34 protein-coding genes and 1 pseudogene are annotated in these 46,809 nt (G+C 73.8%); 12 read left to right on the top strand and 23 right to left on the bottom strand.

What is annotated here, in order from left to right; all coding sequences use genetic code 11:
- Positions 1 to 94 precede the first annotated feature (94 nt).
- Both ACSNN7_RS15650 and ACSNN7_RS15645 read right to left on the bottom strand, forming a co-directional pair.
- Positions 95 to 913 (bottom strand): ABC transporter ATP-binding protein, encoded by an 819-nt coding sequence (locus ACSNN7_RS15650; protein WP_436681520.1) that lies wholly within the window; start codon positions 911 to 913, stop codon positions 95 to 97.
- The gene (locus ACSNN7_RS15645; RefSeq protein ID WP_436681518.1) at positions 906 to 1,799 is read right to left on the bottom strand and encodes an ABC transporter permease; all 894 of its coding nucleotides are present in this window, start codon (positions 1,797 to 1,799) and stop codon (positions 906 to 908) included. The genes ACSNN7_RS15650 and ACSNN7_RS15645 overlap by 8 nt, the downstream gene beginning before the upstream one ends.
- A 177-nt stretch (positions 1,800 to 1,976) precedes the next feature.
- Here ACSNN7_RS15645 and ACSNN7_RS15640 point away from each other — a divergent pair, with 177 nt between their 5' ends.
- The 3 genes from ACSNN7_RS15640 (at position 1,977) to ACSNN7_RS15630 (ending at position 7,095) form a co-directional block, all read left to right on the top strand.
- Complete coding sequence (locus tag ACSNN7_RS15640; protein WP_436681517.1) at positions 1,977 to 2,615, top strand: TetR/AcrR family transcriptional regulator; 639 nt, start codon at positions 1,977 to 1,979, stop codon at positions 2,613 to 2,615.
- A 143-nt stretch (positions 2,616 to 2,758) separates the two neighbouring features.
- Complete coding sequence (locus ACSNN7_RS15635) at positions 2,759 to 4,927, top strand: DUF6077 domain-containing protein (RefSeq protein ID WP_436681516.1); 2,169 nt, start codon at positions 2,759 to 2,761, stop codon at positions 4,925 to 4,927.
- Between the two features lie 410 nt (positions 4,928 to 5,337).
- Entirely contained in the window at positions 5,338 to 7,095 is a 1,758-nt protein-coding gene (locus ACSNN7_RS15630; protein ID WP_436681515.1) for a CDP-glycerol glycerophosphotransferase family protein, read from the top strand.
- Between the two features lie 60 nt (positions 7,096 to 7,155).
- Here ACSNN7_RS15630 and ACSNN7_RS15625 read toward each other — a convergent pair whose 3' ends face one another.
- Entirely contained in the window at positions 7,156 to 7,494 is a 339-nt protein-coding gene (locus ACSNN7_RS15625; protein WP_436681514.1) for a DUF952 domain-containing protein, read from the bottom strand.
- Between the two features lie 134 nt (positions 7,495 to 7,628).
- On the opposite strand from ACSNN7_RS15625, the gene ACSNN7_RS15620 reads away from it, so the two are divergent.
- The gene (locus tag ACSNN7_RS15620; protein WP_436681513.1) at positions 7,629 to 8,285 is read left to right on the top strand and encodes a response regulator transcription factor; all 657 of its coding nucleotides are present in this window, start codon (positions 7,629 to 7,631) and stop codon (positions 8,283 to 8,285) included.
- A 10-nt stretch (positions 8,286 to 8,295) separates the two neighbouring features.
- A pseudogene (locus ACSNN7_RS15615) lies at positions 8,296 to 9,702 on the top strand (sensor histidine kinase); the annotation flags it as partial.
- A 118-nt stretch (positions 9,703 to 9,820) separates the two neighbouring features.
- Here ACSNN7_RS15615 and ACSNN7_RS15610 read toward each other — a convergent pair.
- The 4 genes from ACSNN7_RS15610 to ACSNN7_RS15595 form a co-directional block, all read right to left on the bottom strand.
- Complete coding sequence (locus ACSNN7_RS15610; RefSeq protein ID WP_436681521.1) at positions 9,821 to 10,723, bottom strand: TAXI family TRAP transporter solute-binding subunit; 903 nt, start codon at positions 10,721 to 10,723, stop codon at positions 9,821 to 9,823.
- Between the two features lie 121 nt (positions 10,724 to 10,844).
- Positions 10,845 to 11,495: a hypothetical protein gene (locus tag ACSNN7_RS15605; RefSeq protein WP_436681512.1), complete on the bottom strand. Its 651-nt coding sequence runs from the start codon at positions 11,493 to 11,495 to the stop codon at positions 10,845 to 10,847.
- 111 nt (positions 11,496 to 11,606) lie between these two features.
- The gene (yaaA, locus tag ACSNN7_RS15600; protein ID WP_436681511.1) at positions 11,607 to 12,401 is read right to left on the bottom strand and encodes a peroxide stress protein YaaA; all 795 of its coding nucleotides are present in this window, start codon (positions 12,399 to 12,401) and stop codon (positions 11,607 to 11,609) included.
- A gap of 22 nt (positions 12,402 to 12,423) precedes the next feature.
- Positions 12,424 to 14,046 carry a hypothetical protein gene (locus tag ACSNN7_RS15595; protein WP_436681510.1) on the bottom strand — a complete coding sequence of 541 codons (1,623 nt, stop codon included), beginning with the start codon at positions 14,044 to 14,046 and terminating at the stop codon, positions 12,424 to 12,426.
- Between the two features lie 118 nt (positions 14,047 to 14,164).
- Here ACSNN7_RS15595 and ACSNN7_RS15590 point away from each other — a divergent pair, with 118 nt between their 5' ends.
- Positions 14,165 to 15,208, top strand: a complete 1,044-nt coding sequence (locus tag ACSNN7_RS15590; protein WP_436681509.1) for an App1 family protein — start codon at positions 14,165 to 14,167, stop codon at positions 15,206 to 15,208.
- A 38-nt stretch (positions 15,209 to 15,246) separates the two neighbouring features.
- On the opposite strand, the gene ACSNN7_RS15585 is transcribed toward ACSNN7_RS15590, so the two are convergent.
- The 4 genes from ACSNN7_RS15585 to glgA form a co-directional block, all read right to left on the bottom strand.
- On the bottom strand, positions 15,247 to 16,530 hold the full coding sequence (locus tag ACSNN7_RS15585) for a hypothetical protein (RefSeq protein ID WP_436681508.1): 1,284 nt from the start codon (positions 16,528 to 16,530) through the stop codon (positions 15,247 to 15,249).
- A 316-nt stretch (positions 16,531 to 16,846) separates the two neighbouring features.
- Positions 16,847 to 18,949, bottom strand: a complete 2,103-nt coding sequence (glgB, locus tag ACSNN7_RS15580; protein ID WP_436681507.1) for a 1,4-alpha-glucan branching protein GlgB — start codon at positions 18,947 to 18,949, stop codon at positions 16,847 to 16,849.
- On the bottom strand, positions 18,937 to 21,087 hold the full coding sequence (locus ACSNN7_RS15575) for a maltotransferase domain-containing protein (protein ID WP_436681506.1): 2,151 nt from the start codon (positions 21,085 to 21,087) through the stop codon (positions 18,937 to 18,939). Before ACSNN7_RS15575 ends, glgB begins: the two co-directional genes overlap by 13 nt.
- 38 nt (positions 21,088 to 21,125) lie before the next feature.
- Positions 21,126 to 22,334, bottom strand: coding sequence for a glycogen synthase (glgA, locus tag ACSNN7_RS15570; RefSeq protein ID WP_436681505.1), 1,209 nt, complete (start codon positions 22,332 to 22,334; stop codon positions 21,126 to 21,128).
- Between the two features lie 73 nt (positions 22,335 to 22,407).
- On the opposite strand from glgA, the gene glgC reads away from it, so the two are divergent.
- Complete coding sequence (gene glgC, locus ACSNN7_RS15565) at positions 22,408 to 23,640, top strand: glucose-1-phosphate adenylyltransferase (RefSeq protein WP_334453359.1); 1,233 nt, start codon at positions 22,408 to 22,410, stop codon at positions 23,638 to 23,640.
- Between the two features lie 67 nt (positions 23,641 to 23,707).
- Entirely contained in the window at positions 23,708 to 25,351 is a 1,644-nt protein-coding gene (gene pgm / locus ACSNN7_RS15560) for a phosphoglucomutase (alpha-D-glucose-1,6-bisphosphate-dependent) (RefSeq protein WP_436681504.1), read from the top strand.
- A gap of 15 nt (positions 25,352 to 25,366) precedes the next feature.
- On the opposite strand, the gene ACSNN7_RS15555 is transcribed toward pgm, so the two are convergent.
- Positions 25,367 to 26,296, bottom strand: coding sequence for an NAD(+)/NADH kinase (locus ACSNN7_RS15555; RefSeq protein WP_436681503.1), 930 nt, complete (start codon positions 26,294 to 26,296; stop codon positions 25,367 to 25,369).
- An 89-nt stretch (positions 26,297 to 26,385) separates the two neighbouring features.
- Positions 26,386 to 29,502, bottom strand: coding sequence for a M14 family zinc carboxypeptidase (locus ACSNN7_RS15550; protein WP_436681501.1), 3,117 nt, complete (start codon positions 29,500 to 29,502; stop codon positions 26,386 to 26,388).
- 161 nt (positions 29,503 to 29,663) lie between these two features.
- Here ACSNN7_RS15550 and ACSNN7_RS15545 point away from each other — a divergent pair, with 161 nt between their 5' ends.
- Positions 29,664 to 30,629, top strand: coding sequence for an NAD-dependent epimerase/dehydratase family protein (locus tag ACSNN7_RS15545; protein WP_436681500.1), 966 nt, complete (start codon positions 29,664 to 29,666; stop codon positions 30,627 to 30,629).
- 51 nt (positions 30,630 to 30,680) lie between these two features.
- Here the strand turns inward: ACSNN7_RS15545 and ACSNN7_RS15540 are convergent, their stop codons facing one another.
- From ACSNN7_RS15540 to ACSNN7_RS15510, 7 genes are all read right to left on the bottom strand, one after another.
- On the bottom strand, positions 30,681 to 31,466 hold the full coding sequence (locus tag ACSNN7_RS15540; RefSeq protein WP_436681499.1) for a class I SAM-dependent methyltransferase: 786 nt from the start codon (positions 31,464 to 31,466) through the stop codon (positions 30,681 to 30,683).
- Between the two features lie 82 nt (positions 31,467 to 31,548).
- The gene (gene wzy, locus ACSNN7_RS15535) at positions 31,549 to 32,811 is read right to left on the bottom strand and encodes an O-antigen polysaccharide polymerase Wzy (protein ID WP_436681497.1); all 1,263 of its coding nucleotides are present in this window, start codon (positions 32,809 to 32,811) and stop codon (positions 31,549 to 31,551) included.
- Positions 32,808 to 34,115, bottom strand: a complete 1,308-nt coding sequence (locus ACSNN7_RS15530) for a glycosyltransferase (protein ID WP_436681496.1) — start codon at positions 34,113 to 34,115, stop codon at positions 32,808 to 32,810. Before ACSNN7_RS15530 ends, wzy begins: the two co-directional genes overlap by 4 nt.
- Positions 34,112 to 35,305 carry a glycosyltransferase gene (locus ACSNN7_RS15525; protein WP_436681495.1) on the bottom strand — a complete coding sequence of 398 codons (1,194 nt, stop codon included), beginning with the start codon at positions 35,303 to 35,305 and terminating at the stop codon, positions 34,112 to 34,114. Before ACSNN7_RS15525 ends, ACSNN7_RS15530 begins: the two co-directional genes overlap by 4 nt.
- Complete coding sequence (locus ACSNN7_RS15520) at positions 35,302 to 35,952, bottom strand: NeuD/PglB/VioB family sugar acetyltransferase (RefSeq protein WP_436681493.1); 651 nt, start codon at positions 35,950 to 35,952, stop codon at positions 35,302 to 35,304. Before ACSNN7_RS15520 ends, ACSNN7_RS15525 begins: the two co-directional genes overlap by 4 nt.
- Positions 35,949 to 36,629 (bottom strand): sugar transferase, encoded by a 681-nt coding sequence (locus ACSNN7_RS15515; protein ID WP_436681492.1) that lies wholly within the window; start codon positions 36,627 to 36,629, stop codon positions 35,949 to 35,951. The genes ACSNN7_RS15520 and ACSNN7_RS15515 overlap by 4 nt, the downstream gene beginning before the upstream one ends.
- A complete protein-coding gene (locus ACSNN7_RS15510) occupies positions 36,626 to 37,759 on the bottom strand; it encodes a DegT/DnrJ/EryC1/StrS family aminotransferase (RefSeq protein WP_436681491.1) in 1,134 nt (377 codons plus the stop codon). The genes ACSNN7_RS15515 and ACSNN7_RS15510 overlap by 4 nt, the downstream gene beginning before the upstream one ends.
- A gap of 343 nt (positions 37,760 to 38,102) precedes the next feature.
- Between ACSNN7_RS15510 and ACSNN7_RS15505 the strand changes: the two genes are divergently transcribed.
- Together ACSNN7_RS15505 and ACSNN7_RS15500 are read left to right on the top strand one after the other, a co-directional pair.
- Positions 38,103 to 39,473 (top strand): lipopolysaccharide biosynthesis protein, encoded by a 1,371-nt coding sequence (locus ACSNN7_RS15505; RefSeq protein ID WP_436681490.1) that lies wholly within the window; start codon positions 38,103 to 38,105, stop codon positions 39,471 to 39,473.
- Positions 39,474 to 39,532: 59 nt separating this feature from the next.
- Entirely contained in the window at positions 39,533 to 40,510 is a 978-nt protein-coding gene (locus ACSNN7_RS15500; protein WP_436681489.1) for a DUF389 domain-containing protein, read from the top strand.
- Here the strand turns inward: ACSNN7_RS15500 and ACSNN7_RS15495 are convergent.
- On the bottom strand, positions 40,473 to 40,907 hold the full coding sequence (locus ACSNN7_RS15495; RefSeq protein ID WP_436681487.1) for a hypothetical protein: 435 nt from the start codon (positions 40,905 to 40,907) through the stop codon (positions 40,473 to 40,475). The two genes, ACSNN7_RS15500 and ACSNN7_RS15495, sit on opposite strands and share 38 nt — an antisense overlap.
- Positions 40,908 to 41,441: 534 nt before the next feature.
- The gene (locus ACSNN7_RS15490; protein ID WP_436681485.1) at positions 41,442 to 43,916 is read right to left on the bottom strand and encodes a Tex family protein; all 2,475 of its coding nucleotides are present in this window, start codon (positions 43,914 to 43,916) and stop codon (positions 41,442 to 41,444) included.
- 103 nt (positions 43,917 to 44,019) lie between these two features.
- On the opposite strand from ACSNN7_RS15490, the gene ACSNN7_RS15485 reads away from it, so the two are divergent.
- A complete protein-coding gene (locus ACSNN7_RS15485; RefSeq protein WP_436681484.1) occupies positions 44,020 to 45,531 on the top strand; it encodes a deoxyguanosinetriphosphate triphosphohydrolase family protein in 1,512 nt (503 codons plus the stop codon).
- Between the two features lie 75 nt (positions 45,532 to 45,606).
- Here the strand turns inward: ACSNN7_RS15485 and ACSNN7_RS15480 are convergent, their stop codons facing one another.
- The gene (locus tag ACSNN7_RS15480; protein WP_436681483.1) at positions 45,607 to 46,749 is read right to left on the bottom strand and encodes an MBL fold metallo-hydrolase; all 1,143 of its coding nucleotides are present in this window, start codon (positions 46,747 to 46,749) and stop codon (positions 45,607 to 45,609) included.
- Positions 46,750 to 46,809: the final 60 nt, after the last annotated feature.

Below are 46,809 nucleotides of genomic sequence, written 5' to 3'. Positions count from 1 at the left end.
CCCCCCCCCCCCCCCCCCCCCCCCCCCCCCCCCCCCCCCCCCCCCCCCCCCCCCTCCGGCACCGTGTCGATGCCGTGCGGTTTCGACGGGGATGCTACTTGCCGTTCGAGAAAGCCTCGTATGCCCGGATGACCTCGTCGGTCGGCCCGTCCATCCGCAGTACGCCCGATTCCAGCCAGATGGTCCGTTCGCAGGTGTCCCGGATCGAGGAGAGCTGGTGGCTCACCAGGAACACCGTGCCGGCGCCCTCGCGCAGCTCGCGGACCCGCTGCTCGCTGCGTTTGCGGAAGCCCTTGTCGCCGGTCGCCAGCGCCTCGTCGATCAGCAGCACGTCGTGCTTCTTGGCCGCGGCGATGGAGAAGCGCAGTCGGGCCGCCATGCCTGACGAGTACGTCCGCATCGGCAGGCTGGCGAAGTCGCCCCGCTGGTTGATCCCGGAGAACTCGATGATCTCCGGGACCAGCCGGGCCACGACGTCCGGGTGCATGCCCATGGCCAGGCAGCCGAGCGTGACGTTCCGCTCGCCGGAGAGGTCGTTGAGCAGGGCGGCGTTCACGCCGAGCAGCGAGGGCTGGCCCTGCGTGTAGACCGCGCCCCGGTTCACCGGCAGCAGGCCGGCGATGGTGCGCAGCAGGGTGGACTTGCCGGAGCCGTTGCTGCCGATCAGCCCGATCGCCTCGCCCCGGTACGCGGTGAAGGAGACCCCCTTGACCGCGTGCACCTCCTGGATGTTGGGCGCGGAGGAGCGCTTGACCAGGCGCCGCAGCGCGGCCACCGGGGTGCTGCCCCCGCCGGCGCCCTTGTGCACGCGGTAGATCACGTGCGCGTCGTCCACCACCACGGTGGGGATCCGCTCCGTCAGCCTGGGCAGCGTGACGGTGGCGTCGTTGGACGCCTCGAACTGGTCAACCACGGCCGTACTCCTGTTCGCCGCGCCAGAAGTAGATGAAGCCCCCGACGCCCGCCAGCACCGCCCACGCCGCGCCGACCAGCCAGAGCTGGGCCAGCGACTCGTTGAGCAGGGGCGCCCGTTCGAGGAGGGAGTAGCGGGCCAGCTCGATGTAGACCAGCATCGGGTTGAACTGGACCACCGTCGTCGCCCAGCCCGGCAACCGCTCGAAGAGGGTGACGTTGTAGAGGACGCCGGAGCCGTACATCCAGGTACGCAGGATGAAGGGCATGACCTGCTTCAGGTCGCTGGCCTTCGAGCCCATCCGGGCGACCAGCATCACGATGCCGGCGTTGAAGACCGCCTGGAGCAGCAGCGCCGGGACCACCATCAACCACTTGAGGGTGATCGGCTCGCCGGTCGCCAGCACGATCCCGACCAGCACGACCATCGAGGCCAGCAGCTGCTGGAACTGGGTGACGGTGGCGGCCAGCGGCAGGCTGGCCCGGGGGAAGTGCAGCGCCCGGATCAGCCCGAGGTTGCCGCTGATCGACTGGGTGCCGGCCAGCACCGCGCTCTGGGTGAAGTTGAAGATGAACAGCCCGGTGGTCAGGTAGGCGATGAAGTTCGGCATGTCGTTCTGGGCCAGCACCACGCCGAAGATCAGGTAGTAGACCAGGGCGTTGGTGAGCGGGGTCAGCACCTGCCAGATCTGACCCAGCTTGGCGTTGCTGTACGAGGCGACGAGCTTGGCGTTGGCGTACGCGGCGATGAAGTGCCGGTAGGACCACAGCCGGCGGCTGTATTCGGCGAGGGAGGGGCGCTCACCGGCGACCCGTAGTCCGTGCCGGGCGGCCAGCTGCGCCTGGGTCAGGCCCGTTTCGGGGTCGACCAGCGCGGTGTCGGCCATGGAAGGGCGCTCCGATCTTTCGTGCCAAAGGGATGCGCGCGACGATGGAATCTTTCCAGGGAGCTGTGTGCGGAGGCCGCCTCGTCGCTGCGTGGACGGTAGTCCAAAACACGTCGGGACGCAACCGTACCGTCGTTGCGCTACATTGGCCCACGTGACAGGTGCGGAGAATCCCCGATGACCAGCGAGAAGAGGCGTACGCCGGCCGGCGCCGCGGTGCTGAGGGGCGACATCACCAAGGCCATCCGGCGCGCGCTGATGCAGGAGCTGGCCGCTGCCGGCTACGGCCGGCTCTCCATCGAGGCGATCGCCCGCCGGGCCGGGGTCAGCAAGACGGCGATCTACCGGCGGTGGAGCTCCAAGCTCGAACTCGTCCTGGAGACCGTGGTCGCCGCCGCCGGCAACAAGCTGCCCGCGCTGGACACCGGCACCCTCCGCGGCGACCTGACGCTGCTGTTCCAGGTGGTGGCGCACGCGCTGAGCCACCCGCTGGCCTCGCAGATCATCCCCGACCTGCTCGCCGAGGCGGCCCGCAACCCGACCATCGACGCGACCCTGCAACAGGTGCTGCGGGCCAAGCAGCAGGAGCTCGGCGGCCAGCTCATCGGCCGGGCGGTCGAGCGGGGGGAACTGCCGGCCGGCACCGACCCGGACGCCGCGGTCGACCTGATCGTCGGGCCGCTCTACTGGCGGCTCGCCATCGCCCGTACCCCGCTCACCGACACGTACCTCGACACCCTCGTCGAGGCGGTCGTGGCTGGCCTCGGCGCGGGCAGCGACCTGCCCCGTCAACGTGAGGCGCCGGTCGTCCGCTGAGTGCCGTGCGTGTCACCCTCTGACGGGACATGGCCGTCTGCCGGATTCCGTTAGGCTGGCCGCGCCGTGCTGGAGCCGGCGTCTCGACGCCTGGCCGTGCACCACGCCCCCCATCTTCATCCGTACGACGACAAGGACCTTCTGTGCCCCACGTCGAACACGTCGCCGTCGCGCGATCCGGGTCGGGTCCCGAGGGCAGCCGGCCGACGGCCGGGCGGAACGGCACCGCCGAACCGAGGTCGATCGGGGCGCGGCTGCGCTCCCTGCTGACCGAGACCCCCGTGCTGGTGACCGACGCCGGTGTGGTCGCGTTCGCGCTCTGGACCCTGCTGTACCACCTCAACCTGGTCCTCGACCTCCGGCCGTCCGTGGTCTTCGCCGCCTGGGTCGTCACGTCGGTGATCGCGGCGGTCGTGGCGGGGCGGCTCGGCGTACGCCGACGGAGCCGGCAACCCGGCAGCGACCCCGGCACCGACACGGACACCGGCACGGACGCGGGGCCGGCCGGGCGGTCCGGGGAGCCGGCCACCGCCGACTGGGGCGGGCTGGTGCGCCGCTACGGCCTTCCGGTCGGCGCGGGGCTCGGCGGGGTGCTCCTCGCCGCCTACGGCAGCGGCACGCTCCGCTGGTCGGCGGCGATCGTCCTCGGGCTGGTCGCGATCGTCTCCGCGTGGCCGTCGATCCGTCCTCGGAGCGGGTCGAGCGCCCCGGCCGTCCCGACCGGCGCGCCGAGGCAGGCGACCACCCCGGTCCAGGCGCTGGTGGTCATCGTCGTCGCCCTGGCAGCGGCCTACTTCGCGACGCTGATCGCCCGGGTCTCCCTCGACGACGTCTTCTACGTCGGCAAGTCGGTCTGGGTGGCCGAACGTGACGAGATCCCCTACCGGGACTTCCTGCTCACCGAGGGCGTCCTGCCGGCCGGTTCGGCGAACCCGCCGATCCCCTCGTTCGAGGTGTTCATCGGGGCGCTGGCCCACGTCCTGGGCCTGCACGCCGCGTCGGCGACGTGGTACCTGATGCTTCCGCTGCTGGCCGTCGGGGTGATCTTCGCGCTGTGGCGCATCGTCCAGCGCTGGGCCCCGCGCCGTGCACTGCTGGTCTTCGGCGTGGCGGCGGCGTACATCGTGCTGGTGGCCGGTCACCCGGACGCGTACAACACCTACCACCTGCCCCGGCTGACCCAGGGCAAGAGCGTCTTCCTGCACGCGCTGGTGCCGCTGGCCTGGGTGTACCTCACCGACTACCTGGAGACCCGCTCCCGGCGCGCCCTGGCGCTGCTCGCGCTGCTCTCCGTCGGCGCCGTCGGGCTGACCACCACCGCGGTCATCCTGCTGCCGCTGCTGGCAGCCGCCGCGGCCTTCGCGATCCTCGTCGTCACCCGGCGGGTACGCGACGCGCTCGTCTGCTTCGCCGCCGCGTCGGCCTACCCGTTGGGGTCCGGCATCGTCACCCGGCTCACCACCAGCGGGATCGACCAGGCGGTCGCCTCGTACGCCGAATGGCGGTCGCCGCAGCTCGTCTGGATGCTCTCCCTGTGGCTCGGCATCCTCGGGGTCATCGGCGGCCTGGCCCTGTGGTGGTCACCCCTGCTGCTGCGCCGGGGCGCGCCCCGCGTACTGGCCGCCGGTGCCGCGCTGGCGGTGACCGTCCTCCTGCTGCCGGGCGTGATCTCGACCGCGAGCGACCTGACCGGGCTGGGGGCCGTCCTGTGGCGGGTGCCCTGGATCGTGCCGCTGCCGGTGCTCGTCGGGGTCCTGGCGACGCTGTGCCTGCCCCGGTTGAAGTGGCCGAACCGGGTCCTCGCCGTGGCGCTTCCCGGCGCGCTGGTGGCCGTCTTCGCCACCGCGGGCACCCCGATGTGGACCAGCGACGTGCTGCAGACCGAGCCGAGCTGGCGGATGCCGGACGTCCGCAAGAACGTCACCTTCTGGATCGTCCGGCAGGACCGCCCCGAGGGACTGCTCCTCGCCCCCTCGTCGGTCATGCGGGCGATGCCGCAGGTCACCAGCCGCGTCCGCGTGGTGCTGGCCCGCGACCTCTACCTGACCGACTACGGCCTGGACACCCAGTTCTCGCGGGACCGGCTGCTGCTCGCCAAGTTCGCCGACGGGACCGAGCCGGTCCCGGTGGACGAGGTGAAGGCCGCCATGGGCCGGGTGGGCGTGGGCACGGTCTGCGTGTGGCGGGCCAACAAGCTCGCCGCGGCGGCCGCGCCCGCCCTGGGCCTGGAGAGGTTCGCCTCCCGCAAGTCGCCCGGCGGCATGGTCTGCTACCGCGCCCCGGCTGCCGGCCAGGCGACGGGCGGCAACTGAGCCCACGAGCCGGCGCGGCCCGGCGCTCACCACGCCCGGGCCGCGCCGTGCGGGCTCACCGCCCCGGTCCGCGCGGCCCGACCGCTGCCGTCGGCACCGGACCCGACCGGTTTGCGGCCGTAAACGACGCCGACACCCACCCGTCCCCTCAATGTCCACTCGCGTTAAGGTCGCAGTGCGCGGGCGGCCGGTAGGGCTTGGGTCCCCGCCGTGACAGACTGTGATGTGGGAGCTCAACCATGGGACGAGTCCGTCCGGTCGGCCTTCGGCGCCGGCGGATCCGACCGCTCCCGCGACGATCACTGCGCGTGACGGCCGGGGGGACCGGTTGCCACGCGTGCACACGCGTCGGGTGATGACGTGACGACCACGGGCCCGGCCCGTCACCGATCTCTTAGGGAGCGTACTCGTTGTTCGGCACGTTGACAGGAAGCATCGGCACGGCCGCCCGTGGCGGGCTGCTGGTGCTGTCCTACCTGGTCATGCTCGTTGCGGGCGCCCTCGGCTGGGTCCCGGTCTTCGCCGTGGCCGGGCTGGCCGCCGTCGTCGGTGAGTTCGCCCTGTCCCGATGGTCGCCGCCGTCGGACCTGCTGCTGGAGAAGGTCGGCCTCAACCGCGGCTACCGGCAGCTCAGCCGGGACCTCGCCACGGTGCTGCTGGTCGCCGCGACGGTCCGGCTGACCGGGACCGAGCTGACCTGGCTGCTGCTCCTGCCGGCCGCGGTGTGGGTGACCGCGGTCTTCTCCGGCGCGCTCAACACGATGATCGACCGCCGGAACCCGATTTCCGCGCTGGTCCGCAACATCGAGCTGGGCCCGATCCGGTCCGCGCCCCGCCCGCCGCAGTGGGCCGCCGACCTCGCCGGCATCCCGCTGGCCGTGGTCAACGTGCTGCTGATCCCGGCCGCCGTGGTGAGCGCCGTGCGCGGCGACGCCGCCCCGGTCCTGGTGGTCGGCGCGGTGGCGGCCGTGTTGGCGGCGGTGGTCGGCGGGATCATCGCGCTGACCTGGCTGCGCGGCCGGGGCACCGGCAAGAGCCCGGTGCTGCCGGTGCTGCAGCGCTGGCTGGACAGCTACCGGCCCGAGGTGGCGCTCTACTTCGCCGGCCCGGCCAAGGACGTCTACCAGGCCAACATGTGGCTGGCCCCGACGGAGGCGCTGAACCAGCGCGGCATCGTGCTGATGCGCAGCAAGGAGGCCTTCCTCGAGCTGGCCGACACCCGGCTGCCGGTGGTCTGCGTACCGGCCGGGGTCGACTTCATGAACCTGGAGCTGGGCAGCGTCCGCGCCGCGCTCTACGCCGCCAACGTCGGCGCGAACATCCACCTGCTCCGCGAGCCGGGCATGAAGCACGTCTTCGTCGGCCACGGCGACAGCGACAAGGCGGCCAGCGTCAACCCGTACAGCAAGGTGTACGACGAGGTGTGGGTCGCCGGCCTCGCCGGCCGGGAGCGCTACGCCCGGGCCGGGGTGGGCGTGCGCGACGAGGACATCGTCGAGATCGGACGCCCGCAGCTCGCCGGGGTGCACACCTTCGGCGCGCCCGCGCAGGACCGGCCGTTCACCGTCCTCTATGCCCCCACCTGGGAGGGCTGGCTGGAGGACGACCCGTACCACACCTCGGTGGTGCTGATGGGGGAGCGGATCGTCAAGGGCGTGCTCAGCACCTCGCCCGCGGTCCGGCTGATCTACAAGCCGCACCCGCTGACCGGCTCCCGGTCCAAGGAGGCCAAGGCCGCGCACGAGCGGATCGTGGCGCTGGTCCGGGCGGCCGGCGGCGACGTCGACGCCACCTCGCTGGACGGCCCCGGCCACCGGGTGGTCACCGGCCGGGTGCCGGCGCTGTTCGACTGCTTCAACCAGACCGACCTGCTGATCAGCGACGTCTCCAGCGTGGTCTCCGACTTCGTGCAGAGCCAGCGGCCGTACGTGGTGGCCAACCCGAGCGGGCTGCCCGAGGACGAGTTCCGCCGCGAGTTCCCGACCTCGCGGGCGGCGTACCTGCTCTCCGCCGACTGCGGCGAGCTGGAGAAGATCCTCGCGCTCACCCGGGCCGGCGACGACCCGATGACCGAGGCCCGGCGCGAGTTGAAGACCTACCTGCTCGGCCCGGCCGAGGCCAACCCGATGGAGCGGTTCTCCGAGGAGATCAGCCGGCTCTGCCACTGATTGACCGGCACCAGGGGCCCGGGACGACACGGTCGTCCCGGGCCCCTCGCCGTTCCCTGCTCAGCGCAGCAGGTCGGCCACCGCCTCGGCGGCGGGCACGTCCGCCGGCAGTTCCGCGACGGCGGTGACCGCCGCCAGCGGCAGCCGGCCGTACAGGTGCGGGAACCGGGCGCCGTCGCGCGACGGTTCCCAGCGCAGGTCGTCGCCGAGTCGCTGCGGGTCGACGGTGAGCAGGGCCAGCCCCGTGGCGCCCGCGTAGTGGCGCCGGGCGGTCTCCACGATCTGGTCCGCCGCCGAGAAGTGCAGGAATCCGTCCTGGCGGTCCAGGGCGGAGGCGGGGACGTACCCGTCGACACCGGCCCGCGCCCACTCGTCGACCGTCACCAGTTTGTAGATCATGACGGCAGCGTACGACCCGTCCCAGCCGCCCCGGGGCCGGTCGGCCGGGTCCGCCGGCCGGGACCGGGCCTCCCGCCCGTCGCGCTCGTCTGCCACCATTCGCACGTCATCCGTACGACGAATGGGGGTCACCGGTGCGCATCCTGCTGGTCGAGGACGACCGACGGGTGGCCGCCGCCCTCTCCTCGGCGCTGACCCGGCGCGGGTACGAGGTCGAGCACGCCGCCACCGTCGCCGCGGCGCTCTCCGCCGCCCCCTGCGACCTGGTGCTGCTGGACCTGACGCTGCCCGACGGGGACGGCACCGAGGTCTGCCGGGAGCTGCGCCGGCGCAGCAGCCAACTGGGCATCATCGCGGTGACCGCCCGGGGGGAGGAACGCGACCGGGTGCTCGGCCTGCGGCTGGGCGCCGACGACTACGTGGTGAAGCCCTTCTCGATGGTCGAACTCCAGGCCCGGATCGAGGCGGTGCTGCGCCGCGCCTCGCACACCGTGCCGGAGCGGGACCTGATCGAGGCCGGCGCGGTACGCATCGACGTCGCCGCCCGTACGGTCACCGTCGACGGCCGGTCGGTGGCGTTGACCCGCAAGGAGTTCGACATCCTGCTGTCGTTGGCCCGTCAGCCCGGCGTCGCGGTGCCCCGGGACCGGATCCTGCTCGACGTCTGGGGCACCACCTGGGCCGACCGGCACACCGTCGAGGTGCACGTCGGCTCGCTCCGGGGCAAGCTGGGCGAACCCCGCCTGGTGGAGACCGTGCGCGGGGTCGGCTACCGGCTGCGCGGCGAGTGAGGGGCGGCAGGTGCGTCGTCGACTGGTCACCAGCTACCTGCTGCTGATGGTGCTGGTGCTGCTGGCGTTGGAGACCCCGCTGGCGGCCACCCTCGCCTCCCGGGAGACCGACCGGGTCCGCGCCGACCGGCTCGCCGACGCGACCCGGTTCGCCTCGCTGGCCGGGCCGGCGCTGCGCGGCGGCGTACCCGGGCCGCTCAGCGGCGAGCTGGCCGCCTACGAGGAGCTGTACGGCATCGGCGCGGCGGTGGTCGACCGGGACGGCCGTACCGTGGTGGGTTCGCCGGGCTGGCGGGGCGGCCGGGACGCCCAGGCGGCGCGCGACACGGCGCTGTCGGGCCAGCAGTTCAGCGGCCCGGAGGCGGTCTGGCCGTGGGTGGACGGCCCGCTGCTGGTGGCGGTACCGATCAACGACGGCGGTGAGGTGCTCGGCGCGGTGGTGACCGCCACCCCGGCAGGCAAGGTCCGCCGCACGGTTACGGTCTGGTGGCTGCTGCTGGCCGGGATCGGCCTGCTCGCCGTGCTGGCCTGCGTCTCCACCGCGTTCGGGCTGGCCGGCTGGGTGCTGCGACCGGTGACCGAGCTGGACGCGGTGACCCACGAGATCGCCGAGGGCGACGGGGGCGCGCGGGTGCAGCACCGGCTGGGCCCGCCCGAGCTGCGCAGACTCGCGGCCAGCTTCAACAACATGGCCGACGCGGTCTCGGACGTGATGGACCGGCAGCGGGCGTTCGTGGCCCACGCCAGTCACCAGCTGCGCAACCCGCTGACCGCGCTGCGGCTGCGGGTGGAGGAGCTGGGGCCGAGCCTGACCGACCCGGACGGCCGGGCCGAGCACCGGCTCGCCCTGGAGGAGACCGACCGGCTGGCGCTGGTGCTCGACGCCCTGCTCACCCTGGCCCGCGCCGAGCGCGAGGAGAACCAGCGGGTGACCGTCGACGCGGCGGAGGTCGCCGCCTCACGGGTCGCCGCGTGGGAGCCGCTGGCCCGGCACCGCTCGGTCGCCCTCCGGCTGCACACCACCGGCCCGGCGTACGCCCGGACCGTGCCCACCGCCGTCGACCAGGCGCTCGACGCGCTGATCGACAACGCGGTGAAGTTCAGCGGCGCCGGGGGAGAGGTGACCGTGACCGTCCGGTACGCCGACGGCGGCACCGCCCTGGAGGTGCGCGACACCGGGCCGGGCATGACCCCGGGGCAGCTCGACCAGGCCACCGAGCGGTTCTGGCGGGCGCCGGACGCGCAGAACATCGACGGCGCGGGGCTGGGGCTGACCATCGTCGCGGTGCTGGTGGACGCCTCCGACGGGCGGCTGACCATGCGCGCCGGTGAGCCGCGCGGCCTGGTCGCGGAGCTGTGGTTCCCGGCGCCCTGGGACGGCTCGACGGGTGACGCGGGAGCCGGACCGCCGGTTGCCGAGGGCCACGCCGCCGAGGACCCGACGGGTCCGACGGAGGTCACGGTCCCGGGCCAGTCGGACCCCGAGCCGGACCCCGGACCGGCCGGCGTCGACGGACCGCCGGGGTCCGCGCCGGTCAGGGCTTGACGGAGCGGTACCAGCCGGCCGCGCCGGGGTGCAGCGGCAGCGGCGCGGTGGCGATCGCCGAGCGGGGACTCATCCGGCCGGCCGCCGGGTGAGCGGCGGCCAGTTCCGCCCGGCGTTCCATCAGCAGCCGGGTGACCTCGCGGACCAGCGGCTCCGGCAGTTCCGCCCGGACGATCAGGTAGTTCGGGTTGGCGACCGTGGTGACCGGCTCGAGGTGGTAGACCGAGCGCGGCACGTCCCGCGAGACGTACACCTCCCGGTAGCTGCGGCGCAGCGGCTCGGTCCACTCGCCGAGGTCGATGATCCGGGTGGCCGAGTCGGCCGCCAGTTCGTCCACCGCGCGCACCGGCAGCCCGCCGGAGAAGAAGAACGCGTCGATCGTGCCGGCCCGCAGCGCGGCCACCGAGTCGTCCAGGTTGAGGTGCGCCTGACGCACCCGGTCGCCGCCGAGCCGGGCGACCTCCAGCAGCCGGGTCGCGGTGACCTCGGTGCCGGAGCCCGGCGCGCCCACCGACACCCGACGGCCGCGCAGGTCGGCCACCGTCCGCACCGGGCCACCGGCGGTGGTGACGAGGTGCAGCAGGTCGTCGTAGACCCGGGCCACCGCGAGCGTCGACGGGTGCGCGGCGGGCCCGGTGGGCAGCACGTCGGCCTGCGTGAAGCCGAGTTCGGCCGCCCCCGCGCCGACCAGCCGCACGTTCTCGGCGGAGGCGGCGGTGACCACCACGCTGGCGCGCACGCCGGGCAGCTCGCGGTTGAGGATGGCGGCCAGCGACTGCCCGAAGGCGTGGTAGACGGCGGTCGGGCTGCCGGTGGCGATCCGGATCGGCACCGGCTCGGCCGGGGATTCCCGGCACGCGCCGAGCCCGGTCGCGGACACGGCGAGCAGCATCAGCAGCGCCGCCGGGGCGGCGACGCGCCGCCAGGCGGTGGCGGTCCAGCAACGGCTCACGGGCAGCACTGTGCGCTGCGCACCGCCCCCGGCGCAAGCCCGGCCGGCCGGGCGACCCGGGTCAGCGGGCCGGGGCGAGCGCCGCGCGGTCCATGATCCGGAGCCGGTCCGGACCGTCGGCGACGCTGACCACGAAGCAGCCGGCCCCCGGCCGGAGCAGGGCCGGGACCTCCAGCAGGGCCGCGCTGCGGACCAGCACGGCGGCCAGCTCCCGGTCGGTCAACCGGATGCCCAGGATGTGCCGGCGCACGTGCCGCCCGCCGGCCAGCAGCGCCGACCGCCACGCCGCCGCGGCCAGCCTGGAGCGCCAGGCCGCCCGCGCCGTCGACGCGCCGGGAGCCGCCCCGCTCAGCAGCTCACGGCGGCCCCGCCGCCAGCCCGACTCGCGCAGCTCCGCGTACGCCGCCCGGTGTTCCCGGGGCACGTGCAGGCGGTGCAGCTCGTACCGGCGGCGCAGCCCGCCGCTGACCACCTCGTGCTCCACCGGCACGTCGAGGCGGTTGAGCAGTTGCCGCATCCTCAGCGCGGCGTCCTCCCGGTTGAACTCCGCCACCGGCCGGTACGGCTCGACCTGGCCGCGCACGGCGGCCGGCGGAGGTGTGCAGCGGACCAGGCAGGCCACCTCGAACGCGTCGCCCAGGGTCAGCCAGTCCATCGGCGGCGGGGGCGGCGGAACGCGGGGCCGGTCGAGCAGGGTGGGTTGCGGGGCCATCGGACCGCTCCTTGTCGGCGTCGGGGTCCCCTTACCGTCACCCGTCGAGCGGCCGGGTACCACCGATCCGGCCCAGCCTTGAGGAAATCTTGCGCCTGGCTAGGGCACGCCCTAAAGCTCGGTGACCACCACGTCGAGCTGCCGGGGGCGCCCGGCGGCGGTCGGCTGCTCCTCGACCGTGTACTTGAGGTCACGCAGCGCGGTGACCAGCCCGGTGGCGGTGCGCGGCCGGGCCCCGGCGAGCAGCAGGTCGCGTACCAGCCGGCCCTTGGTGGCCTTGTTGAAGTGGCTCACCACGCTGCGGGCCGGCCCGGCCGGTGTCTCCCGCTCGTGCAGCACCCGCACCGTCACCGTCCGGCCGGCCGCCTCACCGCGCGGCGCCCAGGTGGCGGCGTACGCGCCGGAGCGCAGGTCCAGCACCGGCCCGTCGCCGGCCGCCGCCGCCATCGCCGGGGCCAGGGCGTGCCGCCAGTACGCCGACAGCGCCCCCACCCCCGGCAGCTTCGCCCCGATCGGGCAGCGGTACGGCGGGATCCGGTCGGTGAGGCGTACCGCGCCCCAGAGGCCGGAGCTGATCAGCACCGTCCGGCGCGCCGCGCGCTGCGCCGGGGCCGGCAGCGAGGCCAGGTCGAGCGCCTCGTAGAGCACCCCGGTGTAGACCTGCCCGGCCGGTGCGGTGGCCGCCCGGTCCAGCCGCGCGTTGCGGGCCAGCTCGCCCCTCTGGCCGGCGCTGAGCCCGAGCGCGGCCAGCGCCGCCGCCTCGTCGCCGCCGCTGAGCGTGATCAACGCGGCCAGCACCTCCTGGCGGGCGGGAGTCAGCTCGGGCAGGGAGAGCCGGGTCAGGTCGAGCCGCCGGCCCGTGCCGGCGTCGGCCTTCCCCTCGGAGGGCGGCAGCAGGATGAGCACGCCGCCAGCGTACGGGCCGGGCTCAGCGCCACGGCCGCACGGCGGTCGGCGGGTGGTACACGCGATAGCCGGCGACCTCCACCAGGACGGCGGCGTCGGCCTGTTCCTTGAGCAGGCGGCGCAGCCGGCGTTCCGCCGCGGAGCCGACCTCCACCACGTACCCGGGCCGCTCCGCCCGGCCGACCTGCTCCCAGTACGGCCGGTAGCGGTTCTGCCCGGGCTTGAGCGCGCCGTCGAGCACCGCGCAGACCACCCGCTCACCCGTGGCGAAGGTGAGCCGGTTGCAGGTCCAGTAGTCGCCGTACACCTCGCGCAGCCCGGTCCGGCGCACCGCGTCGGCCAGCTCCCGCGCCTGCCGCTCCTCCTCCTGGGCCTCCTTCGTCCCGGTCAGGAAGAGCCCGGTGGCCACCACGGCGGTGGCGGTCAGCCCGGCCAGCGCGGCGGTCGCCGTCGCCCCGGCCAGCCGGCCCGCCGCACCCACCGTGCCCCGCCAGCAGGCCACCGCCGCCGCCCAGAGCGGCCAGAGCACCGCGGGCAGGGAGATCTGGAGCACCGACAGGTAGCGGGCGTTGCCCAGCGGGTCCGTCACGGTGAGCGGACTGCGGACGTACGCGAGCAGGGTCAGCGCCGCGCCGGCGACCAGGGTGAGCTGCGCGACCGGCCGGACCCGCCGGGCCGTGGGCAGGCCGGCGGTCCGGCGGTACGCGACCAGCGCGAGCAGCGCGGCGACCGCGAGCAGCACCGGGTAGAGCAGCCCGAACCACTCCTGCCAGCGGGTGCAGCCGGTGATCGGGCAGAGCCCGGTGGCCAGCGGCACCCCCTCCAGCAGACCGCCGTGCAGCCGCGCCGACCAGGGCGGCGGCGGGCCGGCGGTGGCGCTGACCTCGCGCAGCACCGACAGCGAGTCCGAGCCGGGCGGCGCGAGGAGGTTGTCCCAGATCATCGGCGCCACCCCGACGACGAAACCGGCCACCAGCAGCAGCCCCGCCAAGCCGAGCAGCTCCCGGCGGGCGGCGTAGAGCAGCAGCAGCCCGGCCACCGCCAGGTACGGCACGATCAGCCAGTCCGACCAGAGGGCCAGCCCGGCCAGCAGCCCGGCGGCGCCGACCGCGGCCCACCGGCGGCGCACCCGGCCCTGCGCCAGCGCCACCGCGATCAGCAGCATCGCCAGCACCGCCGGTTTCACCTCGGGCCGGCCGCCCACCACGGTCAACTGGTCGCGAACCACCCGTTCCGTGCCGAGCGCCAGCAGCCCCACCACGAAGGTCGCGAACCAGGGCGAGTAGAGCCGCCGGGTCAGCCGGTACGCCAACCAGAGGAAAAGGGCGTAGAGCACCAGCAGCGGCAGCCGCAGCACCGGCCAGCTCGGCCCGGCCAGCGCCACCAGCGGCGCCGCCAGGTACGCCTCCGCCATGCCCATGTAGTGCTGCCCGTAGAGGAACACCGGCCGCTCCCGGCCGGCGGCGATGTGCACGGCGGCCAGGCCGAAGGTCGCCTCGTCGCTGTTGGAGGGGGGAATGGTCAGCAGGGTCAGCACCAGCCGGTAGCCCACCGCGGCCACACCGAGCAGCAGCGCGACGAGCGCCGGCCGGTCGAGCCGCGGACGCCCCGCGCGGTCCTGCGGTGCTGATGTCGACACGACCAACGCCCCCGTCGTCGTCCCGACCGGAGTGTGTCACGCGGTGGCGGACGGCCGGGGCGGTTCCGGGGAGCCCGGCGCCTCTCGCGTGGCCGCTTCCGGCCGCGTGTGGCAGGGTTGCAGCGTGCCACCCACTCCCGCAGGCCAGCTGGCCGTACCGAATCTGCACCGGGCCGCACGGATCGAGGACGCCGTGCACCAGCTGGTGGAGCGTCGCCTACGGCGCACCGGCTGGCAGGCCAACATCGTCGCGTACGCGGGCTACGGCGCGCCGGGCTGGGCACGGGTGCTCTGCCGGGTGCTGCTCGGCCGTCCGGACACCCGCCAGCGGGGCCGGCTGGACAAGGTACGCGGCTGGCGCAGCTTCACCACCCTGCCGGCCAAGCACGTCAAGGTGACCATCGAGGCGGGTGGGGTCACCCACGAGGCGCAGGCCGACCGGAGCGGCTTCGTCGACGTCGTCGTCGAGGGCGACTTCACCCCCGGCTGGTCCTCGGTACGCCTCAGCGTCGCCGACGCCGAGCCGGCCGAGGCGTTGGTGCGGATCCTCGACCCGGAGGTCCGCTTCGGCATCCTCTCCGACATCGACGACACGGTCATGGTGACCGCACTGCCCCGGCCGCTGCTGGCCGCCTGGAACACTTTCGTCCTGGACGAGCACGCCCGCGCCGCGGTGCCGGGCATGGCGGTGCTCTACGAGCGACTGGCCACCGCCCACCCGGGCGCGCCGGTCTTCTACCTCTCCACCGGGGCGTGGAACGTCGCGCCGACGCTGACCCGGTTCCTCTCCCGGCACCTCTACCCGGCCGGTCCGCTGCTGCTGACCGACTGGGGCCCGACCGCCGACCGCTGGTTCCGCAGCGGCCGGGAGCACAAGCGGGCCACCCTGGCCCGGCTGGCCCGGGAGTTCCCAGAGGTGCGCTGGCTGCTGATCGGCGACGACGGGCAGCACGACCCGGAGATCTACCGCGAGTTCGCCGCCGCCCACCCGGAGAATGTCGCCGGGGTGGCGATCCGTCGCCTCTCGCCGACCCAGTCGGTGCTGGCCGGTAGCCTGCCCGCCCCGGCCGGCCAGTCCTCCTCCTCGGGGCCGGTGGGGCAGAAGTGGCTCTCCGCGCCGGACGGGGCCGGGCTCTGGAAGCTGCTGCGCGACGCGGGCCTGGTCTGACGTACAGCCCGACCAGGCCGCGCCCACCCCGCCCGGTCCTAGCCGGTGCGTGACCCACTGACCGTGCCGGCCCTACGGCCGTCGGCACCGGTGCCCGTGCCGGTGTCGGCCGGCCCGCCGTCGGCGGAGCCGGGGGGCTGCTCCCCGGGTGCGTCGGCACAGCCCGGTGCGCTCGGGTCGGCGACCATGTAGGCCGAACCGGCATCGCCCGCACCCTGGTCCTGTGCTCCGGCCTGGTCCGGTGCTGCGGTCTGGTCCGGTGCTCCGGCCTGGTCCTGTGCTCCGGCCTGGTCCTGTGCTCCGGCCTCGTTCTGCGCTCCGGCCTGGTCCTCGGCTGCGGCTTGGTCGTGCGCCGCCTGCCGGGCCGCCCGGATCTGCTCCACGATCGCCCGCAGTTGCTGGATCCGGGCGCGAATCTGCTGGATCCGGTTGGCGATCCGTCCGGCCGCATTCGCGGCCTTCTCGCCGCCGGCGTTATCCGCCTGCTGGCCGCCGACGTTCCCGGCCTGCTCGGCGCCGGCCTGCTGCTCACCTGCGGCCTGTTGTCCGCCGGCCGCCTGCTGCCCTGCGCCCTGCTGCTCGCCGGCCTGCTGCCCACCGGACTCCTGCTGACCGGCGCCGGCCTGCTGCCGAGCCTTGGCGGCCGCGACGATGTCGGCGATCTGCCCGAGCAGCCCACCCACCGCGTCGATGATCCCGGCCGCCCGGGCCGCCCCTCCGCCGGGAGCCGCCCCTCCGCCGGGAGCCGCCCCTCCGCCGGGAGCTGCGGCTGCGCCGGTTGCTGCGCCTCCGCCGGTTGCTGCGCCTCCGCCGGGAGCTGCGGCTGCGCCGGGCGGGGTCTTGCCGGCCTGGGCCTGCTGCGCGCCCCGCACGATGTCGCGGACGTCGCCGAAGATCCCGTCGAGCCGCTGGACCCGGGCCTGGGTCACCCGCGGGTCGGCGAGCCGGCCGGTTCGCTTCCCGCTCAGCTGCTCGGTGACCGCCCACGCCTGGTCGAGGCGGGTGGCCACGGCGACCTCCCACGGAACCACGGGACAGGCGGCCCCGGCGACGTCCACCTCGCCGGTGCAGCCGGCGGCGGCGCGGCGCTGCTGGATCAGGTCGACCACGGCCTGCCGGTTGGCGATCCGGGCCGGCGAGTTGGCGTCCGGATTCTGCTTCTGCCCGGCGATGAAGGTCAGGTTGTTGCGCAGGGCCGTGTCCAGTCCCTGGCAGTTCTCCGCCGCCTGACCGGTACCGGTCGCGACCGCGAACGCCGCGCCGGCGGTCACCGCGAGCGCGACCCCGCCGGCGATCTTCCGCTGACGGGCCGAACCCGTCACCCTTCGTCTGCTCGTCGTGCCCCTGCTCCACGCCATCGAAGCTCCTCCGCCTCGTCGTCACGGGTGTCCGGCATCCGGAGCGAGGTACGGCGGCGACGGTGGAGACGGTTCACGTCGCGGCACCGCGAGGCGGAAAAGTTCGACGGAGGGTGATGGCTGCGGCGTCTCCGGCTACCGAAGGTAATGAAGGCCTGGTCGATGCTGCGGTGAACGATATGCCTGTGCGGCATATTTATGACTCACAGGTATATCGCTCACCACGGAACATGGCTCCCGGAGACGATCTGGCCCGCCAGGCCGCAACTTCGACCCGCGGTCAGTCCCGGCGGAGCCAGAGCACGCCGAGCGGCGGCACCCGCAGCGCGACCGACGCCGCCATCCCGTGCCACGGCACGTCCTGCGCGTGCACCGCGCCGAGATTGCCGACCCCGGACCCGCCGTAGTGCTGCGCGTCCGTGTTGATCACCTCGGTCCAGGTGCCGCCGGCGGGCAACCCGACCCGGTAGTCCTCCAGCGGCAGGGCGGAGAAGTTCGCCACGCAGACCAGCGTCGCACCGTCGGGGGCGATCCGGACGAACGAGACCGTGTTGTGGGCGACGTCGTCCCCGGCGATCCACCGGAAGCCGGCCGGGTCGGTGTCCTGCGCCCAGAGCGCCGGCGTGGCCCGGTAGGCCGCGTTCAGGTCGGCGACCAGCCGCTGCACCCCGGCCCGGGCCGGATCGTTCGACAGGTACCAGTCGAGACCGCGCTCCTCGCTCCACTCCCGGTCGTCGGCCAGCTCGCAGCCCATGAAGAGCAACTGCTTGCCCGGGTGCGCCCACATGTACGCCAGCAGCGCCCGCACGTTGGCCAGCCGCTGCCAGGTGTCGCCGGGCATCTTGGCCGCCAGCGACCCCTTGCCGTGCACCACCTCGTCGTGACTGATCGGCAGCACGTAGTTCTCGCTCCAGGCGTACGCGAGGGAGAAGGTGAGCTGATGGTGGTGGTGCTGCCGGTAGATCGGATCCTTGGAGGTGTAGAGCAGGGTGTCGTGCATCCAGCCCATGTTCCACTTGAACCCGAAGCCGAGCCCGCCGTCGGCGGTCGGCCGGGTCACCCCGGGCCAGGCGGTGGACTCCTCGGCGATCATCAGCACCCCGGCGTGGTGCTTGTAGACGGTGGCGTTGACCTCCTGGAGGAACGCGATCGCCTCCAGGTTCTCCCGGCCGCCGTGCACGTTCGGGGCCCACTGCCCCTCCTGGCGGGAGTAGTCCAGGTAGAGCATCGAGGCGACGGCGTCCACCCGCAGGCCGTCGACGTGGAACTCCTCGCACCAGTAGAGCGCGTTGGCGACCAGGAAGTTGCGCACCTCGCGGCGGCCGAAGTCGAAGACGTACGTGCCCCAGTCGGGGTGCTCGCCGCGCCGCGGGTCGCGGTGCTCGTAGAGCGGGGTGCCGTCGAAGCGGGCCAGCGCCCACTCGTCCTTGGGGAAGTGCGCCGGCACCCAGTCCAGGATCACGCCGACGCCCGCGCCGTGCAGCGCGTCGACGAGGTACCGGAAGTCGTCCGGGTCGCCGAAGCGGGAGGTCGGCGCGAAGTAGCCGGTGACCTGGTAGCCCCAGGAACCGCCGAACGGATGCTCCATCACCGGCAGGAACTCCACGTGGGTGAAGCCCATCTCGGTGACGTACGCCGTCAGCTGCTCGGCCAGCTCCCGGTAGCCCAGCCCGGGCCGCCAGGAGCCGAGGTGCACCTCGTACACGCTCATCGGCTCCTGGTGCGGCTGCCGCCGCGCCCGCCGCTGCAGCCAGTCGGCGTCCGACCACCGGTACGTCGAGTGGTGCACCACCGACGCCGTGGCCGGGGGCACCTCCGCGTACGCGGCGAGCGGGTCGGCCTTGTCCCGCCATTGCCCGTCGGCGCCGAGGATGCGGTACTTGTAGCGGGCGCCGACCCGTGCCCCGGGCACGAAGATCTCCCACACCCCGCTGGAGCCGAGGGAGCGCATCGGCCAGCCGTCGTCCGGGCCCCAGCCGGTGAAGTCGCCGACCACCCGGACGCCACGGGCGTTGGGCGCCCACACGGAGAACGCCACGCCCTCGTCGAAGACCCGGGCGCCGAGCGCCTCCCAGAGCCGCTCGTGGCGGCCCTCGCCGATCAGGTGCAGGTCCAGCTCGCCGAGGGTCGGCGGATAGCGGTACGGGTCGTCGGTGACCTGCCCGTCGGCCTCGATCCGGTAGTCGAGCACGGTCCCCTCGACCCGGGTCTCGAAGACGCCGACGTCGTGCACCCGCTTCATCGGGTGCCGCTCGTCGCCGATCCGCAGCATCACGTCGCCCGCGCCGCGGCGCATGACGCGGATCGTGGTCCACCCGTCGGCCGGGTGCGCGCCGAGCATGGCGTGCGGGTCGTGCGTCGCGCCGGCGATCAGCTGGTCCATCGGGCGTCCTTAGCGGCGGAAGCGGTCGGGTCGGCGCCACCCGCGAGGCCGCCCGTCGGGGCGGGAGCGGTCGGGGCGGTGCCACCCGAGAGGTCGGCGGGTACGTCTTCGACGGTCAGCTCGGCCGGGGCCGGGGCCGGGGCCGGGGCCGCCGGCGCGGGTGCCGGCGGTGCTGCCGGCCGGCGGACCGTCAGCACGTGCGCGGGCTGAAGGTACGGGTCGAGGCGGACGGCGTTGCGCTGCCCCCACTCGTAGCTGGTGCCGGTCAGCTCGTCGTGGACGGTGAACCGTTCGTGCCAGTCGAAGCCGAGCGCGGGCATGTCCAGCGTGGTGTTGCCCCACTGCACCGTGTGCGAGTCGAACGAGCAGACCACGATGACGGTGTTGCCGCTGTCCGGGTCGTGTTTGGACCAGCAGAGCAGCGCCGGGTTGTCGATGTCGTGGAAGCGCAGGTTGCGCAGCTGGTGCAGGGCGGGGTTGTCCCGGCGTACCCGGTTGAGGGTGGCGATGAAGGGTGCCAGCGAGCGGCCCTGCGCCTGCGCGCCGGCCCAGTCCCGGGGGCGCAGCTCGTACTTCTCGTTGTCCAGGTACTCCTCCGCGCCGGGGCGGGCGACGTGCTCGAAGAGCTCGAAGCCGGCGTACACGCCCCAGGAGGGGGAGAGCAGCGCGGCCAGCACCGCCCGGATCTTGAACATCGGCGGGCCGCCGTGCTGCAACGAGGAGTGCAGGATGTCCGGCGTGTTCGGCCAGAAGTTCGGTCGCATGTAGTCGGCCGCGGCCACCAGCTCCTCGCAGTACGCCCGCATCTCCGCCGCCGACGTGCGCCAGGTGAAGTACGTGTACGACTGGGTGAAGCCGATCTTGCCGAGCCCGTGCATGATGGCCGGCCGGGTGAACGCCTCGGCCAGGAAGAGCACGTCCGGGTCGACCTTCTTGACCTCGCCGATCAGCCAGTGCCAGAAGTCGAACGGCTTGGTGTGCGGGTTGTCCACCCGGAAGATCCGGATGCCCTCGCCGACCCAGTGCAGCACCACCCGCAGCACCTCGGCCCGGATGCCCTCAGGGTCGTTGTCGAAGTTCAGCGGGTAGATGTCCTGGTACTTCTTCGGCGGGTTCTCCGCGTACGCGATGCTGCCGTCGGCCCGGGTGGTGAACCACTCCGGGTGCTCGGTCACCCAGGGGTGGTCCGGCGCACACTGCAACGCCAGGTCCATCGCCACCTCCAGCCCCTGCTCGGCGGCGGCGGCGACGAAGTCGCGGAAGTCCTCCGGCGTACCCAGGTCGGGGTGGATGGCGTCGTGGCCGCCCTCCTCGGCGCCGATCGCCCACGGCGAGCCCACGTCGTCGGGCCCGGCGGTCAGCGAGTTGTTGCGGCCCTTGCGGTTGACCCGGCCGATCGGGTGGATCGGCGGCAGGTAGAGCACGTCGAAGCCCATCGCCGCGACGCCCGGGAGCCGGTCCATCGCGGTGACGAAGGTGCCCGAGCGGGCCGGGGCGTCGACGGTGGCCGGGATCGCCCCCTCGGAGCGGGGGAAGAACTCGTACCAGGCGGAGAAGAGCGCGCGGGGGCGGTCCACCCAGAGCCGGCGCTGCTCGCCGACGGTGACCAGCTCGCGCACCGGGTGCTCCCAGAGCAGGTCGGCCAGCTCCAGCGCCGGGGTGACCCGGCGGGGCAGGTCCAGCTCGGTGTCGCGCAGCGCGGCCACGGCGGCCTTCACCCGCACCACGTCGGCGGCCGGCACCAGCTCGGCCGCCGCCGTCAGCACCCGGACGCCCTCGGCTAGGTCGTTGGCCAGCTCGGCCGGCCCCTGTCCGGCGGCGATCTTCTTGGTCACCGCGTTCTGCCAGGTCAGGTAGGGGTCCTGGAACGCCTCGACGGTGAAGACCCAGTCGCCGACCGCGTCCGGGCGGATGACGGCGTGCCAGGTGTCCTGGCCCGGCTCGCCGGGGCGCATCCGGGTGAAGGGTCGCGCCGCGCCGTCCGGGCCGCACCAGACCACGTTGCAGCCGAGCGCGTCGTGCCCCTCCCGGTAGGCGCGGGCCGACACGGGCACCACCTCGCCGACCACCGCCTTGGCCGGATAGCGACCGCAGGCGACGACGGGGGAGACGTCTTCGATCGGGAACCGTCCGCTCACCCCGACAACCTACTGCGCGAGATCGCTTCGCGCTCGGGTCAGCCTGCCGCGCCCACCGACCGGTACACCTCCATGGTGCGGGCCGCGACGGCGTCCCAGGAGAAGTGTTCGACGGCCCGCCGCCGCCCGGCCCGGCCGAATTCGGCGGCCCGCGCCGGGTCGGCCAGCACCTCGTTGATCCGGGCGGCCAGGTCGGCCACGAACCGCTTCGGCTCCAGCGGCCGGCCGGAGCCGTCGCCGGCCTGTTCGATCGGCACCAGCAGCCCGGTCTCCCCGTCGGCGACCACCTCGGGAATGCCGCCGGTGGCGGTCGCCACCACGGCCGTCTCGCAGGCCATCGCCTCCAGGTTGACGATGCCCATCGGCTCGTAGACCGACGGGCAGACGAAGATCGTCGCGTGGGTGAGCACCTGGATCACCTCGTGCTTGGGCAGCATCTCGGCCACCCAGACCACCCCGGAGCGGCTGGCCCGCAGCTCACCGACCAGACCCTCCACCTCGGCCGCGATCTCCGGCGTGTCGGGGGCGCCGGCGAGCAGCACCAGCTGAGTGTCGGCGGGCAGCTCCCGGGCCGCGCGCAGCAGGTAGGGCAGGCCCTTCTGGCGGGTGATCCGGCCGACGTACACCACGCTCGGGCGGGACGGGTCGATGCCGAGCCGGTCCACCACGTCCGTGCCGGGGTCCGGGGCGTACTGGGCGGTGTCGATGCCGTTGTAGACCACCCGGACCCGGTCCGGGTTCACCTCCGGGTACGCGGTCAGCACGTCGCGGCGCATCCCCGCGCTGACCGCGATGACCGCGTCGGCGGCCTCCACCGCCGTGCGCTCGCACCAGGACGAGAGCGCGTACCCGCCGCCGAGCTGCTCGGCCTTCCACGGCCGCAGCGGCTCCAGGCTGTGCGCGGTCACCACGTGCGGCACGCCGTGCAGCAGCTTCGCGGTGTGCCCGGCCAGGTTGGCGTACCAGGTGTGGCTGTGCACCACGTCCGTGCCGGCGCAGCCCGCGGCCATCTCGAGGTCGACGCCCATCGTGCGCAGCGCGGCGTTCGCGCCGGCCAGGCCGGCCGGCTCGGCGTACGCGGTGACGCCCGGCTCGCTGCGGGGCGCGCCGAAGCAGTGCACCCGGACGTCGGCGAGTCGGCGCAGCTCCCGGGCCAGGTACTCGACGTGCACCCCGGCTCCGCCGTACACCTCCGGCGGGTACTCCCGGGTCAGCAGATCCACGCGCAGCCGTGCCGATTCCGTCATGCCCCCGCACCCTAGTGCAGAACTGTGCCCGTACGAGTGGTGAAGTCGCAGCGGGATGGATAGCGTCGGTGCCATGGCTGCCAAGGTGCTCGCGATCGTCCTGGCCGGCGGAGAAGGCAAGCGCCTCATGCCGCTCACCACGGACCGGGCCAAGCCGGCCGTCCCGTTCGGCGGGATGTACCGCATGGTCGACTTCGTCCTGTCCAACCTGGCGAACGCCGGCTTTCTCAAGATCGTCGTGCTGACCCAGTACAAGTCCCACTCGTTGGACCGGCACATCACCAAGACCTGGCGGATGTCGACGATGCTCGGCAACTACGTCACGCCGGTGCCGGCGCAGCAGCGCCGTGGCCCGTGGTGGTTCGCCGGGTCCGCCGACGCCATCTACCAGAGCTTCAACCTGATCAACGACGAGCAGCCCGACTACGTGATCGTCTTCGGCGCCGACCACATCTACCGGATGGACCCCCGGCAGATGGTGGACGACCACATCGCCTCCGGCGCCGGGGTGACCGTGGCCGGCATCCGGCAGCCGCTGTCGATGGCCGACCAGTTCGGCGTGATCGAGGTCGGTGAGGACGGCCGGCGGATCCGGGCGTTCCGCGAGAAGCCCACCGACGCGGTCGGCCTCCCCGACGCGCCGGACCAGATCTACGCCTCGATGGGCAACTACGTGTTCAGCACCGGCGCGCTCTGCGAGGCGGTCGAGCGGGACGCGGAGGACAAGACCAGCAAGCACGACATGGGCGGCAGCATCATCCCGATGCTGGTGGAGCGGGGCGAGGCCAACGTCTACGACTTCAAGGACAACGAGGTGCCGGGCAGCACCGACCGCGACCGCGGCTACTGGCGGGACGTGGGGACGCTGGACTCGTTCTACGACGCCCACATGGATCTGATCAACGTGCACCCGGTCTTCAACCTCTACAACTTCGACTGGCCGATCTACAGCAACCAGCCGCCGTACCCGCCGGCGAAGTTCGTCCACCAGTGGGGCGAGCGGGTCGGCCGGGCGGTCGGCTCGATGGTCTCGCCCGGCGCGGTGATCTCCGGTTCGCTGGTGGAGAACTCGATCGTGTCGCCGAAGGTGAAGGTCCACTCCTGGGCGCACGTCGACGGCGCGGTGCTGATGGAGGGCGTCGAGATCGGCCGGCACGCCGTGGTTCGCCGGGCCATCCTCGACAAGAACGTCTTCGTCCCCGAGGGCGCGGAGATCGGCGTCGACCTGGAGAAGGACCGCCAGCGCTACACCGTCTCCGACAACGGCATCGTGGTGATCGGCAAGGGCCAGCGCGTCGAGCCGTGAACCAGGTGTGACCCCGGCCGCCGCCGGGAAGCAATGAGCGTCCGTACCGCCCTTGGAGGTTGCAGCAGTGGCCCACCCCCGTGCCGGACAGCCCGCCGAGCCCGCCGACCTGGTGGACGTGCCCCGGCTGCTGACCGCCTACTACGCCGAGCACCCGGATCCCGACGACCCGGCGCAGCAGGTCTCCTTCGGCACCTCCGGCCACCGCGGGTCGGCCCTGCGCAACGCCTTCAACGAGGACCACATCCTCGCGGTCACCCAGGCGCTCTGCGACTACCGGCGGGAGCGGGGCCTCGACGGCCCGCTCTTCCTCGCCCGGGACACCCACGCGCTCTCCGCGCCGGCCGAGGCCAGCGCGCTGGAGGTGCTCGCCGCCAACGGCGTCACCGTGCTGCGGGACAGCCGCGACGGCTACACCCCCACTCCGGCGCTCTCGCACGCCGTGCTGACCCACAACCGGGGGCGCACCAGCGGCCTCGCCGACGGCATCGTCATCACCCCGTCGCACAACCCGCCCGACGACGGCGGGTTCAAGTACAACCCCACCCACGGCGGGCCCGCCGACACCGACGTCACGAAGTGGATCCAGGACCGGGCCAACGCGATCCTCGCCGCCGGCCTCAAGGAGGTCCGGCGCATCCCGTACGCCCGGGCCCGCGCCGCCGACACCACCGCCGGGTACGACTTCCTCGCCGGCTACGTCGACGACCTGCCCGCCGCGATCGACATCGACGCCGTCCGCGCCGCCGGGGTGCGCATCGGCGCCGATCCGCTCGGCGGGGCCAGCGTCGCGTACTGGGGGGAGATCGCCGAGCGGCACCGGCTGGACCTGACCGTGATCAACCCGACGGTCGACCCGACCTGGCGGTTCATGACCCTGGACGGCGACGGCAAGATCCGGATGGACTGCTCCTCGCCGAACGCGATGGCCTCGCTGATCGCCGCCCGCGCCGACTACCAGGTCTCCACCGGCAACGACGCCGACGCCGACCGGCACGGCATCGTCACCCCCGACGGCGGCCTGATGAACCCCAACCACTACCTGGCGGTGGCGATCGGCCACCTGTTCCGTACCCGGGAGCAGTGGGGTCCGGCGGCGGCCGTCGGCAAGACGCTGGTCTCCTCCTCGATGATCGACCGGATCGCCGCGGACCTGGGCCGTCCGCTGCTGGAGGTGCCGGTGGGCTTCAAGTGGTTCGTGCCCGGGCTGCTCGACGGCGCGGTCGGCTTCGGCGGCGAGGAGAGCGCCGGCGCGTCGTTCCTGCGCCGCGACGGCAGCACCTGGACCACCGACAAGGACGGCATCCTGCTCTGCCTGCTCGCCTCGGAGATCATCGCCACCACCGGGCGGACGCCCAGCGAGCACTACGCCGAGCTGACCGGGCGCTTCGGCGCGCCCGCGTACGCCCGGATCGACGCCCCGGCCACCCGCGAGCAGAAGGCCGTGCTCGGCAAGCTCTCCCCGGAACAGGTGGGCGCCACCGAGCTGGCCGGCGAGCCGATCAGCGCGACGCTCACCGCGGCGCCCGGCAACGGCGCGGCGATCGGCGGGCTGAAGGTGACCACCGCGTCGGGCTGGTTCGCCGCCCGCCCGTCCGGCACGGAGGATGTCTACAAGATCTACGCCGAGTCGTTCCAGGGGCCGGAGCACCTGGCCCGCATCCAGGAGGAGGCGAAGGCGCTCGTCGACGGGGTGCTGGCCAAGGCCTGAGCGCGGGGCGCACGGTCAGCGCGGCGGCGGCAGCTCGCGGCGGTTCAGGTGCTCGCGCATCCCGTCCGGCAGCAGCTCGCGCAGCTGCTCCGGCAGCAGCGGCAGGTCCAGCAGGCTGAGCTTGAGCTGTTTGCGCTCCTGGTAGCGGCGGGGGTCCAGGCGTACCACCAGCCCGGCGTCCTGCTGGTAGCGCACGTGCACCGCGCCCTCGGTCGAGGCCTCCCGGATGATCACACCGTCCATCTCCACGGCTACCGGCGCTGAGTCGGGCAGCAGCTCCAACCGGATGGTCTCGTCGCAGGAGAGCACCACCGACCGGGAGATGCCGCTCATCGGCGCCGACGGCGTCAGCACCAGCGCCTGCGTCGCCGGCGAGATCAGCGGCCCGCCCGCCGCGTAGCTGTACGCCGTCGAGCCGGTCGGCGTGCTGATCACCAGCGCGTCGCAGCGGTAGTAGCCGTACCGCTGCCCGTCCACCGCGAGGGTGGCGGTGACGAAGCCGGACCCCGGATGACGGACCAGGGCGATGTCGTTGAACGCCACCACGTCGTCCCCGCACACGTCGCAGGCCAGGCAGGCGCGCGACTCGACGGTGAAGTCGTGGGCGACCAGCCGGTCCAGCGCCCGCGGCAGGTCCGGCGGCTCGACCTCGACGAGGAAGCCGAGCTTGCCCAGGTGCACCCCGAGCACCGGCTTCGGGTCCCGCACCGCCGAGCGCAGCGCACCGAGCATGGTGCCGTCCCCGCCGATGCTGATCAACGCGTCCGACCGGTGGGCCAGCTCGGCCTCCGGCACCAGCTCCACCGACGGCGGCACCCGGTGCCCGTCCTCGGCGCGGACGGCGAGGCTCTTGCCGTGCCGGACCGCCCACCGGTCGATGATCCCGACCACCTCGGAGACGTCCCGGCTGGGATGCAGCACCAGACCGAACAGGAACCCCGCCACCGGTACAGCTCATCACACGGGCCGCCGCTCCGGCAGCCGTACGGACAGGTGCGGCGGCGGTCGGACACCGCCGCCGCACCTACCCGGCGTTACCGCCGGGGCCGTCCGCTCAGGTGCGCCAGCGACCGGGCGACCAGATCGTCCCGGGCCGCCGGGGCCAACCCCTCCAGGCCGAAGCCGAGGTAGACGGTGTCGTCGGTGACCACCGCCGCCCCCTCGGTGAACGCCTGCTGGCTACGGGCCCAGTCGTTGCCGCCGGGCGCCGAGCCCGGCGGCGGCCCGGCCACCGTCCAACCACCGAGGTCCGGCGTCTCGAAGGAGGTCTCCGAGACGACCGTGCCGTCGGTGATCACCCGCGCGTCGTCCAGGAAGACACCCAGGCCCTGGGTGCCCCAGTCGGAGACGTACGAGATGGAGACCTCGACCTGCTTGCCGGCGTACGCCGACAGGTCGACGGCGAACTCCCGCCAGCCGCCGGAGCTGCCGGTGGCCGCGTTCCAGCTGCCGGTGCTGCCCGTGGGGGAGCAGTCGGCGCCCTGGTAGTGGGCGAGGAACGGGTGCAGGGTCTCCGCCCAGCCCGACTCGCAGCTCTCGCCGGTCTCGGTGCCGGTGCGGCCGTTGGCGTCGGGCAGCGTCGTCCAGTTGTCGCTGCCCACCTCGTGCGCCTCGACGATCAGGAAGTCCCAGTTCTGCTCGATGTCGTACGAGGTGAAGAAGCGCAGCTCCCCGCTGGTCGCCGAGGTGAGGTCGACGGTGCGGGTGAGCCGCTTGTACGACTCGTCGGACCGCCCGCTGTACAGGTACCACTCGCCGGTGCGGGGGTCGAACGGGGCGCTGCCCGGCCGGGCCCAGTCCACCGCCGCCGAGCTGGCGAACTGCGGGAACTTGTCGGGGGGCAGGAAGCTCGACGTGGTGAGGAACGAGGCCGTGTGGTCCTGGTTCCCCGCCGAGCCGGGCGCGTTGAGCTGCCCGGTGAAACCGGCGAAGGCCCCGTCCGCGCCGCGCAGCGGGTACGGCGTGCCGTCCGGGTCGCTGCCGCCGTCGCTGACGTAGTTGTACGCCCCCAGGTAGTACTGCTGGAAGTCGTTCAGCAACGGCAGGCAGGTGGCGTCGTCCGGGTCGGCGCACTCCGGCACCGCCGGATCCGGCTGGTAGACGTACGAGCCGTTGGCGGCCTGGGCGAAGAGCGCGTACTTGCCGCTGACCAGCAGCTTGCCGCCCTCGTTGAGGTAGTCGCGCACGGCCAGTTCGGTGTCCAGGGCCGCGCGGGCGGCGGTGCCGCCGACCTGGCCGGGGGAGCGCAGGATGACGTCGTCGCCGGTCTCCCAGACCACCGTCCGGTAGTGCGACAGCACGCCCAGCGGGTGCGGGGCGGCCCGGCCCATCGTGTCGAAGTCGTAGACGTCACTGCTGCGGCCGGCCTTGGCCAGGGACGCGGCGATCTCGTCGGCGTACTTCGCCCCCGGGCCGCCGGTCTGCGCCGGGCTGAGCCCGGTCACGTCCTCCACCGCGAGCACCAGCACGTCCCCGCCGATGTCGGTGTGCACCCGGTAGGTGAAGTGCTCGCTGGCCACCGGGCCGCTGCGCGGCTTGACCCCGGTGAACCACACCTCGACCCGGTCACCCGGCTTCGTGCCGGTCACCGTGCCGCGCAGCTCGGCGTAGTAGTCGTCGTGGGTGTCGCCGTACCGCTCGCCGCCGCGCCACTCGCGGACCTTGACCGTCTTGGGCCGGCCGCCGTTGACGACGTAGTGCATCCGGACGTTCTTCAGCGCCCGCCGGGTGATCGACGCGACCTGCTGGGTGCGCCCGTAGGAGGTGCCGAAGGAGTCGACCACGAAGTCGGGGGTGCTGCGGCCGACCACCGACACCGGGTCGTCCGGGTCGGCCGCCGACTTCGCCACCGACAGCGCGAACGGCAGGTTCTTCGCCACCTCGGCGGAAATCAACTTCTCGTCGTCGGGGAAGATGAACCCGCTGATGCAGTCCTCGGGGCGCCACTCGTCGTTCGGGTCCGACGCCGATGCCGCCTGGCAGGTGGACATCTCCGGGGTGAAGCCGAGGGTGCCGTAGCGGACCGTGGCGTGGCTGTCGGTGTCGCCGTTGGTGGTGTACAGCTCGGCGGAGATGTCCGGGTCGTAGCCGGGCACCGCCGGGTGCGCGTCGTCGCCCACCATCGCCTGGTAGATGACGTCGTCCGGGGTGGGCGTGCTGACCTGCCAGCCGACGCCGTAGAGCAGCAGCTGGGCGGCCGAGTGGTAGTTGACGAAGAACTCGAAGCCGACCCGCTTGAAGAGGCGGTCCAGCGCCTTCGTCTCCGGCTCGGAGTTGGGCGCGGGGCCACGGTAGGTGTCGCTGTTCGGCTCCGGCGAGGAGCCCTCGTCGTCGTAGCCCCACTTGTAGCTGAAGTTGCGGTTCAGGTCGACGCCGTCGGCGGTGGTGACCTGCCCGTCACCGTCGTTGTCGCGCAGGTTCTTGCGCCACAGCCGGTTGCCCGGGGTGAAGGTGTGGTCGTAGCCGTCCGGGTTCGCCACCGGCAGGAACCACAGCTCGGTGCGGTCCACCAGCCGGGTGATCTCCGGGTCGCTGCCGTAGTTGTCCAGCACGTGGTGCAGCAGGCGGCGGGTCATCTCCGGGGTGATCCACTCGCGGGCGTGCTGCGCGCTGCCGTAGAGCACCGCCGGGCGCCGCCCGTCCGGCACGGTCCGCGCGTTCTTCGTCACCTTCACCGCCAGGATCGGCTTGCCCTGGACGGTACGACCGATCGTCTCCAGCTTGGCCAGCTTCGGGAAACGCGCCGCCGTGGCGGTGATCTCGTCGCGGAGGCCACCGGGCTCGCTGTACGACCGGAACGCGTTCCAGCCGGCCGCTGCCTGCTCGCGCAGCGCCCGGGAGGCCTCCTTGCCGCGTACCTTCTTGACGTCCAGCCGCACGCCCTGGTCGGCCAGGCGCGCCGCCTCCCTTTTGCTGAGCACCGTCTCGACCCGGGTGGCCCCGTTCTCGTCGGTGCCGCGGTGGTCGTGTCCGAGGTCGACGCCGGACGCGCGCAGCTTCTCCAGCTGTTGCGGGTCCAGCGTGCCGACGTACACCTCCAAGCTGTCGCGGCCGCCCGGGTCGGACGGTGGCCGTGCGCTCGCCGGTGCGGTCAGCGTCAGCGCGCCGACCAGGGTGAACACGCCGGCGATCGCCAGCCGTGTTGGTCTCATCGCATCCCCTTCGGTGGAAGGACCTGTGGGGCGAGCCTCCATGTGACGTACAGCGATGTCAATGCGTCGATCAGTCGATGGCCGGGTGGACCGAGCGTGACTTAGTCCGCTACGCCCCGTTATTCCCGTGTCGGTAGGAACAGCCACGGAAGGGCGACACGTTGAGCCAGACACGACTACTGATCACCGGCGGAGCGGGCTTCATCGGCGCGAACCTGGTCCGCGCAGCCCTGGCCGCCGGGACCTACGCGGTACGGGTGGTCGACGACTTCTCCACCGGCCTGGAGGCCAACCTCGCCGGCCTCCCCGTCGAGGTCGCCCGCTGCTCCATCCTCGACGAGTCGAGCCTGCGCCGAGCGGTCGCGGGCACGGACGCCGTCGTCCACCTCGCCGCCCTGCCCAGCGTCGCCCGGTCCGTCGAGGACCCGCTCGGCTCGCACCGGGTGAACACCACCGGCACCCTCAACGTCCTGGAGGCGGCGCGGCACGCCGGCGTCCGGCAGGTCGTCGTCGCGTCCTCGTCCTCGGTGTACGGCAGCAACCCCGTCCTGCCGAAGCAGGAACTGGCCTGGACCCGCCCACTGAGCCCGTACGCCGTCACCAAGCTGACCACCGAGGCGTACGCCCTGGCCTACCAGGAGTCGTTCGGGCTGTCGACGCTGGCGTTCCGCTTCTTCAACGTCTACGGGCCGGGGCAGCGGCACGACCACGCGTACGCCGCGGTGATCCCGCGGTTCGTGCACGCGGCCCTGGCCGGTGAGCCCGCCGTCGTGCACGGCGACGGCCTGCAGTCGCGGGACTTCACCTACGTGGACACCGTGTGCCAGGTGCTGCTGGACGCGGTGTGGCGGGAGGTGTCCCATCCGCAGCCGGTCAACCTCGCCTACGGCACCCGCACCGACCTCCGGTCGGTGATCGCGGAGATCGAAGCCGTGCTCGGGCGGGAGATCGAGGTGCGCCACGCCCCGCCCCGGTCGGGGGACGTGCGGCACTCGCAGGCCGAGAACGTCACGCTGCGCAAGCTCTTCCCGGACGTGACGCCCACCCCGCTGCCGGTGGGGCTGCGCGCCACGATCGACTGGTTCCGTACCCTCGCCGTCCCCGCCACGGGCACGGCGGCGCGCTGAGGCACCGCGCGCGGACGCGACACCGGCGGTCGCGTCCGCGTGCGAGCCGGTTCAGGCGTCGACGGGACTGGGGCTCACGCCGGTGCCCCAGACCACCGCCGCCCACGGCCAGCCCTCCGGGCCGAAGTTGGAGGCGAGGTTCCAGGCGCGGGAGGCCAGGCCGTACGCCGTCCCGAGGGAACCCGGGCGCACCTGGGAACTCGGCAGCAGGGGCCCGCCCGCCTCGCCGGTCCGCACGTCGGTGAAGCCGGCGGCCTCGAACGCCGCCCGCATCGAGTCGGTGGACATGATGGCGAGGTTGTGCGTGGCCGCGGTCTCCGGGCAGAACCTGCGCATCAGGCGTGCCGTCAGCGGATGCGCGTAGTTGGGCACGGTGATCGCCGCGGTGCCGCCCGGGCGCAGGAAACGCCGGTGGTAGCCGACCGCGTCGGCGGGCTCGGTGAAGTGCTCGACCAGGCCGAAGGAGACCGCCAGGTCGGCGGGGGGCACGGTGGCGGTGCGGATGTCGCCCAGGTGGAGGGTGGCGGGGATGCCGGCCGCGGCGAGCAGCTTCTCGGCCGCCTCCAGGCCTCCCGGGGCATAGTCGATCCCGGAGTAGCGGTGCCCCGGCCGCAGGCCGTGCAGCTCCAGCAGCATCCGGCCCGGCGCGCAGCCCAGTTCCAGCACGTCGACCGGCCCGGTCCGGCCGGTGCTGTCCAGCAGTTCGGTGAGCAGCCGCCGCCAGGTGCGGGTGTGGCGCAGCCGCTCCTTGGTGCGGGTGACCCCCTGGTTGCGCTGCCGGCCGGTCCAGATGCCGTCCCAGGTGTCGGCGGTCGTCAGATGGTTGTCGTGACTCACGATCGGTCCTTTCCCGACCGGCGGCCGAGCCGGCCGGTGGTGGATGTGGCGAGGTTGCGGGTGGGCGGGTGACGTCCGCCGGTCAGCGGCGGCTGCCGGTGGCGACCGCGGGTGCCGGTTGGCCGGCCGCCGCCGTCGCCGATGCCGGTGGGCCCGCCGGTGCCGGCCGCGCCGGGGCCAGCCGGGACCGGATCAGGTGCAGCAGGCCGTAGAAGAGCAGGCCGTAGACGAGGGTGGCGATGAGCGCGCGGCTCTCGCCGCGGATGTTGTACATCAGGCTGACGACGAAGAGCATGCTCAGGTAGGCCGTGAACGGGCCGCGGTCGACGTTGTTCATCAGCAGCCGGGCGGCGGCGGCGAGGAGCGCGAAGAGGACCGGGATGCCCAGCATGCCGAAGTTGAGATACGCCTCGCCGGTGAGGGTGAAGCCGTACCCGCTCCCGGACCCGGCGGCCACCTGCCCCACGAACCAGTCGGCGAGCGCCGGGGGCACCCCGTCCAACCCCGGGACCAGCGCCGTCAACGAGTGCCAGAAGGTCGCGCCGTGGGTGTGCGGGACCATGAACGGGACCAGCGACATCACCGTCGTGTCCACCGTCAGCACGGACCCCTCGTTCAAGGTCTGCTGCACGCCCACCTGCTGCCCGCTGCGGACGCTGGTCAGGTAGGCCGCGCCGAGCAGGCAGAGCGCGCCCGTGACGCCCACCCGCAGCGTCACGCCCCGGGTGCGGAAGAGCTGCAGGTGCAGCAGCAGCCCGAAGGCCACGTAGATGAAGTCGCGCTCGTTGGTCGCCAGGCAGTACGTGGTGTAGCAGGCGAAGTTCGTCCAGTACGCGAGCCGCCCGGCCCGGCTCGTGGTCGCCATGAAGTACGTCGAGCAGGCGAAGATCTGCAGCAGCAGGTACGGGTAGTGCCAGGGGCCCGCGAGGTCGATCCGGAGCAGCTTGTCGCCGGCGAGCAAGGCCGGCCCGCGCAGCGCGAGCAGGCCGACCGCGTAGGCGGCGAGCGCCCAGAACGCGAGGGTCAGCAGGGGCAGCGGTGGCGACGCCTCGGTGAGCCGGGCCCGGTCGGCCGCCGCCCGCCGGGCCGGCAGCACCAGTCCCACCACGAACATCGCCGCGATGGCCAGCGCCACACCGAGCACCGCCTGGGGGATCCGTTCCGGGAGGATGCCGGAGAAGATCTCGTTGCCCAGCACGTGGTTGACCGCCGGCCCCAGGCCGAAGAAGGCGACGTAGAGAATGAGGTAGCCGAGCCCGTCGCGGCTCGCGGACCTGGCCAGCAGGACCAGCGCGGCGGTGAGCCCGAGGGCCACCGCCCCCCAGACGGTGTAGGTGACGTTCATTCGACTGCCTTCCTCCGGTGCGTCGTCGCCTCGGCAGGCGTCCCGGGTGTGGTCCTGGTCGGGGCGGGTGGCCCGGAGGTCGTGGCCCGCTGCGCGCCCGGCGCCGGGGGACCGGCGGGCCGCCGTGCCGCCCGCCGCTCGGCCAGCTCCCGGACCTGCTCGTAGAACGCGATGCGGCGCGGGGTGAGGCGGGCGGCGGCGTAGTCCCGCGCCCGGGCGAGGTTGCGGGCGGAGGCAATTGCCATCCGCTCCCGGTCGGCCAGCATCGCGCCGACGGCCTCGGCGAGCCGGGCGGGGTCGCCCGGTGCCACCAGGTCCTCGGGGGGCAGCAGTTCCGGCACACCGCCGACCCGGGCGCCGATCGCCGGCAGCCCGCGCGCCATGGCCTCGATCAGCGCCCGGGGCAGCCCCTCCGCGCGGGACGGGAGCACGAACAGGTCCGCCTCGTCCAACCGCCGCCACACCTCGGGTCCGCTGCTGACCAGGCCGGCGAAGGTCACCCGGTCGGCCACTCCCAGGCGGCCGGCCAGCTCCGCCAGATCGCCGCGCAACCGGCCCTCGCCCAGATGGGTCAGCGTGACGTCGTGCCCCGCACCGGCGAGCCGGGCCACCGCCCCGATCAGCGTGTCGATGCCCTTGTACGGCTGGGCCAGCGACCCCACCGAGACGAGCCGCGACCGCTGCGGGGCGGGCCGGGGCGCCGGTGCGTACGCCTCCTCCGGCAGGTCGATGCTGGAGCACGCGGTGGTGTACGCCCCCGGCCGGGCCGGGTAGCGGGACTGCAACGAGCGCTCGGTGACGTACGACAGCGCCGCCGCCGAGGCGCACTGGCGGCGCAGTTGCCGGCTCATCCAGTGCCGCAGCACCGGCCGCAGCGGGTGTCGTACCGCCCCGGGGGCGAGGGCGTCGTGCGGGTCGCCCACGACCTCCAGCCCGAACGGCAGGCCGCGGCGGTTGCGCGCGAGCGCGAGGGTCATCCCGATCGGCGACGGCACCCGCAGGATCACCGCGTCGGCGTCCCCGGCCGCCGCCAGGACGGTACGGCGTACCCGCTCCCGCGCCCGCAGGTACTGCGCCGGGCCGGCGTACGACGGCACCGGCCAGACCTCGACGCCGTCACCGGTGACGGGCCGGTCGGCCGGGCCGGGGCGGGGGACGTCCGCCACCCGGGCGACCACCCGGACCGACGCGAAGACAGCCGTGTAGCGGCGCCAGAACCGGTGGTCGGCCACGTCGCCGGTCCAGACGGTGCCGTCCGGGGTGCGGGTGAACCGGGACTCGGTGGTCACCACGACCCGGGTCACCGGTCCACCACCGACTCGATCAGGTCGGCCACCGTAGCCGCCGAGTCGCGGTTGTCGAACCGGGCCAGCATCCGGTCCCGGCTGCGGCGTCCCCTGCCCCGGAGCCGCCCGGTGGGCTCCTCCTCGTACGCCGAGGCCAGTGCCGCGCACAGGGCCGCCGCGTCACCGCGCGGCACCACCCACCCGGTGCGGTCGTCGACCGCCTCGGGGAGCCCGCCGGCGTCGCTGACGATGCAGGGCACCGCCATGGCCCCGGCCTCCAGCGCCGCCCCGTGCCCCTCGGACAACGAGGGGCTCACGCTGACGTCCGCGGTGAGGTAGTGGTCGCGGACGTCGGAGACGCCGGTCAGCCAGGTCACCGTGGTGTCCTCGGTGAGCCGGAACCGGTCGACGAGGTCCCGCCGGTGCGCCTCGCCCCGCGCCCCCCAGCCCGCCCCGATCAGGAGCAGGTGCGCCCGGGGGTGCCGGGCGGCGAACTCCCGCCAGGCGTCGAGGAGCACGTCGTGGCCCTTGATGCCCGATCCCCGGTGCACGAGCCGCCGGGGCGGGTAGACGTAGGCGACCATGACGACGACGAAGGCGTCCTGGGCGATGCCCAGTTCGCTGCGGACCTTCGCCCTGATCTCGGCGTGGCGTCGGAGGTCCGCCGGTGGAGCGAACCGGCTCGTGTCGACCCCGTAGGTGGCCACCGCCCGGCGGGCCGGCGGGCAACCCAGCTCACCGTAGCGGCGCGAGGTGTCGGCGGTGCCGCAGACCACGAGGTGATCGAGGCGGTGCAGCCGGCGCTCGGCCAGGCGGATGAGCCCCGACTCCAGGAACAGCGGCCCGGCCACCATGTGGACGCGGCGCGTCCCGGTGCCCAGCGTGGCGATCCGGGCGGCGAGGGCGGAGGCGTACAGGTGGTACTGGACGACGTCGGGGCGCAGCGCCCGCAGCAGCCGGCGCAACCGGAGCAGGTCGCGGATCCGAGACGGCGACGGCCGGAAGCGGAAGTCGAACGGCGAGCACCGGACGTCGAAGCCGCGGGCCGCCAGTTCGTCGGCGAGCCGCCCGCCGCCGGGCGGGAGGACGACCACCACCTCGTGGCCGCGTCGCCGGAACTCCTCCACCTGGGGCAGCACCCAGAGGCCGCCCTGGGCCGTCTTGAGCAGGACGACGACGCGGAGCTGCCGTCGCGGGTCGCCGGTCACCGGGCCGGCACCCCCTTCACGATCGTGTCCGGCGGCACGTCGCGTACCACGCAGGCACCCGCGCCGACGGTGGCGCCGGCGCCGATCCGCAGGCCGGGCAGGACCACCGCGCCGGCCCCGACCAGCGACCCGGTCTCCAGGGCGCAGTCGCCCGAGACGGTGCCCATCGGGTGTACGGAGACGAAGTCGCCGAGCACGCAGTCGTGCGCGACGGTGGCGTTCTGGTTGACGTGGACGTGCCGTCCGGCGGTGACGTTGGTGGTGATCCGCGCCCCGGCGAAGACGACCAGTCCCTCGGCGCTGACCAGGTCGGGGCCGACGGTGGCGTCCGGGTGCACGAGGACGGGTGAGGGCAGCCCGAAGGGGCGTACCCGCCGATCGATCCGCTGGCGGACCCGGGGGTCGCCGATGCCGAGGACGACGTGGGTGGTGGGGGGAAGCTCGCCCAGCACGGACACCGGGCCGAGGTGCGGCACGCCGAAGGCCTGCAGCCGCTTGCGGTTGGTCTCCGACGGGTCGTCGTCGACGAAGCCGGCCAGACGCCACGGTGGCGCCTGGGCGGCGGCGCCGTTGACCGCCCGGACGATGGTGGCGATCTCCCTGCCGTGGCCGCCGCAGCCGACGACGACGATGTCCAGGCTCATCATGACCGCCGATCTGTCAGCAGTGGGTGACGGGATCCCGGGCCGGCCGGTGCGGAACCGGCGGTGGTGAGAGCCGGTTCGCCGGTGAACTCGTGGGCGGTGGCCGCGCCCGGGGCGGCGATGCCGTCGCGTCGTACCACCGACACCACCGTCCGGGCGAGAATGCGCAGGTCGAGCGGAAGGCTGACGTGGTCGACGTACCAGACGTCGTAGGCGAACCTGGTCTCCCAGTCCAGGGCGTTGCGGCCGTTGACCTGGGCCAGGCCGGTCACCCCCGGGCGTACCAGGTGCCGGCGGAACTGCTCCGCCGAGTACCGCTCCCGGTAGGACACGGGCAGGGGGCGGGGCCCGACCAGGCTCATGTCGCCGCGCAGGACGTTGAGCAGGCTCGGCAGCTCGTCGACGCTGGTCGCCCGCAGCCAGCGGCCGAGCGGGGTGAGCCGTTGCCCGTCGTGCCGGGGGTCGTCTGCCCGGCCCGCGCGCATCGAGCGGAACTTGAGGATCGAGAACTCCGCGCCGCCCCGCCCGATCCGTCGTTGCCGGAACAGCACCGGACGGCCCATGCAGACCAGCACGGCCAGCGCCGCCACGGCCATCACCGGAGCGGTGAGCAGGATCGCGACGGCGGCCACGCCGATGTCGACCAGCCGCTTGACGGCCAGCGTGGACGTCCGGCTCACCGGGCCGCCTCGACGAACTCCGCCACGGTGGCCATGACGTGCTCCACCTGTGCCGGGCCGAGCGCCGACCCGCTCGGCAGCGTGACGCAGCTGCCGAAGAGCCGGTCGGCGGCGCCGGTCAGCAGGGCCGGGCTGTCGCGGTAGACCGGCTGCTGGTGCATCGGCTTCCACATCGGACGCGTCTCGATGTCGTGCCGGGCCAGGTGGGCGCCCAGTTCGGCGGCGGTCCAGCCGGTGACCCCGTCGTCCACGACGAGGGTGGTCAGCCAGCAGTTGCTCTCCGCGTCCGGCTCGCCGAGGATGCGGGTGCCCGGCACGTCGGCGAAGAGCTTGGCGTACCGCTCCCGCAGCAGCCGCCGCCGGTTGATCATCTCGTCGAGGCGGGTGAGCTGGGCGCGGCCGAGTGCGGCGAGCAGGTTGCTGAGCCGGTAGTTGTAGCCGACCTCGCGGTGTTCGTAGTGGGCGACGGGCTCCCGGGCCTGCGTCGACAGGTGCCGGCAGCGGGCCAGCAGCGCCGGGTCGTCCGACACGACCATGCCGCCGCCCGACGTGGTCATCACCTTGTTGCCGTTGAAGGAGAGGGCGGCGGCCAGCCCGAAGGACCCGGCCGGGCGGCCGTCCCGGGTGGAGCCGAGGGCCTGGGCGGCGTCCTCCAGCAGGGGGGTGCCGGCGGCCGCGCAGATCGCGCGGAGCCGTTCGTGGTCCGCACACCGGCCGTTGATGTCCACGGCCACCACCGCGGCGACCGGCGTGCCCTCCGCGCGCAGCCGGCGCAGGAGGTCCTCCAGGACGGCCGGGTCCAGGTTGCCGCTGCCGGCCTCGCAGTCGACGAAGACAGGCTGTGCCCCGGTGTACGCCACGGCGTTGGCGGTCGCGGCGAAGGTGAGCGTCGGCACGACGACCGCCGTGCCGGGCCGGGCGCCCGCCGTCAGCAGGATCAGGTGCAGGGCCGCGGTGCCCGAGGCGACCGCCACGGCACCCGCCACACCGAGCCGCTCGGCGACCTCCCGCTCGAACGCGTCGAGATCCGGCCCGACCGGGGCCACCCAGCCCGACCGCAGGGCCCGCAGCAGGTACTCCTCCTCCACCTGCCCGACGTCGGGCGGGGACAGCAGGACCGGCGCGGCCATCAGAGACCCGCTCCCGCGCGGCGGGACGGCCGTGGTGTCGCCGTCCGCCGAGCTGTGTCCGTCACGTGCACGTTGCCTCCGAAGTTGGTGCATCGAGCGTCGAATGCTGGATGAAGTTCTGCGCGCCCGGATAGGGGCATATCGGGGCGACGACCTGTCAAACGGAGAAAACCGGTGAGTGGTCACCGGCTCCGGCGCGGACGCTCCCAGCGGCCGCCACGCTCAGCTGCATCCCCGGTGGCTCCTCGGCCCGGTCTCCGGACGGCGTGTCCGCCGGGAGACCTGGAACCATCGGTACACTTTTATCACCTTGAAAATCATTCATCCGATAAAACGGAAAACGATGAGTATTGCCGATTCGCATGCCGCTCCCGGTCCACCCCGGCCCGGCCGGGACGCCCCACCGGCGGCGGGCGGCACGCCCCGTCGGCACGCCGCCGACGTGGCCTGGAGCCTCGCCGGACTGGCCGCCGCGACCCTGGCCCAGTGGGGGCTCATCCTCGTGCTGGCCCGGATCGGCAGCCCCGTGATGGTCGGCCAGTACGCGCTCGGCCTGGCGGTCAGCGCGCCGGTCGTCCTGATCTGCGGGCTGGGCCTGCACACGGTCCTCGTCACCGACATGGCCGACCGCTTCGTCCCCGCCGAGTACCTGCGGGCCCGGCTGACCGGCGTCGGCGCCGCCCTCCTGGTGATCGGGCTCCTCGCCGCCGTCGCCGGCACCGCCGGCGCCACGGTGGTGTTCCTGGTGGCCGTGGCCAAGGCCCTCGACGGGGTCGGCGAGATCTTCTTCGCGGTACTGCAACGCGGCGGCCGGGTCCGGGTGGTGGGCCGGGCCATGACCGTCAACGGCACGATCACCCTGGCGGCGGCGGTAGGTCTCCTGCTCGCCACCGGCGATCTCCGCCTGGCGGTGCTCGGCTCCGTGCTGGGGTCGCTGGTCGGCTCCGTCGGCTATCCGCTCCGGACGGTGCGGCGGCTGCGGGCACGGGGGAAGCTGCCGCCCGCGCGCCCCGCACCCCGCCGGGACCGGGCCGCCCCCCGGCTGTGGCGGCTCGCCGTGACCGCGCTGCCGGTGGGGCTCGCGTCCGGGCTCGCCTCGTTCAGCGTGAACGTCCCCCGATACGTGGTGGAGCACCGGCTCGGCGCCGCCGCCCTCGGCGTGTTCGCTGCGCTGAGCTACGTCCTGCTGGCGGCTAACATGCTCTTCTCCGCCATGTACCAGGTGCTGCTGCCCCGGATGTCGGCGATGCTCAGCCGGGGGGAGCGGCGGACGCTGGTCAGGTTGGTCGCGCGGCTGGTCGCCGGTGCGCTGCTGCTCGGCGCCGCCGGGGTGCTCGCGGCGGCGGTCGGCGGTCGCCGGGTGCTCGGGGCGCTCTACGGGCCCGCGTACGCCGAGAGCGCCGACGCGCTCATCGTCTTCGCAGTGGCCGTCTGCGCCAGCGGGGCGCTGTTCGCCATCAACACGGCGCTGCTGGCCGTCCGCCGGTTCACCCACCAGCTCGTCGCGGGAGTGGTCACGGTGCTGGTGGCCGGCGGGGTCAGCGTGCTGCTCGTACCTCGCCTCGGGCTGGTCGGCGCCGCCCTGACCGTGGTCGTCATCCTCGGCTCCGAGGCGGTCGTCAAGGGCGTCATGCTGCGTCGCGCGCTCACCCCGGCGGCGCAGACGCCGGACGCGGCCGTCACCCGACCCGTCGCCGAGGGCGTCGGCCGGTAGAGTGCTGCCCGCCGCACCCACCGGTGCGCGTGCGCCGCCCCGATCCCAGGGAGCCGTCCGTGTTGCACCTGCGGGTGATCGCGCCCCCGGACCAGTCCTCCGCCGTCGCCAACCTGCTCGCCGGGGACCCGGGGGTCACCCACCTGGTGGTGCTGCCCGGCGCCGCCCGTCAGCCCCGCGGTGACCTGGTCCTCTGCGACGTGGTGCGGGAACGCGCCGACACCGTGCTGCACGAGTTGCGCCGGCTCGGAGTGGAGGCCCGCGGCGGCATCGCCGCCGACGACGTCGAGCTGACCCTCTCCGTCGCCGCCGAGCGGGCGGCCGAGAACGCCCCCGGCAGCGGCGCGGACGCGGTGGTCTGGGACGAGATCGCCGCCAAGACCGGCGAGCAGACCGAGCTGTCCGGCACCTTCCTGGTCCTCATCGTCGTCGCCACGATGATCGCCGGGATCGGCGTGCTGCTGGACCAGCCGATCCTGATCGTCGGCGCGATGGTGGTCGGGCCGGAGTTCGGCCCGCTCGCCGCGCTCTGCGTGGGACTGCTGCGCCGCAAGGGCCGGACGGTCGTCCGGTCGGTGCAGGCGCTGGTGGTCGGCTTCCTGACCGCGATGGCGGCCACCGTGCTGAGCACCTGGGCGCTGACCGCCGCCGGTCTGGTCGACCGGAACATGCTGCTGGCCGAGCGGCCGCTGACCGACTTCATCTGGCGGCCGGACGCGCTGTCCTGGGTGGTCGGCCTGCTCGCCGGGGTGGCCGGGATGCTCTCGCTCACCTCGAAGAAGTCCGGCTCCCTGGTCGGCGTGCTGATCTCGGTGACCACCGTGCCGGCCGCCGCGAACGTCGCGGTCGCCGCCGCGTACGGGGTGTGGCACGAGGCCAGCGGGTCGGCCCTCCAACTGGTGATCAACCTGTGCGCGATCGTCCTCGCCGGACTGGCGACCCTGGCCGTGCAGCAGTTCTGGTGGTGGCGCCTGGCCCGGCGGTTGCGCCGGGCAGGGTTCACCGCCAGTCGTCCCCGGCCTCCAGCCGGCGGCTGAGCAGCGTCCGGAGCGGGATCGACTCGCCGTCCCGGCCGCCCCGGCCGAGCACCAGCGGCGCCGGGTCGGGCATCGGGTCGACGCCGAACAGCCGGAACCGCAGGCGGGGCGGCACGCTCAGCAGGTGGAACCGGCCCTCGGTGTCGACCGCCCGGGTGCGGGCCCGGTCGACGTACCAGCCGGTGAGGCGGGTGCGGTACCTCCCGCGCCCGTCGTGAGCGCGGGCCGTCAGCCGGGTGGTCGGCAGGCCGCGCCGGGTCGCCTCGGCGGCGAACCAGGCCACCAGCTCGGCGGCCTCCGCGTGCTCGGTCGCGCGGCGTCGCTCCTCCGCCTCCGCGTGAGCCCGTACCGCGTGTCGCTGCCGCTCCCGCCAGTCCAGGCCGTCGTCGGAACCCATGCCCGCGACGGTACGCCCACTCCCGCCCCGCTGCGCCGGGCGGACCCGCCCGCCCGGCGATCATCGGGCAGCAGAGCTGCGGCAGCGAGTTGCGCTCGCGCTGCCCAGGCCGTCGAGCTGCGCGAATCGTTCCGCGACTCCGGCACCGTCTCGCCGGGCGCCCGAACCACCGCCGCTACGTACGTCCTCACCGGCGGCTTTCCCGGCCTGGTCGGAGGGACCCCGGTACGGCGCTGTGGAGCTGATGACGCAGACGACTCACCGGCAGGCCTGAGTCGTCTACGTCATCAGATCCACAGGGCGAGGACAGGGCCCCATTGCTGTCGACGCCCAGGCCCGTGGGCGGGCTTACGTCGCTCGGAGGAAGCCCCTGAGGGCGCCACGTCCGCCGCCATTACGTGAGGCCCCCGCCCGGTCCTGGCGATCAGCACGCTCTCCGCCGTCCCCGGCGGATCGGACGGTGATCAGCTGGCCCAGCCCGGGCCGCAGGGTCCGCCACCGCCGATCAGGTGATGGACCCTGCGGCCGGGTGGGTCAGGCCAGGCCGGCGCGGCGCAGCGCCTCGGCCATCGCGTCGTTCACCGGTGCCGGAGCGCCACGGCCCTGCCGCTGCTGCGGGCCGCCGCGCTGCCCGCCCCGCTCACCGCGACCGCCGCCGGGCTGTCCGCCCTGGTCACGGCGCTGCCCGCCGCCGCGCTGCCCGCTCTGCTCACCGCGCTGACCCCGGTCAGCCGGCCGCCCGGTCTGCTGGCCGCCCTGCTGGCCGCCGCGGGGGCCGCCGCGCTCGCGCCGCCCACCCTCGGACGCGGGACGGCCGGCCTCCGCGTCGTCCTCCAGCCGGAGGGTGAGCGAGATCCGCTTGCGGGGCACGTCCACGTCGAGCACCTTGACCCGGACCACGTCGCCGGACTTCACCACGTCGCGCGGGTCCTTGACGAACGTCTGGGACATCGCCGACACGTGCACCAGGCCGTCCTGGTGCACACCGACGTCGACGAACGCGCCGAACGCCGCGACGTTGGTGACCACGCCCTCCAGCAGCATCCCCGGGGTCAGGTCGCCGATCTTCTCCACCCCCTCGGCGAAGGTGGCGGTGCGGAACTCCGGCCGCGGGTCGCGGCCCGGCTTCTCCAGCTCGGCGAGGATGTCGGTGACGGTGGGCAGGCCGAACTTCTCGTCGACGAAGTCGGTGGCCCGCAGCCCGCGCAGGATGGTGCTCTTCCCGATCAGCGAACGCAGGTCCTGCCCGGTGCCGGCGAGGATCCGCCGCACCACCGGGTACGCCTCCGGGTGCACGCTGGAGGAGTCCAGCGGGTCGTCGCCGCCGGGGATGCGCAGGAAGCCCGCGCACTGCTCGAACGCCTTCGGGCCGAGCCGGGGCACCTTCTTCAGCTCGGCGCGGGAGCGGAACGGGCCGTTGGCGTCCCGGTGCAGCACGATGTTCTCCGCCAGCCCGGCGCCGATGCCGGAGACCCGGGTCAGCAGCGGCGCGGAGGCGGTGTTGACGTCCACGCCGACGGCGTTGACACAGTCCTCGACCACGGCGTCCAGCGAACGGGAAAGCTTCACCTCGGAGAGGTCGTGCTGGTACTGCCCGACGCCGATCGAGCGCGGGTCGATCTTGACCAGCTCGGCGAGCGGGTCCTGGAGGCGGCGGGCGATGGAGACCGCGCCGCGCAGCGAGACGTCCAGCCCGGGCAGCTCCTGCGAGGCGTACGCGGAGGCGGAGTAGACCGACGCGCCGGCCTCGGAGACCACCACCTTGGTCAGGTTGAGCTGCGGGTGCCGCTTGATCAGGTCACCGGCGAGCTTGTCGGTCTCGCGGCTGGCGGTGCCGTTGCCGATGGCGACCAGCTCGACGCCGTGCGCCCCGGCGAGCCGGGCCAGGGTCTCGATCGAGGCGTCCCACTGCCGGCGGGGCTCGTGCGGGTAGATCGTGTCGGTGGCGACCACCTTGCCGGTGGCGTCGACCACCGCGACCTTGACGCCGGTACGCAGGCCCGGGTCCAGCCCCATCGTCGCGCGGGTGCCGGCGGGCGCGGCGAGCAGCAGGTCGCGCAGGTTGGTGGCGAAGACCCGGACGGCCTCCTCCTCCGCCGCCTGCCACAGTCGCATCCGCAGGTCCGCGCCGAGGTGGATGAGGATCCGGGTACGCCAGGCCCAGCGCACGGTGTCGGCCAGCCACTTGTCGGCGGGCCGCCCCTGGTCGCTGACGCCGAACCGGCCGGCGATCACCGCCTCGTAGCGGCTCGGACCGGCGGGCGCCGCGTCGGCGTCACCCTCGGCCTCCGGGTCCATGGTCAGGTCGAGCACGCCCTCCTTCTCGCCCCGGAACATCGCCAGGATCCGGTGCGAGGGCAGCTTGGGGTACGGCTCGGCGAAGTCGAAGTAGTCGGCGAACTTCGCCCCGGCGGTCTCCTGGCCGTCGCGTACCCGGGAGACCAGCCGGCCCCGCGACCACATCTGCTCGCGCAGCGTGCCGATCAGGTCGGCGTCCTCGCCGAAGCGCTCGATCAGGATGGCCCGCGCGCCCTCCAGCGCGGCGGCGGCGTCGGCGACGCCCCGGTCGGCGTCGACGAAGCCGGCCGCCGTCTCGCGCGGGTCCCGCGCCGGATCGGCGAGCAGCGTGTCGGCGAGCGGCTCCAGCCCGGCCTCGCGGGCGACCTGCGCCTTGGTCCGCCGCTTGGGCTTGTACGGCAGGTAGATGTCCTCCAGGCGGGACTTCGAGTCGGCCGCCATGATCTGCGCCTCGAGGGCCTCGTCGAGCTTGCCCTGGCTGCGGATGGACTCCAGCACCGCGGCCCGCCGCTCGTCCAGCTCACGCAGGTACCGCAGCCGCTCCTCGAGGGTGCGCAGCTGCGCGTCGTCGAGCAGGCCGGTGGCCTCCTTGCGGTAGCGGGCGATGAACGGCACGGTGGCGCCACCGTCGAGCAGCTCCACGGCCGCCCGCACCTGACGCTCCGCGACGCCGAGCTCGTCGGCGATCCGCTGATGAACAGACTGGGTCACGATCTTGATCCGCCTTCGCTGTGGGTTCCGTGGTGCATTCTGCCGCCCGCCCCCGACGGCGCTCCCCGTACCCGCCCGACGCGCCTGCGCTAGCGTTGCGATCATGGAACAACCTGCGGATCTGCGGGCCCGCCGGCTCTTCGGCGGCAGCGCGCGGGCGCTCGGCGACCTCGCCGCCAGCCCGTTCCGGGCCGACCGGGACCGGATCGTCGCCTCGCCGTTCTTCGCCCGGCTGGGCGGCGTCACCCAGGTGATCAGCCCGGGCGGTTCGGGCCTGCTGGTGCACAACCGGCTCACCCACAGCCTCAAGGTGGCCCAGGTGGCCCGGGCGATCGCCGAGCGGCTCACCGCCGACCCGGTGCACCGCCGGCTCCTCGACGATCTCGGCGGCTGCGATCCGGACGTGGTGGAGGCCGCCGCGCTCGCCCACGACCTCGGCCACCCGCCCTTCGGCCACCTGGGGGAGCGGGTGCTGGACCGGCTGGCCCGGCAGCGGCTCGGCCTGCCCGACGGCTTCGAGGGCAACGCGCAGTCGTACCGGATCGTCACCAGCACCGAGATCCGCGGCGCGGCCACCACCGGGCTCGACCTGACCGCCGCCGTCCGCGCGGCCCTGCTGAAGTACCCGTGGACCCGGCTGGACCACCCGGACCCGCACCCGCGGCACCTCACCCCGGCGCCTCGGGGCGCCGCCGCCCCACCGGACGACCCGGAGAGCGGGTCGGCGAAGTTCGGCGCGTACCGGACGGAGCTGGCCGACCTGCGGCAGGCCCGGGAGCCGTTCGCCGGCCGGATCGCCGACTGGCAGCAGACCGTCGAGGCCTCGGTGATGGACACCGCCGACGACATCGCCTACGCCATCCACGACGTGGAGGACTTCTACCGGGTCGGGGTGCTCCAGCAGGGGGCGGTGGCCGCCGAACTGATGGCCTGGCAGCGCGACGGCGGGCACCTGCGGGCGGTCACCGACGCGGCGCTGACCGGCGCGGCCCGCCGGCCCGGCTCGGCGATCGAGCGGCTGCGCCGCCAGCTGCACCGCAAGGACGGCTGGATCGCCGACGACGAGGCGTTCGCCGCCGCGGTCGAGCACGTCCGCCAGGAACTCGTCGAGGGGCTGCTGGCCATGCCCTTCGACGGTTCGATCGAGGCCGAGCAGTACGTGGCCCGCTTCTCCGCCCGCTGGACCACCCGGTTCGTGGACGCGATCACCGTGGTCCGCGAGCCCTCGGTGCGCTCCGGGCACGTGCTGCTCGCCCCGGCCCAGTGGCACGAGGTGCAGGTGCTCAAGTTCGTCCACCACCGGTTCGTGCTGGCCCGCCCGGACCTGGCCCTGCACCAGCGGGGACAGGCCCGGCTGCTGGGCACGCTGGTCGAGGCGCTCTGGGAGTGGCTGCTCGACCCGGAGGAGGAGTCCCGGCTGCCGCGCCGGCTGCACGACCTGGTCGAGCTGGCCGAGGCGGAGCTGCACCCGCGTACCCCGGACCGGATCGGCCGGGCCCGGGGCCGGGCCATCGTCGACTTCGTCGCCCAGCTCACCGACGGCCAGGCGGTCGCCATGCTCGACGCCCTCTCCGGTCGCTCCGGCGCCCTTTGGACCGACGCCTTCGTGCTCTGACCGCCGCCGCCGCGCCGTCGGGCGCGGGCACCGCCCGGCGCCGGCCGGTGGGGCCGGCGCCGGTCAGCGGGTACGTCAGGCGACCGCCTGCCACCAGCCGTCCACCGGCGGCGGATCGTCCACCACCACCCGCTCGCCGGGGCGGGGTACCGCCAGCCGCACGTCGCGCGCCTTCGCCTCGGCCCAGAGCCGGTCCACCGGCTCGGACCAGTCGTGCAGGGCCAGGTTGAACGTCGCCCAGTGCACCGGCAGGAAGAGCCCGCCGCGCAGGTCGAGGTGGGCCGAGACGGCCTCCTCGGGGAACATGTGGATGGCCGGCCAGGCCCGGTCGTACGCGCCGATCTGCATCAGGGTCACGTCGAACGGCCCGTGCTCCGCGCCGATCTCGGCGTACCCGTCGAAGTAGCCGGAGTCACCGGTGTAGAAGACCTTGCGGTGCGCCCCGGCGACGACCCAGGAGCTCCAGAGCGTGCCGTCGCGGCGCAGCCCCCGGCCGGAGAAGTGCTGGGCGGCGGTGGCGGTGATCTCCAGCCCGCCCACCCGGTGGCTCTCCGACCAGTCCAGCTCGACGATCCGCTCCGCCGGTACCCCCCAGCGGTCCAGGTGGGCGCCGACGCCGAGCGGTACCAGGAACGGCGCGGACTGCCGCCGCGTCAGCTCCTGCACGGTGGCCATGTCCAGGTGGTCGTAGTGGTCGTGGGAGATCAGGACGGCGTCCACGGCGGGCAGGTCGACCAGGCGTACCGGCGGCTCGTGCAGCCGCTTGGGGCCGACCGCGCCGGAGGGGGAGCAGCGCTCGCTCCAGACCGGGTCGAGCAGCACCCGGTGCCCCTCGATCTCGATCAGGGCGGAGGCGTGGCCGTACCAGACGACGTTGAGCTCACGCTCGTCGGCGGCCGGCGCCGGGGTCGGGCGCAGCAGCGGCACCAGCGCGCGGGGGCGGCGGCGCTGCTTGCCGAAGAGCAGCTCCCAGAGCAGGTTGCGGCCCGGTTCGCCGGGGGTCATGGTGCGGGTCTGCGCCCGGTTGTGGAAGGTGCCGTCGCGGAACTGCGGGGAGCGGGCCGCCCGTTGCGCCCGGGCTCCGGTCAGCCGGCCGCCCAGCGCCGCCGGCACGTCGCGCGCCGCCCACGCCAGGCCGGCCACCGCGGCCAGCCCCGTCATCCGCCACAGCCGCCCGCCGAGTGCCCGGTCGAGTTCCCGGTCCGCTGGTGCCCGCATCGCCACGTCCCCTCCGCCGTCTCCCGCTTACACGGTAGCCACCGCCCCGCCCTCCGGCCG

The sequence above is a fragment of the Micromonospora sp. URMC 105 genome (genome assembly GCF_051386295.1).
Lineage (GTDB): Bacteria > Actinomycetota > Actinomycetes > Mycobacteriales > Micromonosporaceae > Micromonospora.
Note: the sequence above shows the minus strand (reverse complement) of the source record. Positions and strands in the feature narration are given on the sequence as shown.

What these genes read in the sequence shown, in the direction of transcription:
- ACSNN7_RS15645 (WP_436681518.1), bottom strand. Translation starts at nt 1,799, where the DNA reads ATGGCCGACACCGCGCTGGTCGACCCCGAAACGGGCCTGACCCAGGCG.
- glgC (WP_334453359.1), top strand. Translation starts at nt 22,408, where the DNA reads ATGGCTGCCAAGGTGCTCGCGATCGTCCTGGCCGGCGGAGAAGGCAAG.
- glgB (WP_436681507.1), bottom strand. Translation starts at nt 18,949, where the DNA reads ATGGACCAGCTGATCGCCGGCGCGACGCACGACCCGCACGCCATGCTC.
- ACSNN7_RS15610 (WP_436681521.1), bottom strand. Translation starts at nt 10,723, where the DNA reads ATGCTGCTCGCCGTGTCCGCGACCGGGCTCGGCGCGTGCCGGGAATCC.
- glgA (WP_436681505.1), bottom strand. Translation starts at nt 22,334, where the DNA reads ATGACGGAATCGGCACGGCTGCGCGTGGATCTGCTGACCCGGGAGTAC.
- ACSNN7_RS15625 (WP_436681514.1), bottom strand. Translation starts at nt 7,494, where the DNA reads ATGATCTACAAACTGGTGACGGTCGACGAGTGGGCGCGGGCCGGTGTC.
- ACSNN7_RS15510 (WP_436681491.1), bottom strand. Translation starts at nt 37,759, where the DNA reads ATGGCCGCGCCGGTCCTGCTGTCCCCGCCCGACGTCGGGCAGGTGGAG.
- ACSNN7_RS15520 (WP_436681493.1), bottom strand. Translation starts at nt 35,952, where the DNA reads ATGATGAGCCTGGACATCGTCGTCGTCGGCTGCGGCGGCCACGGCAGG.
- ACSNN7_RS15550 (WP_436681501.1), bottom strand. Translation starts at nt 29,502, where the DNA reads ATGAGACCAACACGGCTGGCGATCGCCGGCGTGTTCACCCTGGTCGGC.
- ACSNN7_RS15495 (WP_436681487.1), bottom strand. Translation starts at nt 40,907, where the DNA reads ATGGGTTCCGACGACGGCCTGGACTGGCGGGAGCGGCAGCGACACGCG.
- ACSNN7_RS15480 (WP_436681483.1), bottom strand. Translation starts at nt 46,749, where the DNA reads ATGCGGGCACCAGCGGACCGGGAACTCGACCGGGCACTCGGCGGGCGG.
- ACSNN7_RS15605 (WP_436681512.1), bottom strand. Translation starts at nt 11,495, where the DNA reads ATGGCCCCGCAACCCACCCTGCTCGACCGGCCCCGCGTTCCGCCGCCC.
- ACSNN7_RS15640 (WP_436681517.1), top strand. Translation starts at nt 1,977, where the DNA reads ATGACCAGCGAGAAGAGGCGTACGCCGGCCGGCGCCGCGGTGCTGAGG.
- ACSNN7_RS15485 (WP_436681484.1), top strand. Translation starts at nt 44,020, where the DNA reads ATGGAACAACCTGCGGATCTGCGGGCCCGCCGGCTCTTCGGCGGCAGC.
- wzy (WP_436681497.1), bottom strand. Translation starts at nt 32,811, where the DNA reads ATGAACGTCACCTACACCGTCTGGGGGGCGGTGGCCCTCGGGCTCACC.
- ACSNN7_RS15505 (WP_436681490.1), top strand. Translation starts at nt 38,103, where the DNA reads ATGAGTATTGCCGATTCGCATGCCGCTCCCGGTCCACCCCGGCCCGGC.